The sequence below is a fragment of the Lacinutrix iliipiscaria genome (assembly GCF_042686125.1).
GTDB lineage: Bacteria > Bacteroidota > Bacteroidia > Flavobacteriales > Flavobacteriaceae > Oceanihabitans > Oceanihabitans iliipiscarium.
Genome location: NZ_JBHUOV010000001.1, coordinates 1 through 57,671 on the forward strand (window position 1 = coordinate 1; position 57,671 = coordinate 57,671).

General features: G+C 32.3%; 55 protein-coding genes and 1 tRNA gene (1 of these 56 running past the window's edge). 24 read left to right on the plus strand and 32 right to left on the minus strand.

What is annotated here, in order from left to right:
- Window positions 1–15: 15 nt before the first annotated feature.
- Window positions 16–177, plus strand: a complete 162-nt coding sequence (locus ACFS5M_RS00005) for a T9SS type A sorting domain-containing protein (RefSeq protein ID WP_379898330.1) — start codon at window positions 16–18, stop codon at window positions 175–177.
- Between the two features lie 125 nt (window positions 178–302).
- Here ACFS5M_RS00005 and ACFS5M_RS00010 read toward each other — a convergent pair.
- From ACFS5M_RS00010 to ACFS5M_RS00040, 7 genes are all read right to left on the minus strand, one after another.
- Window positions 303–375 (minus strand) — tRNA-Met (locus ACFS5M_RS00010).
- A 117-nt stretch (window positions 376–492) separates the two neighbouring features.
- Window positions 493–675 (minus strand): CPXCG motif-containing cysteine-rich protein, encoded by a 183-nt coding sequence (locus ACFS5M_RS00015; protein ID WP_183483978.1) that lies wholly within the window; start codon window positions 673–675, stop codon window positions 493–495.
- Window positions 676–732: 57 nt separating this feature from the next.
- Window positions 733–1,557 (minus strand): leucine-rich repeat domain-containing protein, encoded by an 825-nt coding sequence (locus ACFS5M_RS00020; protein ID WP_183483981.1) that lies wholly within the window; start codon window positions 1,555–1,557, stop codon window positions 733–735.
- 104 nt (window positions 1,558–1,661) lie between these two features.
- On the minus strand, window positions 1,662–2,978 hold the full coding sequence (locus ACFS5M_RS00025; RefSeq protein ID WP_379897546.1) for a TolC family protein: 1,317 nt from the start codon (window positions 2,976–2,978) through the stop codon (window positions 1,662–1,664).
- On the minus strand, window positions 2,968–6,165 hold the full coding sequence (locus ACFS5M_RS00030; protein WP_183483987.1) for an efflux RND transporter permease subunit: 3,198 nt from the start codon (window positions 6,163–6,165) through the stop codon (window positions 2,968–2,970). Before ACFS5M_RS00030 ends, ACFS5M_RS00025 begins: the two co-directional genes overlap by 11 nt.
- 5 nt (window positions 6,166–6,170) lie before the next feature.
- Window positions 6,171–7,301 carry an efflux RND transporter periplasmic adaptor subunit gene (locus ACFS5M_RS00035; protein ID WP_183483991.1) on the minus strand — a complete coding sequence of 377 codons (1,131 nt, stop codon included), beginning with the start codon at window positions 7,299–7,301 and terminating at the stop codon, window positions 6,171–6,173.
- A gap of 75 nt (window positions 7,302–7,376) precedes the next feature.
- Entirely contained in the window at window positions 7,377–9,284 is a 1,908-nt protein-coding gene (locus tag ACFS5M_RS00040) for an ABC-F family ATP-binding cassette domain-containing protein (RefSeq protein ID WP_183483994.1), read from the minus strand.
- Between the two features lie 85 nt (window positions 9,285–9,369).
- On the opposite strand from ACFS5M_RS00040, the gene ACFS5M_RS00045 reads away from it, so the two are divergent.
- Window positions 9,370–9,753 carry a DUF983 domain-containing protein gene (locus tag ACFS5M_RS00045; protein ID WP_183483997.1) on the plus strand — a complete coding sequence of 128 codons (384 nt, stop codon included), beginning with the start codon at window positions 9,370–9,372 and terminating at the stop codon, window positions 9,751–9,753.
- Between the two features lie 118 nt (window positions 9,754–9,871).
- On the opposite strand, the gene ACFS5M_RS00050 is transcribed toward ACFS5M_RS00045, so the two are convergent.
- The 8 genes from ACFS5M_RS00050 to ACFS5M_RS00085 form a co-directional block, all read right to left on the minus strand.
- Window positions 9,872–10,921, minus strand: coding sequence for an NAD(P)/FAD-dependent oxidoreductase (locus ACFS5M_RS00050; RefSeq protein ID WP_183484000.1), 1,050 nt, complete (start codon window positions 10,919–10,921; stop codon window positions 9,872–9,874).
- A 76-nt stretch (window positions 10,922–10,997) separates the two neighbouring features.
- The gene (porN, locus tag ACFS5M_RS00055) at window positions 10,998–11,897 is read right to left on the minus strand and encodes a type IX secretion system ring subunit PorN/GldN (RefSeq protein WP_183484003.1); all 900 of its coding nucleotides are present in this window, start codon (window positions 11,895–11,897) and stop codon (window positions 10,998–11,000) included.
- Between the two features lie 38 nt (window positions 11,898–11,935).
- Window positions 11,936–13,501 (minus strand): type IX secretion system motor protein PorM/GldM, encoded by a 1,566-nt coding sequence (gene porM, locus ACFS5M_RS00060; RefSeq protein WP_183484007.1) that lies wholly within the window; start codon window positions 13,499–13,501, stop codon window positions 11,936–11,938.
- Between the two features lie 48 nt (window positions 13,502–13,549).
- Window positions 13,550–14,182 carry a type IX secretion system motor protein PorL/GldL gene (gene porL, locus ACFS5M_RS00065; RefSeq protein WP_183484010.1) on the minus strand — a complete coding sequence of 211 codons (633 nt, stop codon included), beginning with the start codon at window positions 14,180–14,182 and terminating at the stop codon, window positions 13,550–13,552.
- A 66-nt stretch (window positions 14,183–14,248) separates the two neighbouring features.
- Window positions 14,249–15,616 carry a T9SS ring complex lipoprotein PorK/GldK gene (gene porK / locus ACFS5M_RS00070; RefSeq protein WP_183484015.1) on the minus strand — a complete coding sequence of 456 codons (1,368 nt, stop codon included), beginning with the start codon at window positions 15,614–15,616 and terminating at the stop codon, window positions 14,249–14,251.
- A 164-nt stretch (window positions 15,617–15,780) separates the two neighbouring features.
- Window positions 15,781–16,947, minus strand: a complete 1,167-nt coding sequence (locus ACFS5M_RS00075) for a formimidoylglutamase (protein ID WP_183484018.1) — start codon at window positions 16,945–16,947, stop codon at window positions 15,781–15,783.
- 3 nt (window positions 16,948–16,950) lie between these two features.
- Window positions 16,951–19,440 (minus strand): type I DNA topoisomerase, encoded by a 2,490-nt coding sequence (topA, locus tag ACFS5M_RS00080; RefSeq protein WP_183484021.1) that lies wholly within the window; start codon window positions 19,438–19,440, stop codon window positions 16,951–16,953.
- A 141-nt stretch (window positions 19,441–19,581) separates the two neighbouring features.
- On the minus strand, window positions 19,582–20,340 hold the full coding sequence (locus ACFS5M_RS00085; protein ID WP_183484024.1) for a hypothetical protein: 759 nt from the start codon (window positions 20,338–20,340) through the stop codon (window positions 19,582–19,584).
- A gap of 142 nt (window positions 20,341–20,482) precedes the next feature.
- Here ACFS5M_RS00085 and miaB point away from each other — a divergent pair, with 142 nt between their 5' ends.
- The 11 genes from miaB to ACFS5M_RS00140 all read left to right on the plus strand — a co-directional run bounded on the left by miaB (window position 20,483) and on the right by ACFS5M_RS00140 (window position 31,028).
- Entirely contained in the window at window positions 20,483–21,928 is a 1,446-nt protein-coding gene (miaB, locus tag ACFS5M_RS00090; protein WP_183484026.1) for a tRNA (N6-isopentenyl adenosine(37)-C2)-methylthiotransferase MiaB, read from the plus strand.
- A 32-nt stretch (window positions 21,929–21,960) separates the two neighbouring features.
- On the plus strand, window positions 21,961–22,935 hold the full coding sequence (locus ACFS5M_RS00095; protein WP_183484031.1) for a hypothetical protein: 975 nt from the start codon (window positions 21,961–21,963) through the stop codon (window positions 22,933–22,935).
- On the plus strand, window positions 22,935–24,197 hold the full coding sequence (locus ACFS5M_RS00100) for a sigma-54 interaction domain-containing protein (RefSeq protein ID WP_183484037.1): 1,263 nt from the start codon (window positions 22,935–22,937) through the stop codon (window positions 24,195–24,197). The genes ACFS5M_RS00095 and ACFS5M_RS00100 overlap by 1 nt, the downstream gene beginning before the upstream one ends.
- Before the next feature lie 42 nt (window positions 24,198–24,239).
- A complete protein-coding gene (locus ACFS5M_RS00105; RefSeq protein WP_183484040.1) occupies window positions 24,240–25,604 on the plus strand; it encodes a DUF7507 domain-containing protein in 1,365 nt (454 codons plus the stop codon).
- An 86-nt stretch (window positions 25,605–25,690) separates the two neighbouring features.
- Window positions 25,691–25,882: a hypothetical protein gene (locus tag ACFS5M_RS00110; RefSeq protein WP_183484043.1), complete on the plus strand. Its 192-nt coding sequence runs from the start codon at window positions 25,691–25,693 to the stop codon at window positions 25,880–25,882.
- Window positions 25,882–26,385 carry an LptE family protein gene (locus ACFS5M_RS00115; RefSeq protein ID WP_183484046.1) on the plus strand — a complete coding sequence of 168 codons (504 nt, stop codon included), beginning with the start codon at window positions 25,882–25,884 and terminating at the stop codon, window positions 26,383–26,385. Before ACFS5M_RS00110 ends, ACFS5M_RS00115 begins: the two co-directional genes overlap by 1 nt.
- A 67-nt stretch (window positions 26,386–26,452) precedes the next feature.
- Window positions 26,453–27,385 carry a hypothetical protein gene (locus ACFS5M_RS00120; protein ID WP_183484049.1) on the plus strand — a complete coding sequence of 311 codons (933 nt, stop codon included), beginning with the start codon at window positions 26,453–26,455 and terminating at the stop codon, window positions 27,383–27,385.
- Entirely contained in the window at window positions 27,385–27,735 is a 351-nt protein-coding gene (secG, locus tag ACFS5M_RS00125; protein ID WP_183484052.1) for a preprotein translocase subunit SecG, read from the plus strand. Before ACFS5M_RS00120 ends, secG begins: the two co-directional genes overlap by 1 nt.
- Before the next feature lie 255 nt (window positions 27,736–27,990).
- Complete coding sequence (locus ACFS5M_RS00130) at window positions 27,991–28,269, plus strand: co-chaperone GroES (protein ID WP_183484054.1); 279 nt, start codon at window positions 27,991–27,993, stop codon at window positions 28,267–28,269.
- A 102-nt stretch (window positions 28,270–28,371) separates the two neighbouring features.
- Entirely contained in the window at window positions 28,372–30,009 is a 1,638-nt protein-coding gene (gene groL / locus ACFS5M_RS00135; protein WP_183484056.1) for a chaperonin GroEL, read from the plus strand.
- A gap of 371 nt (window positions 30,010–30,380) precedes the next feature.
- Window positions 30,381–31,028, plus strand: coding sequence for a DUF6090 family protein (locus ACFS5M_RS00140; RefSeq protein ID WP_183484058.1), 648 nt, complete (start codon window positions 30,381–30,383; stop codon window positions 31,026–31,028).
- On the opposite strand, the gene ACFS5M_RS00145 is transcribed toward ACFS5M_RS00140, so the two are convergent.
- The 8 genes from ACFS5M_RS00145 to xrtF form a co-directional block, all read right to left on the minus strand.
- Window positions 31,025–31,375, minus strand: coding sequence for a ribose-5-phosphate isomerase (locus ACFS5M_RS00145; RefSeq protein ID WP_183484060.1), 351 nt, complete (start codon window positions 31,373–31,375; stop codon window positions 31,025–31,027). The genes ACFS5M_RS00140 and ACFS5M_RS00145 overlap by 4 nt on opposite strands.
- A gap of 13 nt (window positions 31,376–31,388) precedes the next feature.
- Entirely contained in the window at window positions 31,389–32,654 is a 1,266-nt protein-coding gene (locus ACFS5M_RS00150; protein WP_183484063.1) for a nuclear transport factor 2 family protein, read from the minus strand.
- A 57-nt stretch (window positions 32,655–32,711) separates the two neighbouring features.
- A complete protein-coding gene (locus ACFS5M_RS00155; protein WP_183484066.1) occupies window positions 32,712–33,068 on the minus strand; it encodes a heavy-metal-associated domain-containing protein in 357 nt (118 codons plus the stop codon).
- Window positions 33,069–33,115: 47 nt separating this feature from the next.
- Complete coding sequence (locus tag ACFS5M_RS00160; protein WP_183484069.1) at window positions 33,116–35,356, minus strand: TonB-dependent receptor; 2,241 nt, start codon at window positions 35,354–35,356, stop codon at window positions 33,116–33,118.
- 1 nt (window position 35,357) lies between these two features.
- Window positions 35,358–36,086: a heavy-metal-associated domain-containing protein gene (locus ACFS5M_RS00165; RefSeq protein WP_183484072.1), complete on the minus strand. Its 729-nt coding sequence runs from the start codon at window positions 36,084–36,086 to the stop codon at window positions 35,358–35,360.
- A 92-nt stretch (window positions 36,087–36,178) separates the two neighbouring features.
- Window positions 36,179–36,592 (minus strand): HYC_CC_PP family protein, encoded by a 414-nt coding sequence (locus ACFS5M_RS00170; protein ID WP_379897559.1) that lies wholly within the window; start codon window positions 36,590–36,592, stop codon window positions 36,179–36,181.
- 58 nt (window positions 36,593–36,650) lie between these two features.
- The gene (locus tag ACFS5M_RS00175; RefSeq protein WP_183484075.1) at window positions 36,651–37,079 is read right to left on the minus strand and encodes an exosortase F system-associated membrane protein; all 429 of its coding nucleotides are present in this window, start codon (window positions 37,077–37,079) and stop codon (window positions 36,651–36,653) included.
- Complete coding sequence (gene xrtF / locus ACFS5M_RS00180; protein ID WP_183484078.1) at window positions 37,072–37,623, minus strand: exosortase family protein XrtF; 552 nt, start codon at window positions 37,621–37,623, stop codon at window positions 37,072–37,074. The genes ACFS5M_RS00175 and xrtF overlap by 8 nt, the downstream gene beginning before the upstream one ends.
- 87 nt (window positions 37,624–37,710) lie before the next feature.
- Between xrtF and ACFS5M_RS00185 the strand changes: the two genes are divergently transcribed.
- The gene (locus ACFS5M_RS00185; RefSeq protein ID WP_183484081.1) at window positions 37,711–38,169 is read left to right on the plus strand and encodes a GAF domain-containing protein; all 459 of its coding nucleotides are present in this window, start codon (window positions 37,711–37,713) and stop codon (window positions 38,167–38,169) included.
- A gap of 19 nt (window positions 38,170–38,188) precedes the next feature.
- On the opposite strand, the gene ACFS5M_RS00190 is transcribed toward ACFS5M_RS00185, so the two are convergent.
- Window positions 38,189–39,442 (minus strand): ABC transporter permease, encoded by a 1,254-nt coding sequence (locus tag ACFS5M_RS00190; RefSeq protein ID WP_183484084.1) that lies wholly within the window; start codon window positions 39,440–39,442, stop codon window positions 38,189–38,191.
- Window positions 39,443–39,637: 195 nt separating this feature from the next.
- On the opposite strand from ACFS5M_RS00190, the gene purH reads away from it, so the two are divergent.
- From purH to aqpZ, 7 genes are all read left to right on the plus strand, one after another.
- Window positions 39,638–41,170 (plus strand): bifunctional phosphoribosylaminoimidazolecarboxamide formyltransferase/IMP cyclohydrolase, encoded by a 1,533-nt coding sequence (purH, locus tag ACFS5M_RS00195; RefSeq protein WP_183484087.1) that lies wholly within the window; start codon window positions 39,638–39,640, stop codon window positions 41,168–41,170.
- A gap of 53 nt (window positions 41,171–41,223) precedes the next feature.
- The gene (locus ACFS5M_RS00200; protein ID WP_183484090.1) at window positions 41,224–42,252 is read left to right on the plus strand and encodes a rod shape-determining protein; all 1,029 of its coding nucleotides are present in this window, start codon (window positions 41,224–41,226) and stop codon (window positions 42,250–42,252) included.
- Window positions 42,253–42,262: 10 nt separating this feature from the next.
- Window positions 42,263–43,084, plus strand: a complete 822-nt coding sequence (gene mreC, locus ACFS5M_RS00205) for a rod shape-determining protein MreC (RefSeq protein ID WP_183484093.1) — start codon at window positions 42,263–42,265, stop codon at window positions 43,082–43,084.
- Window positions 43,077–43,583, plus strand: a complete 507-nt coding sequence (locus ACFS5M_RS00210) for a rod shape-determining protein MreD (RefSeq protein ID WP_183484096.1) — start codon at window positions 43,077–43,079, stop codon at window positions 43,581–43,583. Before mreC ends, ACFS5M_RS00210 begins: the two co-directional genes overlap by 8 nt.
- On the plus strand, window positions 43,580–45,505 hold the full coding sequence (gene mrdA / locus ACFS5M_RS00215; protein WP_183484098.1) for a penicillin-binding protein 2: 1,926 nt from the start codon (window positions 43,580–43,582) through the stop codon (window positions 45,503–45,505). Before ACFS5M_RS00210 ends, mrdA begins: the two co-directional genes overlap by 4 nt.
- Window positions 45,506–45,511: 6 nt before the next feature.
- Complete coding sequence (gene rodA, locus ACFS5M_RS00220; protein ID WP_183484101.1) at window positions 45,512–46,789, plus strand: rod shape-determining protein RodA; 1,278 nt, start codon at window positions 45,512–45,514, stop codon at window positions 46,787–46,789.
- 167 nt (window positions 46,790–46,956) lie between these two features.
- Window positions 46,957–47,646, plus strand: a complete 690-nt coding sequence (gene aqpZ, locus ACFS5M_RS00225; protein ID WP_183484105.1) for an aquaporin Z — start codon at window positions 46,957–46,959, stop codon at window positions 47,644–47,646.
- Between the two features lie 67 nt (window positions 47,647–47,713).
- Here the strand turns inward: aqpZ and gldC are convergent, their stop codons facing one another.
- Together gldC and gldB are read right to left on the minus strand one after the other, a co-directional pair.
- Entirely contained in the window at window positions 47,714–48,049 is a 336-nt protein-coding gene (gldC, locus tag ACFS5M_RS00230; protein ID WP_183484108.1) for a gliding motility protein GldC, read from the minus strand.
- Window positions 48,042–49,010 (minus strand): gliding motility lipoprotein GldB, encoded by a 969-nt coding sequence (gene gldB / locus ACFS5M_RS00235; protein WP_183484111.1) that lies wholly within the window; start codon window positions 49,008–49,010, stop codon window positions 48,042–48,044. Before gldB ends, gldC begins: the two co-directional genes overlap by 8 nt.
- Before the next feature lie 79 nt (window positions 49,011–49,089).
- On the opposite strand from gldB, the gene nadE reads away from it, so the two are divergent.
- Together nadE and ACFS5M_RS00245 are read left to right on the plus strand one after the other, a co-directional pair.
- Window positions 49,090–49,878 carry an NAD(+) synthase gene (nadE, locus tag ACFS5M_RS00240; RefSeq protein WP_183484114.1) on the plus strand — a complete coding sequence of 263 codons (789 nt, stop codon included), beginning with the start codon at window positions 49,090–49,092 and terminating at the stop codon, window positions 49,876–49,878.
- Window positions 49,879–49,983: 105 nt separating this feature from the next.
- Window positions 49,984–50,610 carry a response regulator gene (locus ACFS5M_RS00245; RefSeq protein ID WP_183484117.1) on the plus strand — a complete coding sequence of 209 codons (627 nt, stop codon included), beginning with the start codon at window positions 49,984–49,986 and terminating at the stop codon, window positions 50,608–50,610.
- Here ACFS5M_RS00245 and dnaG read toward each other — a convergent pair.
- A complete protein-coding gene (gene dnaG / locus ACFS5M_RS00250; protein ID WP_183484119.1) occupies window positions 50,605–52,563 on the minus strand; it encodes a DNA primase in 1,959 nt (652 codons plus the stop codon). The two genes, ACFS5M_RS00245 and dnaG, sit on opposite strands and share 6 nt — an antisense overlap.
- A 133-nt stretch (window positions 52,564–52,696) precedes the next feature.
- On the opposite strand from dnaG, the gene ACFS5M_RS00255 reads away from it, so the two are divergent.
- A complete protein-coding gene (locus ACFS5M_RS00255; protein ID WP_183484122.1) occupies window positions 52,697–53,527 on the plus strand; it encodes a hypothetical protein in 831 nt (276 codons plus the stop codon).
- 94 nt (window positions 53,528–53,621) lie between these two features.
- Here the strand turns inward: ACFS5M_RS00255 and ACFS5M_RS00260 are convergent, their stop codons facing one another.
- From ACFS5M_RS00260 to ACFS5M_RS00280, 5 genes are all read right to left on the minus strand, one after another.
- Window positions 53,622–54,701 carry a hypothetical protein gene (locus ACFS5M_RS00260; RefSeq protein WP_183484125.1) on the minus strand — a complete coding sequence of 360 codons (1,080 nt, stop codon included), beginning with the start codon at window positions 54,699–54,701 and terminating at the stop codon, window positions 53,622–53,624.
- A 31-nt stretch (window positions 54,702–54,732) separates the two neighbouring features.
- Complete coding sequence (locus tag ACFS5M_RS00265) at window positions 54,733–55,497, minus strand: hypothetical protein (protein WP_183484128.1); 765 nt, start codon at window positions 55,495–55,497, stop codon at window positions 54,733–54,735.
- Window positions 55,484–56,047, minus strand: a complete 564-nt coding sequence (locus ACFS5M_RS00270) for an RNA polymerase sigma factor (RefSeq protein WP_183484130.1) — start codon at window positions 56,045–56,047, stop codon at window positions 55,484–55,486. Before ACFS5M_RS00270 ends, ACFS5M_RS00265 begins: the two co-directional genes overlap by 14 nt.
- A 64-nt stretch (window positions 56,048–56,111) precedes the next feature.
- Window positions 56,112–57,089 (minus strand): polyprenyl synthetase family protein, encoded by a 978-nt coding sequence (locus ACFS5M_RS00275; RefSeq protein ID WP_183484133.1) that lies wholly within the window; start codon window positions 57,087–57,089, stop codon window positions 56,112–56,114.
- Window positions 57,090–57,161: 72 nt separating this feature from the next.
- Window positions 57,162–57,671 carry the final stretch of an alkaline phosphatase family protein gene (locus ACFS5M_RS00280; RefSeq protein WP_183484136.1) on the minus strand. The gene runs 2,094 nt beyond the window's last position, so 510 of the gene's 2,604 nt are visible here — the last part of the coding sequence; its start codon lies beyond the right edge, outside the window; its stop codon occupies window positions 57,162–57,164.

Consider the following 57,671-nt stretch of genomic DNA (forward strand, 5'->3'; position numbering starts at 1 on the left):
AACACTGAAGATAAAATTACAATCTATGTGTTTGATATGAATAACAAGCTCGTTCACCAAACTGAATTCGGTGCTGAAGATAAATACAACTTCGGTCAAGACTTAGAAGGTGGTGTATACATTGTTAAAGTCGTTCAAGGGAAAGACATGAAACATGTTAGACTTGTGAAATACTAATAAGTAATTATAAACCTTTTAAAAGAAAAACCCTTCAGGAAACTGAAGGGTTTTTTTATGGGTTTAGTTTACATTATATAGCTTAAAATTAAAAAAGCCTCACATTTCTGTGAAGCTTTATTTAGTAGCGGGAACTGGACTCGAACCAGTGACCTTCGGGTTATGAGCCCGACGAGCTACCTACTGCTCTATCCCGCGATTTAATTTCCAAATAATTTTCTTAGCTTTTAACTCTCGGTTCATAATGCCGACTCAATCATTTAGGACTGCAAATATACAACGCTTTTTATATATTACAAGGATTATATTATAAAATTATTGCTCAATATTTTCAGATTGAAAACCAATAAGTTGTAAATTTTGAAATTCAGCTGTAATTTGGATGGGATGACAACAAATCTCACAATCTTCAATATAAGACTGTTTTGAGATGCTATTATCAAGCAACATAGAAATATTTTGCCAACAATAAGGACATTGAAAAAAGTGTTCTTTCATAGCATAAAAAAAGGCAAAATAATAAAATTTTGCCTTTGGAAGTTGAATAGCTATTAATCAATCTTCTTCTGCAGCTACCGAAGTCGCTGTATTAAACTCTAAATTCATTTTAATATCTTCTGGACTTCTATCAATAACACTTACAACATCTTGGTTTAGGTTATTACCACTTACCATTATTGTATTTAATTCTGACAGATAATTTAATTCATATGGTATATCACCAGTTAATGCGTTACTTGATAATACCAACTCTTTAAGATTTTTTAGTATTCCTAACTCTGAAGGAATATGACCTTCTAGATTATTATCCATTAACATTAGCTTTTCTAATTGTGCTAAATTAGAAATTTGATTTGGGATTTCTCCAGATAAAAAGTTACTACCAAGTACCAACTCCTTTAAATTTGTTAAATCACCAATAGATGCTGGAATCTCTCCAGTAAAAGAATTACTAAATAACTCTAAAACTTCTAAATTAACTAATTGACCTATCTCATTTGGGATATGACCTTCAAATCCATTCATAAATAATTGAACCGTATTTAATTCTTTCAAATTGAAAAAAGTTAAAGGCAAATTCCCTTTAAGCTTATTAAAACCTAAGTTTATTTTTTGAAGGTGTATTAAATTTCCTATTTCTTGAGGTAAATTCCCTTGAAGATTATTCATGTGTAGATTTAACTCTACAACTTTATTGTCTTTAACAGTTACACCATACCAAGATTCAACAGGAGTAATTAAATTCCATGTTGTATTCCATTGTTCACCTTGTGTAGAATCATAAAGCGCTAATAGGGCTTCTTTTTCTGCTTGAGAAACAGTTGCGCTAACTATATTACTTATAAAAAAACAAAGAAATGTAAGTTTTAAATATTTCATAATTGAATCGATTTGGGATTAATTCATTACGAAACTAAGAGATATCTAGACAATAAACAAATTTATTCGATGAAATGCATGGCTACAAAAATATGGAATGAAATTTAAAATGCCGTATTTAACAATTCTCCACTTAATTGTAAAACTAATAATTCGGAAAGTTTTGCTTCATATTTGGCTTGATTTCTACTCAATTCAGCATTCAAAAGATTGAGTTGAGCTTGCCTAAATTCTATAGAATTTACTTGTCCTATCTTAAACTGTTCTTGCGAGCGGTCAAAATTGTTTTTAGCTGTTTTAATATTATCTTCCTGAATATGATATATAGTAAGTTTATTTTGATAATCATCCCAAGCATTATTGAAATCTCGCTCTATAGATAAAAGAATTTGCTCTTTTTGAAGTTGCTGATTTTCTAAGTTTATTTGTGCGTTTTTCACACGTGTTAAGGTGCTTCCTCCATCAAAAATATTCCAGCTTAAATTAAGCCCTGCAGACAAACCTGTATTGGTAGAAATGGCAACAAAAGATGCTGCATTATTATTATTTTTATTCCATCCGTAAGTTCCTGTTAAGCCTAAAGTTGGCAAATATGCAGACTTTCCAGACTTGACGTCTAACTGACTAATTTGAATAGATTTATCAACCTGTAATAAAGCTACATTTCTAGATTTAGCATTCTGTAATAATTCTTCTTTATTTAAATTCAAAAGGAAATTTAACTCGGTTTTGACGTTAAAATCTTCGGTTAAGGTCGTTCCCATAACCAAATTCAAATCTCTTTTAGTATTCTTTAATTGCTGCTTAGAAGTCATTAAATTAATACTATCATTATTAATATCGACTTCAGCATTTAATACTGCAAGTTTTGTGTTTTGCCCATATTCAAATTGATATTCCGAGCGTAACAAACGGTCTTTAGAAATGGACAAGGTTTGCTCAAAAGTTGCTACATTTTCAGATAACTGAGCCACATTATAATACACGGAAAATAATTGTATAATTGTATTCTCTATGGTCTCACGTGCTTGTAATTCTGACAATTGGTATTCCTCTTTCAAACGCTTATAATTATAGCGTCTACCTAAACCATCAAACAAAGTATAATTTAAACTTAATGATGCATTATAGCGTGAGCTTTCTGCGCCATTTAAATTGGTTACACGACCATCAGAGAACTCAGATTCATTATTATCTAAATTATATGTCGTTCCTGCATTTCCTGTTAATGTAGGCAAATAACCAGAGTTATAAATACTCGTATTATTTTCTGAAACTTCAAGGTTTTTGTTAGCGATTTTAATGCCATAGTTATTATCTAGAGTCTGTTTTACAGCATCATCTGGAGACAATAATTGTTGCGAATACCCATGGTTTAACCCAATAAAAAAGCAAAATAACAGTGTTATTCTAATGTTCATTTTCTTCATTTTGTTCTTTAATAGCGCGTTCAACTTCTTCTTTAGTTACATTCTCTCCAGTATATAACCATTTAGCATTTTTCTTAATATTATTACTAAAAGATAAAAATAATGGTAACACTAAAAGTGTTAAAATAGTAGCGTAAGCAATTCCAAAAGAAATAGAAATTGCCATAGGTTTTAAAAATTGAGCTTGTCTACTTTTTTCTAATAATAAAGGTGCTAAACCTGCAACTGTAGTTAAAGAAGTTAAAAATATAGCTCTAAAACGAGATTTTCCAGCTTCAAGGAGTGCTTCATCAAACTTTAAGCCCTCCCTTAAATTAGAGTTAAATTTACCTATAAGTACTAGTCCATCATTGACCATAATACCAATTAAGGCAATAATCCCTAAAAGGGATAAAATATTTACTGAAAACCCAAAGAGCCAGTGTCCCCAAGCTACTGCGGTAAGACTAAAAGGGACAAGTAATATTAGTAAGATAGGCTGGCTATAGCTTCTAAACGTAAAAGCTATAACAATGTAAATGAGTAATAAAATAGGTATTCCCGCTTTCGCTAACGAACTCATTAATTTATCTTTTTCTCTGTTTTGTCCTTCAAAGGATGCTGAAATGGTTGGGTATTTTGATTTTAGTTCCACCATCGTCACATTTTTTATATCAGCTATAATATCTGTGGTGCTTGTACTTGGATCTTTTAAATCTGCAGAGACTTGAATTTCACGTTGTCCTTCTAAATGATTTATAGCCACATCACCTCTTTCAATAGTATATGTTGCTATATCTTTTAGTGTTACACGTTCACCTGTTGGTGTCACAATACGCATCTCATCTAAATCATTAATAGACGCTCTATTGCTTCTGTCATAACGTACCCAAACTCGAATTTCATCTTGTCCGCGTTGAAATCGTTGTGCTTGAGCTCCAAAAAAGCCCGAACGCACTTGACTCATAACTGTGCTTAAATCTAGTCCTAGCAAGTAAGCACTTTCTTTAAGTTCTAAACGAATTTCTTTTATACCAGCGGGATCATTGTCTTCAACATCTTTTAATAGAGGATTAGATTCTAAAACTTGTTTTAATTCTATTTTAGCCGCTTTTAATTCGTCTATATTATTCCCTAAAAGAGATACTGAAACTGGACTTCCTCCAAAGTTTCCTCCAGAACCAAAAATTAAACGCTCCGTTCCAATAACTGGACCAACCAATTCTCTTAATCTGTTGGCGACTAAAGATGATTTAATTTCATCTGGTCGCTCTTCTCCGGGAAGCATATTTATTTGTAGGCTAGCGCTAGAACTACTATTTAGAGTTAAAATCGTATTTTCAAATAATTCTTTACCTGTGCCTTTAAGGTATTGATCTGTAAACTCTTTATTAACAATAAATGATTTTTTTTCTATCATAGAAATAATAGAATCAGTCACTTTTTCATTTGTTCCATTAGGCATATTAAGCTCAATTGACACACGATCACTAGCAATAGATGGAAACATGGTCACTCCTATTATACCTCCACCTATAGCGCCAAAGGTTAAGATTAATAAACCTACAAAAATACCTAGAGCAAGTAACTTAAAGTTTAGCACAAAAGTAATTGTTGGAGAATAGATCTTATCTCTCAAGAAATTCATAAAGTTATCTCCAGCTTTATTAATGACTCTCATTTTAGAGAAGAATTGTTTTATTTTTGAAGGGTTCTCCTCTTCTTTTTGCTGTCTTAATGCTTTAGAATGAGCTAAATGTGCTGGAAGTATAATAAGTGCTTCAACTAGTGAAACAACTAAAGTAAGTATCACAATGACTGAAACTTCACCAAAAAACTCTCCAATTCTACTGTCAAGAAACAGGAAAAGTGAAAAAGCTAAAAGCGTCGTAATAATCGCAGAAACTACTGGTGGAATAACTTCCATTGTACCATCTATAGCAGCCTCAATTGGTGTTTTTCCCTTTTCGTAATGTTGATAAATATTTTCGGCAATTACAATACCATCATCTACCAAAATACCAATAACTATAATCATTCCGAAGAGTGACAGCACATTAATAGTAACATCAAATTGTCCTGCGAAAATGAACATTCCTAAAAACGAAATAGGCAATCCAAAAGCCACCCAAAAGGCTAAACGTGTATTTAGGAATATAGACAAGAAGATTAATACCAAAATCATTCCTATAATGGCATTCTCTGTTAATAGTTCTGTACGTTGATTTAACGTTTTAGATAAATCACGCACAACATCTAAGCGCACATTATTATGGGTTTGATTATACGTTTCAATATATTCTTTTACCTTGTCTGCTGAAGTAATTAAATCTTCGGTATTCGTACTCGTTACAGTTATATTAACAGCTAATTGTTCGTTAAAATAAGTCGCATTAGGTGTTTCAGAAAATCGATCGCGAATAATGGCAACATCTTTTAATCTTACCGTTTTTCCATCGTTAGAAGCTCTTACTATAATATTAGATAGTTCATCTCCGTAATACGAACGGTTGTTGGCTCTAATAAGATATTCTTCTGCAACGGTTTTTATGGTGCCTCCTGTAACTAGAATATTTGAGTTGCTAACCGCTTGTGCTACTTCATTAAAAGTTAAATTGTAGGCTAATAAATTAGCTTCATTTACAGCAATTTCAATTTCTTCTTCTGGATAGCCAGTAACTTCAATTTGAGAAATGCCATCAATCCGTCTTAAATCGTTTTCTACATCTCTGCCAATTTGTTTTAATGTTGATAACGGAATGTTTTCTCCACTTAAAGCAAATGAAATGGTCTGTCTAACTTCTTCATTTTTAGCAACAATTAAAGGCTCCATACCTGTTGGGAAAGAAGGTACACGATCTACGGCATTTTTAACTTCAAGTAACATGAAGTCAATATTTTCGCCCTTTTCTATCTCAACAGTAATAACACCACTATTCTCTCTAGACACAGAAGTAACGCGATCAATTCCTCTTAATCCTTTGAGGTTGTCTTCAATTTGAAGTACAATACCTTCTTCAATTTCTTGAGGTGATGCTCCTGGATAGGTAATACTTACATTTATTATTTTAGAATCTACTAATGGAAAGAAAGAAGATTTTAATGATTTTACACCTATAATACCAAAAGCAAAAAAAGCTAAAATAAAGACATTTACTGCGACATGATACTTAATAAAATATGCGATAAGCTTTCTCATGTTTATTACTCGTTTTTAGTATTGCTTTTATCTTCAAAAGGTTTAACTAACATGCCTGCGTAAGCACCTGGAACCGATTTTTTAAGAATAATCGTTCCGTTAGGCACATTTTTCAAAACCACTTTCGTATCAGAAAAATAAACGGGTTTTACATCTATAACATCTAATAAACTATCTCTAACCACAAATATTTGTTGGCTTTCTAATAATAGGTTTCTATCAATTTCAATTGCATCATTTTCTTCTTTTGCATTTAAGTTAGCCTCTAAGTACATGCCTTCTTTTAAGTTTTCATGTTTGACTTCAATATAGGCCGTAATGGTTTGTGTTGTAGCATCAATACTTCCATTTACACGGGACACTTTACCTTGATAGGTTTCGGTTTTATCTAAATTATTTAGTAATACGTCCTCGCCTACTTTAAGTAAATTAGCATAGGTTTTACTTATTGCCACTTCCATTTCATAAACAGAAGGATCTATAAACTCTCCTAATTTTTGTCCGCTTCTAATTAAAGAGCCTTCAGTAACTAAAGCTTCTGTTAAGATTCCTGAAAAAGGCGCAGCTATAGTATATTTAGCTAAGCGTTGCTCTAAATTTTTTACACTATAATAATTTGAGACAATGCTTCTTCCTGTAATGAAATAATTCTCCTTTTCTGAAGTCATTTCAGGTAACTTTGGTGTGGTTTTGTTTAGATCAAAACTATTGAGATAATTTTGCCATTTGTTAAAAACATCGGGGAAATCTAACCGTAAATCTGGCATTATGGCTGCAATTGAATTATAAAGATTACTTTTTGCAGACTGTACATTTGCATAATATTCTGAAGCATCTATTCTAATTATAGCTTGTCCTGAACTATAGGTTTGTCCTGGTTTAAATAATGTTCTACCAGATCTGAATACACCTTGTACTTCAGCATAAAGCTCTACACGACGTTTAGCTTCAAGACTTCCATTAGCAGCAATAACTATTGGTATTTTGGTGTTTTTTACTGTATCTGTAAAAACGGTTTTTATAACTTTAGCCAAAACAGGTTTTGGTTTATTTTTATCTGCAATAAGTTTTTTGGCATATAAAAAAGTCGCTATTATTAGCAAAATGCCAATAATTGAAAGTATTATTTTTCGCATTGGAGTAGTTTTGATATAAGACTACAAAATTAGGCTTTAGTTTAGCCCACGAACGTTAAAAAAAACTTAAAAAAATTAACTGTAATCTTCGAGCTTTAAAGTAATATCTTCCCACTCTTGCATAAGTTGAGAAAGCTTGTCTTTCTTTGCTTGATAAGTATCAAAAAAATGGGGCTGTGAAGCTACTTCGTCATAATTAACAGCTAACTCAACATCGATCTCTTTGATTTCTTTTTCTAACTGATTGATTTTAGATTCAGTATTACTCAATCGATTATTTAAAGACTTTATCTTTTTTTGCTCCTCGTAAGATTGTGTTTTCTTCTCTTTTGGAGTCGATTTAATGACTGTACGTTTTTCTACTTCTCGTAAGTTTTCTACATTACGTTGCTCTAAGTAATAGTCTATATCACCTAAATATTGCTTAACCTTTTCATCTTTAAACTCATAGATTGTCGCTGTTAAACCTTGAAGAAAATCCCTATCGTGAGAGACTAAAATTAGTGTACCTTCAAAACGCATTAAAGCATCTTTTAATACTTTTTTCGATTTAATATCTAGATGGTTAGTAGGCTCATCCATGATGAGAACATTAAACGGTTGAAGCATTAGTTTTGCTAAAGCTAAACGATTTCGTTCGCCTCCAGAAAGCACTCTTACAAATTTTTCTACTTCATCTCCACGAAACAAAAATGACCCTAAAATATCTCTAACTTTACTTCTATTGGTTTCATTTGCAGCATCAATCATGGTATCTAAAACGGTTTTACTTCCATCTAAATACTCGGCTTGATTTTGTGCGAAATACCCAATTTGAACATTATGACCCAACTTTAAATGTCCATCGTGTTTAATATCGCCAACCAAAATTTTAGCAAGTGTCGATTTTCCTTGTCCATTTTGACCAACAAATGCGGTTTTTGCGTCACGCTCAATCATTAAACTAACATTAGACAGCACTTGATTTTCATCATAATTTTTTGATATATTTTCTGCTTCAATGACAACTTTTCCTGGTGTAACCGACACTGGAAAATTAAGTGTCATCACACTATTGTCATCTTCATCAACTTCAATACGATCAATCTTATCAAGTTTTTTAATTAGCGATTGCGCCATCGTTGCCTTACTGGCTTTTGCACGAAATTTTTCGATAAGTCTTTCGGTTTGCTCGATTTGCTTTTGCTGATTTTTTTGAGACGCCAATTGCTGACCTCTTATTTCTTCTCTTAAAACTAAATATTTAGAATACGGTTTTGGGTAGTCATAGATTCTACCTAAAGAAATTTCAATAGTTCTATTCGTAACATTATCTAAAAACATTTTATCATGCGATACAATTACGACAGCACCTACATAATTGTTCAAAAAGCTTTCTAGCCAAATAATAGATTCTATATCTAAATGATTGGTAGGCTCATCTAAAAGTAACAAATCATTATTCTGTAGCAATAGTTTTGCTAGCTCTATACGCATTCGCCATCCTCCAGAAAAGGTGTCTGTAAGTTTATCAAAATCTTCACGTTTAAATCCTAAGCCTTGTAATATTTTCTCTGTATCGCCTTGGTAGTTATAACCTCCAATAATTTCGTATTGATGTTGCAAATCATTTACATCTACCATGAGTTGATGATATGCATCACTTTCGTAATCTTCACGCTCTGCTAGCTGATTATTAATATGTTCTAACTGAGCTTCAACCGCTTTAATCTCTGTAAATGCTTCATAAGATTCTTCAAGTACAGTTCTTCCAAACGTAAAATCAATATCTTGTTTTAAAAACCCAATTTTTAAATCTTTATCTGAAGCAATCTGTCCAGAATCCTGCTCTAATTCTTTAGATAATATTTTGAGCATCGTCGATTTCCCTGCTCCATTTTTACCAATTAATCCAACACGATCGCCTTGATTTAATTTAAAGGTAATTTCTTCAAACAAATATTCGCCTTGAAAAGCTATAGATAAATTGTGAATATTAATCATAGATTGGTAACTTTTGTTACTTAGTTTTAATAATTAAGTCCTAATTTTGTGATATCAATTAGTTTGCAAAAGTACATTAAATTATATGTTTAAAAAAGGCTCAAAATTATATAGTATTCTAACAGGTTCTTGCCCTAAATGCCATCAAGAGTCTATGTATAGTAATAAAAACCCTTATCATCTTTCCGAAGTTTTACATATTAACGAGCACTGTTCACACTGTAAAACCAAATACAGAATAGAACCTTCTTTCTTTTATGGTGCGATGTACGTGAGTTATGCCGTTGGAATTGCATTTGCTGTCGCAGCTTTTGTGATTAGTTATTTTGTTTTTAATGCTTCTGTACATTATGTCTTCATTTCAATTATTGGCACATTAATTATTTTTGCGCCAATAATTATGCGACTATCAAGAAATATTTGGATTAATCTGTTTATGCACTTTGATAAAAATTTGGTTAATAAATAAGTTTTTGGGCGTTTACTACTGCGTAGTACCGCGCTTTTCGTTTAAATCTTTTTATGCCTAATCTTTACCAAAATATTATAAATAGAGTTCAAGCATAAAAAGGATAACACTACAATCGCTAACGCGAAGCCTTACGAAACCGACTAATATCTACCTCTTCGTCTAGAGCCAAACCATGTTCTATAAAACGGTATAATTGTTTTGCGACATAAGGAGCAATCATAACACCACGAGTTCCTAAACCGTTTAAGACATGTATATTAAAATGTACACTATGGCTTCCAACTAACGGTCTTCTATCAATAACTGTTGGTCGTATTCCAGCAACATGATTAACGACTTTAAAATCACACTTTAAAAAGGTTTTAAGCTTGTTTAAGAGTTCTTCTTTAGCCTGAGATGTAATGGCGTTGCTTTTATCTTTCCAGTCGTAAGTTGCGCCTACACGATATAAATCATGACCTAAAGGAATTAAAAACACACTCGACTTTAAAATAAAATTCATTTTTAAATCAGGTGCATGAATGGTTAATAGTTCGCCTTTAGCTTCATTGAGTGGCAAATCTTTAAAAAAAACATTTTTTTTAAGTCCGAACCCTTCTGCAAAAACAATATGATTTGCTGTTATGTTTTTATACTGCAATTGAGTTTCAGATTTTAACAAATTATATTCAAAGGCTTCTTCGATTAAGGCCTTTGTTTCCTTTAGCTGATTTTTATAGGCTGATATTAATGTTGCTGTATCAATTCTTCCTGTATGAAGAACCTTTCCAAAACCAAAAGAAGCTTCAATAAAAGTGTTATTATTTTTTATAATACTGGGAGAAAGATGCTTTGAAAGCGTAGGATGATCTGAAGCTATTAACCAATTATTTTGTTCTTCAATAGACGTAAAACGTCTTAATACAGGGATTTTATAATCTAATTTTACTTGTAAATCACGTTCTAAAGCCTGATACATTGGTAATGCTAACTGCAGTTGCTCGTCGCTCTTCCAAACTGAAGTAAAACGTTTTAAAACCACAGGATTATACAAACCACCTGCTACGATAGATGATTGTTGAGATTGGTCATCAAAAACCATAAACGTTTTATGATGAGCTTTTAACTGTTCACAAAAATGAATTCCTGCTAAGCCACAGCCAACAATAATATAATCGACGTTCATAACTGCGAAGATAAAATAAATGGAAATAAAAAACGCTCACTAAAAGTGAGCGTTTTTAAATATTTTAAAAATAGTCTTAGTAAGACCACATATCTAATTCAAAGTTTCTAATTTTCTCTTTGATTCTATCCGATTCTAGGAGTTGCATTAAAGCGTTATCGTTAACGTACTCGTCGACTCTTCTATCGCCATAAACATTTTCTTCTTTATATACATAACCGTTAAAACGTCTTGCGTTTAAGATATGATCAAATGAAAATGGCATTGCACTGTTTTTGTTATTAAATGCTTTTGCTTCATGTAAAATATCTCTTACATCTGGAAAAAACACCCAATATAAAGGGTTTGGTTCTTTATTAGCTTCGTCATCGCTATCAATAAAGTTAACATCTGGTGCTGCAGGAGCAATACCAAGTAATCTATATTTTAACTCACCTTGACGTTTATCAAAATACCATAAACCTTTAATTAAATAAGCACTTACATCATAAGAGGCAATTTCTCTAGTTGTAATATATTCAGCATCAACAAATCCATCAGCATTTAATTGGTCATACCCAATATCTAAAGTATCTACTTTTCTAGTAATATCATCTAAATCTTTAAGACTACGTTTAGCAGTAAAATAAGAATCGTCATAAACGTTTTCTACTGCACCTGTTTTTATAGCTTTCGTTAAGACATCATATAAAGAACGTCTATTACTTCCTATATTATTAGTATCTACTGGATAATATAACGGAAAGTTCACACGCTCATCTAAAACCACTTTTTCCCAAGTCATTTTAGAGTACATAATATCTCTATCATCAACGTAACCATATTCTAAAGGTTTATCGTTGTCGATTGCTTTTTGAGCTTCAGTTCTAACACCTATTTCCTGAGGGCTTTTCGCATTCAAGATATTGGCTTGTGAAAACCCTGAAGTTGTTAAAACAACACTTAAAATGGTTAATAAAAAAGATTTATAATTCATCTTACACTTATTTAGGTTAATAATACTATAAAGTTGGTTTAGTTAGATAACTCTATAATAATTGGTGAGGCTGGCTTAATTCTTGGTCCAGAACTTTTAGATTTGATATCAAAAATTTGAACATCAGAACCACGCTTTGCTTTACGTAAAGCTGATTTTGCTTGAGAATTAAGTCTATTACCTGAACATGTTACACTTGGTGCACCAGGCACTTTAAATTTAAATGATGTTACCGTTAATGGTAAATCAAAATCAAAGTCTTCTAAAACAGCTTCTACTCTACCAATTTCAACATTGTTTCTTGGTAAACTAAATTGACCTGTTTTACCAGCCATTTGACCTGAAGGTTTAGGAATATCTTTAATTCTAAATGTCTTTTTATCTGATGCAGGTGAACCATCATCTAATTTAGCAGTTACATTAATAGTCACTTCTTTTCCTGTTGTTGGTACCATGATATATTTTCCTTGGCCTGATCCTTTTTTCAATCCAACAGCACTTGCTGTTACTTTATTATCAGGAACACCTGCGAAAGAAATCGTCATTGGGTTAGCAACACCACGATAAACAACATTCATTTTATCTGCAGAAATAGTTGCAGAATTTGGTCTTGGTACAACCACATAGTTTCCTACAATTGGAATCTCAAGAGGCTTACCATCTTCTAAGAATGTAAAGGTACCTTCAATTTGTTGTTCACCAACATTTCCAACATTGAAATCTAATTTGGCAGCTCCTAAAGAGTCAATAGCTTCAGTTAAATCAATTTCTTGTCCTTGAACAGTTAATTTAGTTGGCGTCACATTAGCGTATTTACCTAACACTACTTTTCCTTGGAATTTTTCACCAGCAAAGAATGCTGATTTATCAGCTAAAACTATAGCTTGGTACTTTTTAAGTGATACAGCTTCAGTTAAAGTATTTCCTAAAAATAAGTTGAACATATTTGCTTCGGTCACCTTAACATCATTCTGCATAGCAGTTAACTTGGTATACGATGCGATTGCTGGGAAGCCTTGGAAATGGTAATCTAACCAAGATTTTTTTGTTCCTTCATTGTTAGTAATTTCAGAAGTATCAAAAAGAGTATCAAAATTTTCGGTTGCTTTTTTATACTTTACATCAGTACCTAAAATATCTTTGATATCTTTTTTGTATTTAGCAATTGCTGCCATTACAGCGTCACCATCTTTAGTTAAGCGGTCACCTGTAAACCATTTTTCATCTAGGATGTCTGTTTTATCCATAGCTTCAAATGGTAATTTTCCTGTTTCTGGATCAATAGTATATTGACCTCCTTTTAATAAATCAACTTTTAGAGTTTCAATATATTTATAAAATTGGTCTGAAACGATACTTACTTGTTTAGCTTTTTGAGCTGGTAAAGCAAATTCCTCTGGTTTTTCTTCACCTTTTTGTTCTAAATCTGCTAATAATGCACCATTTCTTTCTGTAGTTGCTACATTAGAATTAGCGAATTTAGCTTCCATCAGTCCAAATGCTGATAACACTTCTTTTGACATATTCATAGCCATCATCGCGATGAATACTAAATACATCAAGTTAATCATTTTCTGCCTTGCAGATGCTTTTCCTCCTGCCATGTCTAATTAGTTTTAGGTTTAATTAATAAATATTAGATCTATGCCTAATTAGTTTTTGTTCATTGCAGATAACATTCCACCATATACTCCATTTAGAGATGATAAGTTAGATGCTAAAGATTGCATTTGTTCTTTTAGCTTAGTTGCGTTTTCAACAGCTTCTTCATTAATAGTAGCTTGTCTGTTAGCACTTTCCATTTGTACTTTATAAAGGCTGTTTAATGATTCCATTTGAGCAGCAGCTAAAGATAATTCTTCACTATACTTCTTTTGAGCTTGAATAGAATCTACTGTAGGAGAGATTCCTTTAGCAGCACCTTCAAAGTTTTTAATGCTAGCACCTAGACTTTGCATTAATTCACCATCAATCTTAGCTTCTTTTAATAAGTTATCTAATTTTTTAGAAAGTAAACCTTCTGCATCTTTAGGCTCTTCTTTCTTCTTTTTGTTAGTAGATGCACCTCCAGCTAATTCTGGATATACTAAAGACCAATCGATATCTCCAGCTTGCTTTTCAAAAGCTGAATATGTAAATACAAGCGCTTCTACAATCATACCAATAGTTAAAATTTCTGATCCATAAGGCCAGTGTTGTATTTTGAAAAGAGCTCCTACAATTACAATTGCTGCTCCTAATCCGTAGATCATATTAGTTACTGTGATTTTACCTTTCTGTGCCATAATTTTAGTTTTAGTTTTTAGTAAGTATAATACTTAAGTTGATTAATATATTTGTTTTGTTTGATTTTAATTATTTGCGTTTGCAGTTACATCTGTTCCCATATAATCTTGAACAGTTCTAAATCCAATATAACTTCTAGCTGAATCTGCGTATTCATAATCTCTAGAACTCACTTGTAAATAGTAAGCAACATCTTTCCATGAACCACCTCTAACAACTTTACGTTGGTTATTGACATCATTAACACTTGGATTAATTGTTGAAACATATTCATAAGAAGAAGGATCATAAGATGCCATTACCCATTCTGAAACATTTCCAGCCATATTATATAAGTTATAATCGTTTGGCTCATAAGACTTTGCTTCAACCGTATATAGTGCTTGATCGGCTGCGTAATCTCCTCTTAAAGGTTTAAAGTTAGCCATAAAACATCCTCTATCATTTTTAGGATAAGGTCCTCCCCAAGGGAAAGTTGCTCCTTGTAAACCACCTCTTGCTGCATATTCCCATTCCGCTTCTGATGGCAATCTATATTCATTTACAAAATGCTTTTTCTTTTCTTTTCTATAAGCATTGTGATATAAAGTTCTCCACTCACAAAAAGCTTTTGCTTGTTTCCAAGACACACCTACTACAGGATATTCTCCATAAGCATCGTGCCAGAAATAATCATTATGCATCGGCTCATTATATGAATAAGCAAAATCTCTAATCCATGCTGTTGTATCTGGATAAATTTCTACAGATTCTGTAATAATGAATTCTGATCTCTTTTTACCTTTATTTGATGCTTTAGCTGCTTTTTCAATATCCATATAAGAAAATTGAAACTTGAACTTAGATACATCCCAAGTACGTTGCCCATTATAAGACTCCTCTATCGGTAAATACATAGTATCCATAACCTCAACATAGTATTCGTCTGGATAATCATTAGTATCAAATAATAATTCAACATCATGGTTTAACTTTCTACCTTCGTAACCCGTTTCACCCATTCCACTGTAATTATCATACATGTATTGTTCGTAAGCATTCATATTCTCAGGATCTGCATCTTTAAATGCATAATCACCAATACCTCCATCACCTGGAGTTGCTCCAACCTCATCTGCTAATATTGCAAGCTTAGTTCTTATGGTTGAATCTCTGACCCACTCCACAAATTGGCGATACTCGCTATTAGTAATTTCTGTTGCATCCATATAAAACGATCTTACTGTAACCGTTTTAGTTGGTGCATCTTGAATACCAGCTAAATCATCATCTGACTTACCCATAATAAATGCGCCACCAGGTATTAATTCCATACCATAAGGCTTCTCTGGGTGCCACTTTTTTCCTTTAACACCAACGAGTTGACCTCTGTCACCAGATCCACAACTTGCTAGGAATGTTAAAACTACCGTTAATAATAAAAACTTCTTCATATTTATAGAAAACTCGAGGTTAATTACTTTATGCTCAAAATTTAAGAGCGTAAACATATTTATATATTTATTAAAAAACAACTTTTTTAGTAAAAAAATTTACATTTCGTCGTAAAAATAAAACATTTTACCGATGAAAAAAGCATGTATTTTAACGTATTTTACTACACACTATTCTTCTGAAACGCTTTATACCAGCGCTCTGGCACTATATTGTTACAGGCGTCGATATAATCTTGATGCATGCAAGGTAATAACGTATGTCTTTTTAATTTATTATTTACTTCGGTTAAAAAAGGTATTTCTATCCACCATCTTCCTGTTTTTTTACTCTTATAGAAGACTAATTCTTGATCCTCTACTAAGGTAATAAACTTTTGGTAGTTCTCATCATTTTTAAAGTCATCATCTTTAACTCGATAATTAACCCCTTCTATAAAATACCAAATCATTTGAGAGATTAACATTGAAGAAATTTCATCATCCTTAGAGGGTTTGTATTCCCATATACCTATTGAGCTTACTTTATTGCTTATTCCTGCATATCTTGAAATGGCACAAATCTCTTTTCCGTCTAAACCATTCGGAGATACCTTTTGATTTAAACTTACTTCAGATGATTTGACAGCGCCTAAATCTATACTAACAATATTTGCATCTCGCATCACTGGCTCTACTATTTCAATCTTATTTGAAACTTCTCCTAATCGATACGCTTCAAAGTAAAGCTTTTCCATAAGGTCAATTTCTTCTTGAGAATTAAAATAAGTTTGATATCCAATTGTAGCATAGTTAAACAAATTATAAGGTTGATCTAAAATAATCTTACCTATAAAACTTGTATTCTTAATTGGTTTTGCTGAATCACCTAAATCAAATTTAGAATCAACATTAACAATATTTACCATAGGAGTTAAATTATCATAAGCGCGATAATTTGCATAGGTTAAATCTTGGCTTCCACCTATAATAATAGGAATGATTCCTTTTTGGATTAAAATTGAAATTGTTGTTTTTAAAGCAAAGTATGTGTCCTCAACTGTTTCTCCTGCATTAATATCTCCTAAATCGGCAATGGTTGTAGTCCAACTTCCAGGAAACAATTGATAGAATGATTTTCTTATTTCATTTAAATTGAAATCTTCTCCTATGTAATTGACATCATTTCTATTTTCAATAACGCCTAGAATAGCAAGATGAATACCTTCCATATCAGGAATACCATTTTGCTGAGAATGTATCTTCAATCTTCTTCCCAACGCTTGTTGTGGTAATAACTCGTTATGTGCTAAAACTACATCTGAAACGGGAGAGAGAAAATTAAAATTCATTTGTTATTTCTTTTTTGTAGTTGCTTTTTTCTTGGTCGCTTTCTTTTTTGGTGCATTCTTTTCGATAATGCCTTGCACTTCTTCTAAAGTAAAATTCGAGACATCTACGGTTTTAGGCAATTCTATTTTAGTTTTACCTTTAATTATATTATGTCTTCCCCATCGTGCTTTTTCTACTCGAATCCCTTCTGCTTCCCAATGGTGCACTAATTTATCTTTTTCTTTTTGAATTTTGTCTTCAATTAGTGTTATGATATCGTTATCACTTAAATTGTCCCAATCGTATTTTTTGTTAACATTAATAAACATGTTATTCCATTTAATAAATGGTCCAAAACGCCCTTTTCCTTTTTGTACTGGTAAATCCTGATACATATATATAGGTGCATCTGCTTTTTGTTTTTCTTTTATTAAAACGATGGCATCATCCAACTCAACACTTAGAGGATCCACCCCTTTTGGTAAAGACACGTAAGTCTTTCCGAATTTTACATAAGGGCCAAAACGCCCATTATTAACTTGTACTTCTTCACCTTCATAAACGCCTAAATCTTTTGGAAGCTGAAACAAATCCATTGCTTCTTCAAAAGTAATCGTATTGAGTTGCTGATCTGGAGATAAGCTTGCAAAGCTTGGTTTTTCTTCATCATCTACAGTACCTATTTGCACCATTGGTCCAAATTTCCCCAAACGCACACTCACTTGTTTTCCTGTTTTTGGATCTTTACCTAGAATACGTTCTCCTGATTCTCTATCAGCATTTTCTTGAACATCTTCTACTTTAGGATGAAAGGTTTTATAAAAAGACTTCATCATTTTTTTCCAATCCTTCTTACCTTCAGCAATATCATCAAATTGATTTTCTACTTTAGCCGTAAAATTATAGTCAAGAATACTTTCAAAATGATTGACTAAAAAGTCAGTAACAATCATACCAATATCTGTTGGCACTAACTTTCCTTTATCTGAGCCTACTTTTTCTGAAAGCACAATATCTTTTAAGTTTCCATCTTTCAAGGTTAGTTGTGTATAGTCTCGCTCTACACCATCAACAGTCCCTTTTTCTACGTAGTTTCTATTTTGTATGGTAGAAATAGTTGGTGCATAAGTAGATGGTCTTCCAATACCTAATTCTTCTAATTTTTTCACCAATGATGCTTCTGTATATCTTGCAGGAGGTCTTGTGTAACGTTCTGTTGCTGTTATATAATTATTTAAAAGTGTCTCGTTTACTTTCATTGCAGGCAACATGCCATCTTGCTCTACTTCTTCATCATCTGTTCCTTCTAAATATACTTTTAAAAATCCATCAAATTTAATCACCTCTCCATTAGCCGTAAAGATTTCATCATGGGTTGAAGACTCTATCCTTACATTGGTACGCTCTAATTGTGCTTCGCTCATTTGCGATGCTATTGCACGTTTCCAGATTAAATCGTATAATCGTGCTTGATCTCTATCTATATCTACAGAATGAGTTGCAAAATCTGTTGGTCGAATAGCTTCGTGTGCTTCTTGTGCGCCTTTAGATTTTCCTTTATAGTTTCTAGGTTTGCAGTATTTTTCTCCAAAGGCACTTTCTATTTCAGCTTTTGCGCCATTTCTAGCTTCATCAGATAGATTCACACTATCTGTTCTCATATAGGTTATTAAACCTGCTTCATAAAGACGCTGTGCCATATTCATGGTTTTTCCAACCGAAAAATATAACTTTCTAGAAGCTTCTTGCTGTAATGTTGATGTTGTAAATGGCGCTGCAGGTGATTTTTTTGCAGGTTTTTTTTGTAAATCTGAAACTTTAAAATTAGCTGAAGCATTAAGCTCTAAAAAGTCGTATGCTTCTTTTTTAGTTGAAAAATTCTTTGGAAGTTTCGCCTTAAACGATTGCCCTTCTTCATTAGAAAATTCAGCATCTATTCTGTAAGACGCTTCAGGTTTAAATTCTAAAATGTCGCGTTCCTTTTCTACTATTAATCGTACAGAAACCGATTGTACACGACCAGCAGATAAACCGCCTTTTACTTTTCGCCATAAAACAGGCGACAATTCATAACCAACAATACGGTCTAACACACGACGTGCTTGTTGCGCATCCACTAGGTGATAGTCAATACTTCTAGGGTTTTCAATAGCTTTTTGAATTGCTGCTTTGGTAATTTCATGAAAAACAATTCGTTTTGTTTTGTCTTTATCCAGCTTTAATGTTTCTGCTAAATGCCATGCAATAGCTTCTCCTTCTCGATCCTCATCACTTGCTAGCCATATCATTTCTGCTTTCTTCGCTAAATCTTTCAGCTTTTTTACAACTGCTTTTTTATCTTTAGATACTTCGTATTTAGGATTAAAATCACCTTCAACATCAACACCTAATTCCTTAGATGGTAAATCTGCAATATGCCCAAAACTGGACTCTACTTTAAAATCTTTTCCTAGAAATTTTTCTATAGTTTTTGCTTTTGCTGGTGACTCAACGATTACTAAATTCTTAGCCATATTTCTTTTTTTTCGAAGTGCAAAGGTATAGGAAAAAAAATTTACGTTCCTAATTTATTCTTTTTTGAAACGCATTTTATTAATAAAATAAAATAAAAAAAGCTTGATTTCTCAAGCTTTAATAGGTCATAAATATTACCATTACAGGTTTTCAATTTGTTTTAGCTCGTCGTCTTTATCAAATCCTACAGACTCCTTATATATATAATAAACTGGAATGTATGCAAATGATGCAGTTACAAATACACCTACAAAACACATTATCATGCCAACAATTTGAGCTAAAAAGCTAGCAATAATAATTAAGCCAAATGTGATTAACCATTTTTTATTTCCTAAAGCAAAACCAGATTTAATAATATCTGAAACTGATTGCTCAGGATTAAAGGCAAAAATAAGATTCATTAAAGTTACAGGAACCATGACATAAAAAACTGGAATGACACACAACAAGGCGGCCAGCAATGTAATACCAAAAGTGGCAAGAGACAACTTAACTAACTTGCTCAAATATGGCCTTTTTAAATAATAAAAATAATCTTCAGAACCAGCTTCATCAAGGTCTTTCATTTTACAAATCCTATAAAACCCTGCACGCATTCCTAATCCAATAACCATAGCAACTACTGAAAAAACAAGCGCAAATAAAACAAATGGTATCGTCAAAAGTGGGCTTGGATCATTTCCTGCTTCAAACATAGAAGGATCAATCAAACCAGCAGCAATTAATGGCAAATACATAATAATATAAAACGGAATCATTAAGACCATAGTAAGTAATAGAATCACAAGTCCTTGCACCCAAACTTTTTTAAATAGCTCAATGCTTTTGTTAAAAATATCGCCAAAATCTAAGTCTTTAGCATTTTGTACTCTTCTTTCAAATTCTTGAAGTTTCATAATATATAGAATTGGTTAGCATCTCAAATATAAGCTTTTCATAAAGAACTTTAATAAAATTTACATACTGTCACTTTGTCATATTACACAAAATAATCGTATCTTTGCATGCTTATTGACAGAGAATTGTTTCAATATAATTATGGAAAAGATAATAGACGAAAATAAACAAGGCGAAAGCTTAATTATAGAATCCAAAAAAGAAAACACGCGCAAACTTTTTATAGAAAGTTATGGCTGTGCAATGAATTTTAGTGATAGTGAAATTGTGGCTTCTATTTTATCTAACGAAGGATTTAATACGACTCAAAAACTTGAAGATGCCGATTTAGTTTTAGTCAACACCTGCTCTATTCGCGATAAAGCAGAGCAAACCGTTAGAAAGCGTTTAGAGAAATATAATGCGGTAAAAAAAAACAATCCCAAAATGAAAGTTGGTGTTTTGGGTTGTATGGCCGAACGTTTAAAAAGTAAGTTTCTAGATGAAGAGAAAATTGTAGATCTTGTTGTTGGACCAGATGCTTATAAAGATTTACCAAACCTTATTGCTGAAGTTGAAGATGGTAGAGATGCAATTAATGTTATATTATCTAAGGAAGAAACTTATGGCGATATTTCTCCTGTTCGTTTAAACAGCAATGGTGTTACTGCTTTTGTCTCTATTACTAGAGGCTGCGATAATATGTGTACATTCTGTGTGGTTCCATTTACAAGAGGACGAGAACGTAGTCGTGATCCGCAAAGTATTATTGAAGAGGTTAACGACCTATGGCAAAAAGGTTATAAAGAAATTACTTTGTTGGGACAGAATGTAGATAGCTATTTATGGTATGGAGGAGGCTTAAAAAAAGATTTTACAAAAGCCACAGAAATGCAAAAAGCCACAGCAGTAAATTTTGCTAAGCTTTTAGAATTATGCGCACAAGCTCAACCAAAAATGCGTATTCGCTTTTCAACGTCTAATCCTCAAGATATGACTTTAGACGTCGTTGAAACTATGGCCAAATACGAAAACATTTGTAATTATATACACTTGCCTGTTCAAAGCGGAAGCAATCGCATATTAAAAGAAATGAATCGCCAGCATACTCGTGAAGAGTACATGGAATTGATTGACAACATTAAACGCATTCTTCCTGAATGTACCATATCACAAGACATGATTACTGGATTTCCAACCGAAACGGAAGCCGATCATCAAGATACTTTAAGTTTGATGCGATACGTAAAATATGCTTTTGGATATATGTTTGCTTACTCGGAAAGACCAGGCACTATGGCTGAACGCAAAATGGAAGACGACATTCCTTTAGCGGTTAAAAAAAGACGCTTACAAGAAGTCATCGATTTACAATTAGAGCATAGTTTCGAAAAAACACAATCCTTTATTGGTCAAACTGTAGAAGTATTAATCGAAAAAGAAGCTCGAAAAGGTGACCAAGATTGGTCAGGACGAAATAGCCAAAATCTACTTACTGTATTTCCTAAAGCACATTATAAAGTAGGCGATTTTGTAAATGTAAAAATTACAAGAGCTACTAAAACCACCTTAATTGGTGAGCCTGTAGGGTATTCAAAAAATAATTAACTTAGTAAGGCAATAATCAAAAACTTAAAATCATGAAAAAAGTTCTTTTATTACTTCTGTTTCCTTTTTTTATATTGTCTTGTACAAATGACTCCTCTATTACTAATGAACATGAGGATATCGAAAATGAAGACATTGATGATGATGACATTGATGATGATGATATGTTAACTTTAAGGCACATTACTAGTGTTCAGAGTTTTTCGCATCTCGATTACACCAGACAAACAAAAAAATGGTATAGAGCTTCTGGGCAACCAGCTTTATTTGAACGTTTTCTTGATAACTCATCAACTGATGTTTATAATACAGATAAGTTATTCTACAACTCAAACGGTACTTTAGATAGTACATATTCCCCTGGTCTTGAATATTTATATTCTAAATACGAATATGAAGATAATAGAATAAACATCATAAATTACGATTCAGGGTCTGGTATAGGAGTAAGTTCATATTACGTAGAGTATAACGCAAATACAATAACCGTAAGAGCAGGCAATATCACTTCCGGAAGTTTAATAACATATACTTTTTCCGATGAAAATTATGACTTATTAATACGTGAAGAAAGACTTAACAGCCCACTTACTAATATTTATCCTCACTTAATTATTGAGTACGAATACGATTCAAATTCGAACCGCACATCTAAAATCTATAAATTACTTAATCATACTAGTTTAGAACACTATGTTTATTATACAGAGACATTCACTTATGACGATAAACTTAATCCATATAAAAATATAAGTACAACTGACCCAGTAATACTTCATAATTTTATTGGTATGACTTCAGAAATTCAATTTGATGATAAAATTTCGCCAAACAATATAATATCGTCGACATTAACTAATTCAGGAGGCTCAAATATAAGTACTTACGAATATGAATATAACGAATTAAATTACCCAACTTCTTTAATAAAAACAGAGGTAAGGTATAATAATGATGGGGAAGAAGAAATGACTATAACAACAACAGAAACATTCACTTATTTTTAATGGAATCAGTTCAAGCGACAAAACAACGTTTTGGAATTATTGGTAACGATGCCACACTAAATCGTGCTATTGAAAAAGCCATTCAAGTGGCTCCAACAGATATTTCGGTTTTAGTGACTGGAGAATCTGGTGTTGGTAAAGAGAGTATTCCAAAAATTATACATTCACTTTCACATAGAAAACACGGCAAATATATTGCTGTTAACTGTGGCGCCATTCCAGAAGGCACCATCGATAGTGAACTTTTTGGTCATGAAAAAGGCGCATTTACTGGAGCAACGCAAACACGCTCTGGCTATTTCGAAGTTGCAGATGGTGGCACCATTTTTTTAGATGAAGTTGGCGAACTTCCTTTAACCACACAAGTACGTTTATTACGTGTTTTAGAAAATGGCGAATTTATTAAAGTAGGCTCAAGTAAAGTACAAAAAACTAACGTTCGTATTGTAGCTGCTACAAACGTGAACATGTTTGAAGCCATAAAAAAAGAAAAATTTCGTGAAGATTTATACTACAGATTAAGTACTATAGATATTCATTTGCCAGCACTTCGCGAACGTAAAGATGATATTCATTTACTGTTTCGAAAATTTGCAAGCGACTTTGCGCTTAAATATAAAATGCCAACAGTTAAGTTAACCGATGATGCAGTAGATTTACTCTTAAAATTCAGATGGTCTGGTAATATTAGACAGTTACGTAATGTTGCCGAACAAGTTTCGGTATTAGAACAAAATCGTACGATAAACGCTTCAGTACTTCAAAACTATTTACCAAGCGGAAGCACTAATTTACCTGCCATTATTAATACAGCTAAAGCCGAAAGTGATTTTAGCAATGAACGTGAAATCTTATACAAGGTGTTATTCGACATGAAAAGCGATTTAAACGACCTTAAAAAACTCACAATGGAGCTCATGAAAAATGGCAATGCTTCAGAAGTTCAAAAAGACAATGAAGGCTTAATTCAAAAAATTTATGGCAATGAAGAAGATGCAAATTACGAAGAGACTAAAGACGATATAGAAGTCCTCTCTATTTCTGAACGTTCAAACGCTTCTGAAGCTATTGCAGATAATTCAGATAAGTACCATTTTGCAGAAGAAATTGAAGAAGAAGAGACTTTATCTTTACACGATAAAGAATTAGAACTTATTAAAAAATCGTTAGAACGTCACCAAGGCAAACGTAAACTAGCAGCCGCAGAACTTGGCATTAGCGAACGAACTTTATACCGAAAAATAAAACAATTCGATTTATAGCATATATTTTCTTACCTTTAGAAAGCTATTAATCTTTGTTTTATGAAAAATTTACTTTCTCTTTTTGCAGGTGCGTTCATCATTTTTGCTTGTAGCAGTGATGACAATACAAATGTTCAACCCACAGAAAATCCTAGTTTAAAAGTGGTAACGTCTGTTACTATTACCGAAGATATTAACAACCTGTTAGGTGTCAATGATCTTTTAACTTATAACATTTCAGTTAAAAATATTGGCAATGTTGCGCTTTCAGGAATCAATATAAACACGAACCTTTCCGATTTGTTAGGCACTTCGTTATCCTTAAGTTCTGGACCAAACTTTATGAGTTCTGATTCTGGAAGTGCTGAAGGTGATTTACAAGTTGATGAAACCGCTTCCTATTCTGCAACATATATTATTACTCAAAGCGAGGTTGATGCTAGAGGTCTATTTTTCAGCGCAACAGCTAACGGCATTAGTCCTGAAGGTGAAAACGTAAGTGACCTTAGTGATGATGGCGACGATACTGACGGCAATACTTCAAACGACCCAACAGAAACCATTATTGAATTTGATCCTTTAATTATTTCTGAATTTCACATGGTGAACAATGAAGATGTTCCTCAATTAAAATTTTACTTTGATACAGAAGGCCAATTATACAAGATTTATCAATTTGACTATAGGATTACTCCTAATGAAGTTCGACTTTATAATCTTGAATTTGACTCAGAACAAAAATTAACAAACATTACTAAAACAACTAGTGACGATATCATTATAGAATCCATCGATATAACTTACGACTCAGAAAATAGAGTTACACGTATTGGAGATAAGGATTTTGAATTTGTAGAAGATGATACTAGTTATTATTTTCTAACTGAATCTTTTTCAGAAGACACATATATTCTTGGTGATTATGAATACGTAGAAGGGTATTTCGAACAATATATGGTTTCTCCTTCTAATACAATTAACACAAAATGTTACCGATTTTATGGATCAGAATACAATACAGTTACAGACGAATTAGATGAATATAGCTATTGTAGTGACTTCATAAGTAACGATTATATTAGTAACATAAACAATGAATGCACAGACGCAGATTGTGCTACTTTTTCACATGACTCAAATATAAATTCTTTATATTCAAATTCGACGAATTTAATTGAAGTTTATGGTTTTTTAAGAGATCTTTTAGGCGGAGTAAGTAATTACGATCCGTTTTTCATTCTGTTTTCTCAAAATAATCTAACACTGATAGATTTTTCAGATCCTAGTAGTATTGTTTATGAATATGAGTTTAATGACAACAACTTACCTGTGTCTTCTACTCTACAATGGCTGGATGAATTAGGACCTGGAGCGATAAACCCAAATAGTTACTACTACTACCAAGGTGATGAAATTCCAGAATAAATATTATTTTTGAAAACTTTAAGACATTCTTCTATTTAATCTCATAAATTTGAACTTATTTTAGTGATTTAATAGAATGTCTCTTTATGAAAGCCGTAGAAATTTTTAGATTAAAAAAATCGTTCAGTCCTAACAGCTCTGAAAAACTAAGACAAGAAGCCGAAGATTTTATTAACGACAAACACTACCAAGGCTACAGACTTATAAGCACATCGTTTACTATTGAAGGCGCTCAAGTTTTTGCGTTTATAACCATGAAAAGACCAAACACATATTAATGAAATATTTTAATTACATCCTGCTTTTAGTCATCTCTACAACATTTTTTACTTGTGGTCCTTACTCTTTTACAGGTGCAGAAACTGGAGACGCTAAAACGTTTCAAGTGAATTATTTTCAAAATAACGCAATACTTATCGAGCCTGGTTTAGATCGAGATTTTACCTTAGCTTTACAAGACTTAATCACGAATCAAACTAATTTAAGTCTAGTGAATTCTAATGGCGATTTGGTTTATGAAGGCGAAATTACAGAATACAGAATATCGCCAACCACAGCAACAGCAAATAATACTGCAGCACAAAACCGTTTAACTATTCGTGTGAATGTGCGCTTTTACAATAAGAAAAAAGAGGAAGACGATTTTGAGCAAAGCTTTAGTTTTTATTACGACTATGCTGGAAGTCAACAATTAGTCGGCTCGCAAAAAGACACTGCTATTGCAGAAATTTTTGAACGTCTTACTCAGGATATTTTTAATGCTTCATTAGCAAAGTGGTAGGAGCACTCATAAAGCGATAACTTTTACCCTTAAAATTAAAAACAAAGAATTAAATTTGGCTTAGCCAATGAATACAACAGATTTTACATACTTGCTTCAGCATCCTCAAGAAGTTACAGCATCACAAACCGAAGCTTTAAAATCGGTTATTGACAGCTTTCCGTATTGCCAATCTGCTCGAGCTATTTATTTAAAAGGCTTAAAAAACAAAGAAAGTTTCAATTATAACCAAGCTCTAAAAACAACAGCTAGTTATACTACAGATCGCAGTATTTTATTCGATTATATTACATCTCAAGAATTTCTACAAAATGAAATCTCTCATCACATCAAACAAAACAACGAACACTTAAAAAATATTGATATTGATGTAGAAGACATTTCTATTCATAAAAGTGTAACCATTGATGATGCATTAAAACAACAAATAAAAGACACGACAGGTGTTTTAGACCCTGAATTATTCCAGCCAAAAGTCGAACGTTCTAAAATTGCAAATTTCAATTTAGACACCTCGCAAACCATAGAAGAATCAAAAGAAAGTAACCAAGACCAAACACTTACTCCTAATGAAATTTTAAATCTTGGTAAACCCCTTCAATTCGATTTAAACGAAAGACATTCATTCAACGAATGGCTAAATTTAACACGCTTCTCTCCTATTAATCGCGAAACAGAGAAAGATCAAAAAAACACTGAAAAACCAAAATCAAAGCGCGATAAAAAGTTTGAACTTATTGATAAATTCATCACAAAAAACCCTAAACTCAAACCTAGCAAATCCGCAAGCCCCAACACAAATATTGCTGAAGCGCAAATGATACAGCCAGAAGCACTCATGACAGAAACACTGGCACGAATTTATCTGGAACAAAAAAACTACAAAAAAGCCATACAATCTTATAAAATATTAAGTTTGAAATATCCAGAAAAAAGTGGTTTCTTTGCAGACCAAATTAAAGCAGTAAAACAATTACAAGAACAAAACAATAAAGAATAATGAGTACGTTTACTATATTTTTAGCATTAATCGTAGTTGTAGCATTCTTACTAATCGTAGTAATTATGGTACAAAACCCTAAAGGAGGCGGATTATCATCATCGTTCGGTGGTGGAGGTACACAACAATTAGGTGGTGTTCAAAAAACAACCGACTTTTTAGATAAAAGTACATGGACCCTTGCAACTATTATGGTTGTCTTAATTTTAGTGTCTAACGTCACTATTAATAGAGGAACTGGAACTGTAGATTCTAAAGCATTAGATACTGAGGCTATTACTCAACCTGTAATTCCAACAGCTCCTGCTCAAACAGACAACACTACAGCTACAGATTCTGTAGGTAAATAATCTGTAATAAATACAATTTTAAATGCCAGCCTTCGAGTTGGCATTTTTTGTTTTTGGGCGCTACCAAGCTACAAACCTGTTTATAGCTTGGTCGTGCTTTCACTAGTCGCTTCCAAACAAAATAGTTTGGCGAGCTCCAAAAAAAGCTCAATCACTAACGCAAACTGAAAGTTTGTCAGTCAAAATGTATTGGCACATTTTTAGCTTAATGCTTTAGCATTAAAACAATTCTAATTATTAATTAAAACACATACAATGAGTAAAATAAACATTAAACCGCTTGCAGATCGTGTTCTAGTAGAACCGCTTCCAGCGGAAACACAAACCGCTTCGGGATTATTCATTCCAGATTCAGCTCAAGAAAAACAACACAAAGGCACTATTATGGCAGTTGGTAATGGTAAAAAAGACGAACCACTTACTGTAAAAGTAGGAGACACAGTGCTTTATGGTAAATATTCTGGAAATGAAATAAAATTAGATGGTAAAGATTATCTCATGATGCGAGAGGAAGATATTATGGCAATCATTTAGACTGTCATTCCGCACTCGATGCGGAATCTAAAAAAACAGATAATTAATTTCAATTAATAAGATTTCCGCTTTCGCGGGAACAATAAAATTAAAATTTCAAAAATGGCAAAAGATATAAAATTTGATATAGAAGCACGTGACGGTTTAAAGCGTGGTGTTGATGCATTAGCAGATGCAGTAAAAGTTACTTTAGGACCTAAAGGACGTAATGTAATTATAAGTAGAAGTTTTGGCGCTCCTCAAGTCACTAAAGATGGAGTCACTGTTGCAAAAGAAGTAGAATTAGAAGATGCCCTAGAAAATATGGGCGCGCAAATGGTAAAAGAAGTTGCTAGTAAAACCAACGATTTAGCTGGTGATGGTACAACTACTGCAACCGTTTTAGCTCAAGCTATTGTAAAAGAAGGCCTAAAAAATGTCGCAGCTGGTGCAAATCCTATGGATTTAAAACGTGGTATTGATAAGGCGGTTTCAGCGATTGTTGAAGACCTTGAAAAACAAGCTAAAAAAGTAGGTAACTCTTCAGATAAAATTAAGCAAGTCGCTTCAATTTCTGCGAATAACGACGATGTTATAGGAGATTTAATCGCTAATGCTTTTGGAAAAGTAGGTAAAGAAGGTGTAATTACTGTAGAAGAAGCTAAAGGTACAGACACCTATGTGGATGTTGTAGAAGGCATGCAGTTTGATAGAGGCTACCTTTCGCCTTACTTTGTAACAGATAGTGAGAAAATGATTGTCGATTTAGAGAATCCTTATATCTTATTGTTTGATAAAAAAGTATCAACAATGAAAGATTTACTACCAGTTTTAGAACCAGTAGCACAATCTGGAAAACCTTTATTAATTGTTGCTGAAGATGTAGATGGTGAAGCCTTAGCGACTTTAGTAGTAAACAAGTTACGTGGTTCTTTAAAAATAGCTGCTGTAAAAGCGCCAGGTTTTGGAGACAGACGTAAAGCAATGCTTGAGGATATTGCAATTTTAACTGGAGGAACAGTCGTATCTGAAGAGCGTGGATTTACCTTAGAAAATACCACTTTAGATATGCTTGGTACTGCTGAACGTATTACCATTGACAAAGACAATACAACTGTTGTAAATGGTTCTGGCGACAAAAACATGATAAAAAATCGTGTCAACCAAATCAAATCTCAGATAGAAACCACAACAAGTGATTATGATAAAGAAAAGCTTCAAGAACGTTTAGCAAAATTAGCTGGAGGTGTTGCCGTACTTTATGTTGGTGCTGCTAGCGAAGTTGAAATGAAAGAAAAGAAAGATCGTGTTGATGATGCCTTACATGCTACTCGTGCAGCTGTAGAAGAAGGTATCGTTGCTGGTGGTGGAGTTGCTTTAGTTCGTGCTAAAAAAGTGCTTGAAAAAATTACAACAGAAAACCTAGATGAAGTTACTGGTATTCAAATTGTAGCTCGTGCTATTGAAGCACCTTTACGTACGATTGTAGAAAATGCAGGTGGAGAAGGCAGTGTAGTTGTTGCTAAAGTTAAAGAAGGTAAAAAAGATTTTGGTTATGATGCAAAAACTGAATCTTATGTTGACATGCTTAAAGCTGGTATTATCGATCCTAAAAAAGTAACACGTATTGCTTTAGAAAATGCTGCTTCAGTTGCAGGTATGATTCTAACAACGGAGTGTGCTTTAATTGATATTAAAGAAGATGCTCCTGCTGGTGGTATGCCTCCAGGAATGGGTGGCGGTATGCCAGGAATGATGTAAACATAACAATTTCAAGAATAAAGTAAAGCCTTTGATTTCTATCAAAGGCTTTCTTATACTTATTCACTTTAAACGATAAAACCACCTTTTTTAAGGGTGGTTTTTGTTTTTCATAATTGGGGTTTATACTTGATAAACCAAACACAAACTACTTCTTCTTAGTAGAAGCCTGTGGAGTCTTTTTTACCGCTTGTTTTGGTAAAACCGACTTACTTTTCGACTTTGTTTGTCCCATAATATATATAATTTAAGACTGATATAAATGTATGTATTATTACGATCCGTGATATTTTTATTGGCAAAAATTTAACTAAAAAAAGTAATAAAAAATTCTGATTTTTATTTTATAACTTTAGACAAATCCTCCTGATATGAAAAAAATAAATTGGCAGTACACCTTTGGCGAGATCTTAATCGTAATTATTGGTATCACTATTGCATTTAGCATGAATAAATGTGCACAAGATACTAAAGACCAACAGCAAAAAAACCAATATCTCACCAATATTAAAAATGATGTCACTTCAGACAAGCTACAACTGGTAAAAAACAATGAAGAAATTAATGAAAAGTTAAACCTAACTAGTGAAATTATTCCTTTACTTGCAACAGATAGTCCTGAGAAAATGCAAATCATTGGGAAAATTTTTAAAGTTGCTAATGTTACTAACTTCACACCAAACAACATCACATATCAAACACTTATTAATTCTGGTGATTTAAAACTTATTGATGATTTTGAGCTTAAAAAAGCCATCGAATTACATTATGCTAATTATGATATCATGTTTAAAGATTATGAACGTCAAGAAACCATACATAAAGAGTATTTAGGCCCTTATTTTATTAATAATGCCGATTATGATGCCATGAGAAAAGGACAATTTGCCTTTAGTAATGAAAAGCTTTTAAAAAACATTATGCAGAGTATGAATGGCTCGTTTATGTTTAAACAAAGAGCAACCGAGAAGGCAATTAAAAGTTGCGATAGTTTACTCCGTGTTTTAGAAAAGTTTTAATTAAACCAAACGGCATAACGCTGGCGTCGTAATTCTAAAGCTAAGGCTTCTTCCTTCTTAAGTGCTTCTGCTCTTGTGGCTATTGGGCCAATATGATTGTATAAGCTTGGTCGAAGATATAGTCCGTACTTCTCAACAATTTTTGATGACAACTTATAACCTTTTTTATTTCTATATCCAGTTTTATGTTGCTCAAATCGTTCTTTAGGTGTTTTACTAGTCATACCAACATACAAACATTGTAATACACCATTAAATTGCGGATTGGCATTTCTAAACTTTGCATTTTCAGTGTAAACGCGTTTAGACAACTCTATAACATAAATACGATATTCCGTTTTTGCCATAATTTAGAGGATATTATCTTTTTGGGTAACGCTCTACATCTTTATACTGCCAAATAAGATTCACAATTTGCCATTTACCATCTAATCGGATTAAATGCAAATACTCTACCCAATTATCAGAAACCAATTTCACATTAGCAATGCGATCATAAATATCTAGTATTTCAATCTGATTATTTGGCTTGAATGGAAATTTAGTATTGGCTTTATTCCACGACTCAGCAAAGCGCATCATATCTTCTCTAGTCGTGGCATTGGCATATTCTGCTTTTAAATTTCTATCATAGCCAATAGTCACTTTATTTAAGCTATCATTCATGACTTCATTCATTAATTCTGGTATCATTTTCTGAAGCGCCACTAAATAACCAAGTGATTTTTTTCTAATGTCTAATGAATCTTGTTGAGAAGCCACTTCTGCCATAACGATAGCAGCATTAGAATAAATATTCCGCCTGTTGATTTCTTTTCCTTCAACATCAAATTGATTAAGTCCTATTTGATTTCCAATACTATCATACACTTTCTCTCCATAGGCAAATCCCCATTGATTCATAACTAAATCATCCTTTTCATCATGATAACTGTATTTAACGTGATTTAAATGTGCATCGTAAGTATCTTGATAGGATGCGACTCCTACCGAATTTGCTTTAGGTTTAAAATTAGCATCCAAGTTATAATGTCCTTTAGGCACATCATTTTTATCAAGTAATATTCCTGTTGTACCAAATTCAAAATAAGGCGAAACATTAACAGCTTCTCCTGCTAAATTAAATCGCTCTTCCACAATAAATTCCTGATGCTTTTTCCAGCGATATTCAGAAACTTTCCATGAAGACTCCATCCGTTTATTTTCAATATCATAAAACACGAGTTGGTACTTAAATCCATCTTTATCATAAGAAAACACTTCTTTATAAACCTCACGATCGTTGGTGATTCTTTTATTATTTATATCATAAAAAACTCTAATCTCATCCCTATCAGAATATGAAATTGACATTCTATAAACACCAATAGAAGCTAAAGGGTGTCGTCTTTCTGTGTGATAATGGTTGTTGATTATTTGCACAAGCCTACCTGACGAATCATATGTAAACACATAATGCGACGTTGATGATGCCTCCGATTTATCTATTGGATGCGTGCCAACAAGCTGAATATATGGCGACACATGGTTATAGCGTAAATGCCTGAAATACTTTTCATCACTATTGTTTTGAGCACAGATAGTACTTGTCGCAATAAAAATAAATACGAGTTTTAATAGTTTCATAATATGTTTTTTGATTGATAAAAAAAGTCCAGATATCATCTATCTGGACTTTAAAATTTACTCTTTATGATCGTCTATCACTTCTTCATCTCGATACTTACAACAAGGATGCACAGTTGCATAAGCTTCGTCTGTTGCTTTTAGCTCTTTAGTGTCATGACCTACTGCTGTAATTCCTTTATGAATTTCATTTAAATTAGTCTTTTCCTCATTATAAATGAGTTGTAACTCATGGGTTTCGATACTCCAAATTGCAGATTTTACACCTTTAATTTTAAAGCATGCTTTTTCTATACGGTTTTTACACATACCACAAACACCATCAACTTCAATGGTTGCCTTTGCATTTTTGTTTTGCGAAAATGATGTAATACCAACAAATAATAAAACGATTAATGCGATTATTTTTTTCATATTGAATTGTTTTTTTCCACTAACGTAGACATTTTTAATTAAACTATTTATTTTATTTTAAATCGTAATCCAGCATAATAATTAGAACCAAATATTGGACCATATACAAATGTAGTATCAAAATTTGAACCAAAAGGATCATCAGCACCTAAAATAGGGTTATCTTGCCTTACATTTGTTACATTTTCACCACCTAAATATACTTCAAATTTTGAAGAAAATACTTTAGTGACTTGTAAATTTAAAGTGCTAACTGTAGGTGAATATTCAGAAAGCTGGTATTGAACAGGATTAGTTTCTGTTGATGAAAAACGCTGTTTTCCTAACCAATTATAAGTTGCATCAAACTTCCATAGTCCTGTTTTACCTTCTTTTACAGGTGTCTCATAAGATGCATTTGCAAAAAACCTGTTTTTAGGTACTAAAGGTTTCTCTAATTTCTCTGATGCGTATTGCGTTTGAACATCATAATATTTGTAAGCCAAACGTAAATCAAAGTGATTAAATACATTGTAATTGACTTCAGCTTGAAAACTATTTGCATAACTATCACCTTCTAAGTTATAAAAACTTACTTCTTGCGGATTCTCATAATCGACAACGATTTGATTTTGGAAATCGGTTCTATAAAAGTCTAGAGTAACATCTGCTTTTCTTCCAAAAAGGTTAAATCCTTGTAAAAAAGACACACCATAATTCCATGCAATCTCTGGATCTAATCCATACACTTCTCCTCCATCATCTAAAACATTTATGATTCTAGATGTAGAAAACATACTTTGATTTTCAGCAAAAATATTTGCGCTACGTTTTCCTCTACCAAAAGAGGCTCTAAAAGCTGATTTTTCCCAAGGTGAATAACGCAAATGTAGACGTGGCGTTAAAAATGTACCTAATAAATTATGAGTATCAATCCGTAATCCTGCAGTTAAGTTAAAGTCTTCTAAATTGTCAAAATTATATTCAAAAAAAGCACCTAACGAGGTCTCTGTACGCTCGTAATCTGTACTAGTAACTAATTCATCATAATGGTCATACGTATAACTTAAGCCTGTTTTAAATTTACTTCGTGAGTCACCAATAATAGAATTATACATGGCATTAGCATAAATACTGTTCTGCTCAATATTGTATTGGTTTAACCCAAAGTAAGAGTCTTGTTTATGATGACTAAAAGCTGTTTGTACACCAACACTCTGCCAAGGAATTTCTGGATTCACATAACCTAATTTTGCAGAAACCTCATAACGACGAGTATCTATTTCACTTCCCCAAGCATTTGTAGTTCCTTTATCTTTTTCTGGATCGAAATCAACTTGACCAGTTTGCTTTTCATCATTTAAAAATTTAAAATTTAAAAAGCTTACAAAACCCTTTTCGGGATTTGTGTACTGCCAGCGATTCATAATATTAATTTGATTATATATTGGCATATCCATAAAGCCATCATCATTAACGTCATGTTTTTCATTATGAGTGTTTCCGTGTAAATACAAACCTGTACTCCATCTATCACTTACTTTGGTATTAAGGTGAGTATTTAATTCAAACCGCTGACTACTTGCACCATAAAGATTTACAAATAATTTATCGTCAGTTGTTGGCTTTACAAGCTCTGCATTGATTTGTCCAGCAATGCTTTCAAAACCATTTACAACACTTCCTGCACCTTTAGTGATTTGTATGCTCTCTACCCAAGTTCCTGGAATAAAACTCAACCCAAAGGCTTGTGAAGCACCTCGAATAGACGGAATGTTTTCTGTTGCGATTAAGATATAAGGACTTGTTAAGCCTAGCATTTTAATTTGCCGTGTTCCTGTTACCGCATCAGCAAAATTGACATCAATTGAAGGGTTTGTTTCAAAACTTTCAGACAGATTACAACAGGCTGCTTTAAGTAATTCGTCACTACTCACTGTAAAAGTATTAGTGGCTTTTAAATACGATTTAGCTGTTGCTTGCTTTCTTGCTGTTACTGTAACTTCATTTAAATCGCTTCTAGCTTCTAAAACGTGATGAATTACTTTAGGCTCAGAGACAGTTAATGTATCTGTTTTATAGCCAACATAACTAATTACCAACTTCTTATATGTTGTATTATATGGAATTGTAAAATTCCCATCAATATCTGAGGTGGTTCCTACAGATGTGTTTAGCCAATATACATTGGCTCCAAACAAAGGAACTTGCTTGCTTTCTTCATTCGTTTCCATAACCATTCCTTTGAGTTCATCTTGTGAAAAAGTTGCAATTGGAAACAGAAGTAATATATATAATATATGTTTCATTTTAATTATAGATTTTTAATAGCATAAGGATTGACATTATAATCATAATGCTATTTTCAATAAACGTCGCTTTAGTCATTGGTAGCTTTAGTGCTGTTCCAAGACAAGCGCATTGAATTGTTTTTTTATCAAGCAAACTTTTAGTGACTCCTACAGTTGTAATTCCTAAAATGATTAGCGTCAGTATTAAAGCAAATGGAATTTGAATTCGCATTAAAAATACGATTCCAAGAGCTAGTTCAATAAAAGGATAAACGCTGCCATACACAGGAATTAGTTTAGCTAAAGGATCATACATTTTAAAAGTTTCAGAAAAACCTTTAACATCTAAAAACTTAAAAAAACTAAAAACCACATAAAAAAGACCCATAAAATCTAGCATGAAATCTGCTGAATCCCAAGGGTTAAGATTAAGTAGTATAGAAGCTCCTAGTATAAATGTAAAGATTAAAAACAGTGGAAAAAGTTGCTGTATAGTCGTTTTATGTTCTTCAATAGCAGAAATGTTTTTAAAAACATTAGCCTGCTTTTTTTCTGAAATAGAATATTTTTCAGAAAGTGCATTTTGTAAAGTATTTATTGAAATGTCATCTGACATCTTAATAGTAACTTCTTGAAGTTCTAAATTTACTGAAGCCTTTATAACTCCTTGTATCGCATTCAATTGCTCTTCAACTGATGCTTTACAACCATTACAGGTCATTCCTGTAACTGTATATGTCTGTTGCATGATTTTTGTATTTGATTTATTAACTATTTATTATTTCCGCAAACATGGTTTTAAAACAAGTTTAGGCGAAAACGTATTAAAATATTAATATATCAAATCAAGAAAGTATCATTAAGTAGTTGTATATCTACAACAAGGTTTGGTGGAGAATAATCTTTATGAGGAATGATTTGCTCTGGCAAACCTTCAAAAAGATTAGTATAGGAGTAAACAAATGATGTTAAAAAAAGTTGCTGTTCAAATTCTAAATCGTCAAAAGTTTTAATTGCTAAATCTTTCTGACCTTGAACAAAATCTATTTGATCTTTACAACAATTCTTTTTTGTGATTGCTGCTTGTTCTATTTCAAATGCTTCCATAGCACATTTTTCTACTTCAGTAAAAATAGAAACATCAACTAAAACATCACCACAAAAATGCTTTTCTATCGTTAGAGATACTGTTGAGAACAGCACTAAAAAGGCTAATGTTACAGCAAAACTTTTATGTAAAACTAGTTTTATCACAAAACAAAATTACAAAAAAGAAAATTGAAAGACCTATTTTTATCATTTGATTAACAAATCATTCATGTTGCTTATAATAAAAAAACGCAGGAATTAAGAGCAATAAAATAAGTGGTTGGATTAAAAATCGTCTGATATTAAAAAACAAGTAATAGTCTTCTTGCTTTGGATTAATTACAAAGTATAAAAACAAAAGCAAAAGAATAATTAAAGCTATGGTATAAATTAAGACTGAGAATTTAATAACGCCTCGATCCTTAAATAATACCCACAACACACCCAGCGATATTACAGAATTAATAACATATCGCAATACAGTAAACATGGTTAATTTAAACGTTTCACGCCTTGGTGAATCTAAATATAAATAGTCGTTACGGAAAAATTCTAAAAAAGGATCATAGAAAAGTTGATCTTCAAACACACGAATAAGAATCAGCAAAACACCTAAAACGGTAAGCAAACCTATTTTTGTTAGTTTATGCATGCTTAGTATTTATTTTAGAAAAACGATTCACCCACACTACCCAAAGTAAGCATACCATTCCATAAATTATTGCTGGAAAAATCACAGTATGTAATATATCTTTTCGCCAAGGATAGTGATATAAGCCTATTGAAAGAATAACTATTCGAACTAAATTAACTGAATAAATTAAGACACTTCCTGCAAGAATATAAATGGCTGTAGTTTTAAATTTTCCAGCAAAAGCAATAATAAAAGATACAAATAAAATAATGATACTCACAGAGTTACAACCTTCTACAACTCGTGCCACATACTTCTCGTTAATAATTAGTTTTAAAGATGCTTCATCAGGATGTGGTATAATTTGCACACGATAGTCTAAAGCTTCTAACATCGCTTTGCTTTGCTTTGCTACCAAATTAGTCATATACTCAGGATAAAACCTAGCTCCAGTAGAATATTGCAAAAGCAGTTTATATGAAAACGTCAAGATGGTATAAACCAATAAAAAGGTTAAAATAAACTTTACTACTGATTTATATTTTAAAAAAAGTTGTTTCAAAATTTATAGTGTTTCGCCCAGTTAAATTTATGTAAAAAGGTCTTAATATTACACCTTTTTAAATACTTTTACCAAAAGTTTTAAACAATGCAATTGGAACAATTAAAACCCAAAATTGAAAATATAATTAGCCAATCTGAATCTTCAATTGATGAAAGATTACGCGCTATTTGCGAGCTGCTTGAAAAAGAAATAACTTACTATAATTGGGTTGGTTTTTATTTTAAAAATGGTGATAAAAACGAACTAAAATTAGGGCCTTATGTTGGTGAGCCTACAGACCATATCATTATTCCTTTTGGGAAAGGCATTTGCGGACAAGTTGCTATAAGCAATCAAAATTTTGTAGTTCCTGATGTATCTGCTCAGGACAACTATATTGCCTGTAGCATTACTGTTAAAGCTGAAATAGTCATTCCTATTTTTGTGAATGGTGAAAACATTGGTCAGATCGATATTGATTCTAATACACCAAATCCGTTTAATGAAGAAGACGAACGTTTTTTAGAATTTGTTTGCGAAAAAGTCGCAAAGCTAATCGCTTAATATTTATTTTTTAGAAAGTCTACATTCCAGTTCTAATCGCTTCAACTGGATCTAATCTTGAAGCTGAAAGCGCAGGAATAACGCCAGAAACTAAACCAATAATTGTGGATAAAATAAATCCTAAAACCATATTTCCAAAAGATAAAACAAACTCAAAACTATCTGTAAGTTGAGTCATTAATAGTGAAATTAACCAGACCAAAACTAAACCAACTAAACCACCAATAACCGCTAAAACGACAGCTTCAAATAAAAACTGAAACATAATAAATCGGTTTTTTGCACCTAATGATTTTTGAATTCCTATTAAATTAGTACGTTCTTTTACACTCACAAACATAATATTTGCGATCCCAAATCCGCCAACTAAAAGCGAAAACCCACTAATAATCCAACCCATAATATTGAGTTGCCCAGTGATATTATCAATTAAATCGGTGAACCCTTGCAGTTCATTAACAAAAAAGTTATTAATCTCATCTGCTTTTAAGCCTCTAAAATTTCGCAATCCTTGCGTGACAACAGCATTAAATTCGGATAAATCCACACCAGATTTTGGTTTTACAACAATAGCAGGAAAAACCATTTTATTATTATCGCCTAATAACCTTCTCACAAAATTAACAGGCAAGAGCGCTGCTGTATCTTTTGAGCCTCCAAACAGGCCAGAGCCTTCTTTTTCAAGCACACCAATAACTGTAAATTTTCTTCCATAGAGCCTAACAATTTTTCCAATAGGATCAAATTGTCCAAATAAACTTTTCGCAATTTCATCACCTAAAACAACAACTGGCGAACCTGAATTAGATTCCGATGCATTAAAAAAGCGCCCTTCTGCTATTTGTAAACTTTCTATATCGTAATAACCACTTGTTACAGCTCCAATTTCTACATTTTCAACAGTATTTCCATCGTATTTTATAGTTTCCTGTTTCACATTTAACGTATATGAAGCCGCTTCTACATCAGGAATTCTATCTTCTATAAATTGAAATTCTTCGTAGGTAACATCAGGAAACTGTTGGCGTTTCCATTGTGGAATATCTGAAGGCCCAAAAGAAAATCGCATAATATAAAGCGTACTATTATCTAAAGAACTAATACTCCCTTTAATATCCTTTTTAAGAGAATCGACTGCAGCAAGCACTGCAATAATTGAAAAAATCCCAATAGTTACGCCTAGCAAAGACAGAAATGTTCTTAACTTATTGTTTTTTAACGCATTAATTGCAAAAGAAAAACTCTCTTTAAAGAGACGTAAATACATTAACATATACAGCTGGTTTATGCTTTTTTAAAGCGTTATAAAGGTAAGACGTTTTTAAGAAACATTCGTTACAGAAAAGTTAAAACAAAATTTAAAAATCAGTTGTTAATAACTCTCCTGTATAGTTGAAAAATCTAACTCCTTTTCATTTATAAAAAACACATTATATGATTACTTTTGTTGCTAAACAACATAACACAAATGAGCAACGAAAAAACGATCAAATCTGCATTAATTTCAGTATTTAATAAAGCTGGTTTAGAACCTATTGTAAAACAATTAAATCATCTTGGTGTGACTTTATATTCTACTGGTGGCACACAAAAATTCATCAACGATTTAGGTATAGAAGTTATTCCAGTTGAAGACGTTACGTCTTATCCATCTATTCTTGGTGGACGTGTAAAAACTTTACATCCAAAAGTTTTTGGTGGTATTCTAAACCGACAAGACCATTCTGGAGATGTTGCCGAATTAGCTGAGTTTGAAATCCCTCAAATAGACTGTGTTATAGTCGATTTATATCCTTTTGAAAAAACGGTAAGTTCTGGCGCAAATGAGCAAGATATTATCGAAAAGATTGATATTGGCGGCATCTCACTTATTCGTGCTGCTGCTAAAAATTTTGCTGATGTGATTTGTGTTTCATCTGTTGATGATTACGCTGAGTTCCTAGAATTAATTACCCATAAAAATGGCAGCTTATCAGTTTCAGACAGAAAACATTTTGCTGCAAAAGCATTTAATGTGTCTTCGCATTATGATACTGCAATCTTTAACTATTTTAACAAAAACCATGACATCGCTGCATTAAAAATAAGCGAAACACAGGGTCAAGTTTTACGTTATGGTGAAAACCCACATCAAAAAGGTTTTTTCTTTGGAGATTTTGATGCTATGTTCACCAAACTTCATGGTAAAGCTTTAAGTTACAACAACCTCTTAGATGTTGATGCTGCTGTTAATTTAATGCTAGAATTTAAAAATGACGCGCCAACTTTCGCCATTTTAAAACACAATAATGCATGTGGTTTAGCACAACGAGACACCCTTCATCAAGCTTATATTGATGCCCTTGCAGGAGATCCTGTTTCAGCCTTTGGTGGTATTTTAATTAGTAATGCGCAAATTGATAAAGACACTGCTGAAGAAATTCATCAGTTGTTCTGTGAAGTAGTAATTGCGCCTTCTTTTTCAGAAGACGCCTTAACTATTCTAAAAGGAAAGAAAAATCGAATTCTTTTAATCTTAAATGATGTAGAGCTGCCACAAACCACAGTGAGAACATGTTTAAATGGTGCATTAGTTCAAGAACGTGACAATAAAACTGATTCCGTTTCAGATTTAACTGATGCGACAAACAATAAACCATCGCAAAGCGAGTTAGATGATTTAATCTTTGCTTCTAAAATATGTAAGCATACCAAATCTAACACCATTGTTTTGGCTAAAAATAAACAATTATGTGCTAGTGGAACTGGGCAAACTAGTCGTGTAGACGCTTTAAACCAAGCCATTCATAAAGCACAATCATTTCATTTCGATTTAAAAGGTGCAGTCATGGCAAGTGATGCCTTTTTCCCATTTCCTGATTGTGTAGAAATTGCTAAAAATGCTGGAATTACTGCAGTAATACAACCAGGAGGCTCTATTAAAGATCAATTAAGCATTGATTATTGTAATGAAAATGAAGTTGCTATGGTATTTACTGGAACACGTCATTTTAAGCATTAAATTTATTACATTTACAAGATTTGAATTATAACCCAATAAATTACTAATAACCTATGGGATTTTTTGATTTCCTAACCGAAGAGATTGCAATTGATTTAGGAACTGCAAACACATTGATTATTCATAACGACAAAGTTGTTGTTGATAGCCCATCTATAGTGGCTCGAGACCGAATGTCTGGAAAAATCATTGCAGTTGGTAAAGAAGCAAGTATGATGCAAGGGAAAACGCATGAAAACATTAAAACAATTAGACCTCTTAAAGATGGTGTTATTGCCGATTTTGATGCGAGTGAACAAATGATAAGTATGTTTATTAAAAACATACCTGCTTTAAAAAAGAAACTCTTTACTCCTGCTCTACGCATGGTTATATGCATTCCATCAGGAATTACTGAAGTTGAAATGCGAGCAGTAAAAGAAAGTGCAGAACGAGTTAATGGTAAAGAGGTGTATTTAATTCATGAACCTATGGCTGCCGCGATTGGAATTGGCGTTGATATTATGCAACCAAAAGGGAATATGATTGTTGATATAGGAGGTGGTACTACAGAAATTGCAGTCATCGCTCTTGGTGGAATTGTATGTGATAAGTCTGTGAAAATTGCAGGTGATGTCTTTACCAACGATATTATTTATTACATGAGAACGCAACACAATTTATATGTTGGTGAGCGAACTGCCGAAAAAATTAAAATTCAAATTGGTGCTGCTACTGAAGATTTAGATCTTCCGCCAGAAGATATGAGTGTTCAAGGACGTGACTTACTTACAGGTAAACCCAAACAAGTCCAAATATCTTATCGTGAAATTGCAAAAGCGCTCGACAAGTCTATTTTACGTATCGAAGATGCAGTTATGGAAACCTTATCTCAAACACCGCCTGAATTAGCAGCAGATATATATAACACAGGAATCTATTTAGCAGGTGGAGGCTCTATGCTTCGTGGATTGGATAAACGCTTATCTCAAAAAACAGATTTACCAGTTTATATTGCTGAAGACCCTTTACGTGCTGTTGTTAGAGGTACAGGGATTACTCTTAAAAACCTTCCAAAATATAAAAGCGTATTGATTAAATAAGCGTTGAAACATGCAGCAAATTATTAACTTTATACTACGTAACAAATCGTTTTTGTTATACTTGTTGCTATTTTCTTTTTCAGTTTTATTTACCATTCAAAACCATTCATATCACAAAAGCAAGTTTGTTAATTCTGCTAACTTTTTATCTGGAGGTATTTATAATTCCGTGAATAATGTGAGCCAATACTTCGACTTAAAAACGCACAATTTACTTTTACAAGAAGAAAACAACAGACTTAAATCTATTCTATTTAATACTAATAAAAATACAGATTCAACTTATACTGATAGTCTTAACTATTCTTCTAATTATAAACTTTCTCCTGCTTTAGTCATAAGAAATAATTATACATTTAGCAATAACATACTCCTTATAAACAAAGGAAAACGCGATAGTATTCAACAAGATTTTGGCGTTATAACTTCAAAAGGCATTCTTGGTATCATTGATCATACTAGTCATAAATACGCTACAGTTTTATCTATTTTAAATACCAAAAGCCAAATTAGTGCTCAACTCAAAAAGACAAGTCATTTTGGTACATTAAATTGGAATGGTAATTCATCAGAATTTGTGCAACTCATAGATATTCCATCTAAAGCGCGATTAATAAAAGGAGACACAATTGTGACTTCCGGACGCTCTGCTATTTTTCCTAAGGGCATTCCAATTGGTACTATTGAAAACTATAAATTAGATGCCGCCGAAGATTTCTACGAAATAAATGTGGCTTTATTTAATGACATGACCAACATAGAGCATGTATATATAATACATAACCTAGATCGTCAAGAAATTAACAACCTTATAAATCCATCTGATGAATAGTGTTATTTCTAGAAACGCATTGCGATTTATAATATTAGTGCTTCTACAAATATTAGTATTATCCTATGTCAACTTTTTAGGGTACATCAACCCATTACTTTATATTCTTTTTATCATTTTATTTCCAGTAAAGAATAATCGAGTAGCATTTCTATTATTAAGTTTTTTATTAGGAATTACTATTGATATGTTTTTAGACTCTGGAGGCATGCATGCCGCAGCTTGTGTAACCATTGCATTTATTAGGCCAGCCGTTTTAAAATTTTGCTTTGGTGCAGTTTATGAACACCAAACTATAAAGTTTAATCAAGTAGAATTTGGCTCAAAACTAACCTACATAACCATTCTTACAGTTATTCACCACCTCATATTATTTCTTTTTGAAGTTTTTAACTTTTCTAAAATAATTTTAGTGCTTCAAAAGACGTTATTCTCAAGTATATTTACTATTATACTATGTGTATTAGTCACCATTATATTCAGTAGAAAAACTAAATGAGACAACTATTACTTTTTATTTCGATTATTTTTGTAGGTCTTCTTTTTATTGCAAGATTGTTTTATTTACAAGTGTATCAAGACCATACTGATAATTTATATGAAGATAATGCTATTCGTAAAGTATATGATTATCCCAAACGTGGTTTTGTTTATGATAGAAACGGAAATCTTTTAGTATCCAACCAACCTTCTTATGATGTCATGGTTATTCCTAGAGAAGTCAAACCATTAGACACCTTAGAGTTTTGCTCACTTCTAAAAATTGATAAAGAACAGTTTATAAAAACGTTTCAAAAGGCATATAGGTATTCTCCTAGATTACCTTATGTTTTCTTACCTCAACTATCTAAAGAAGACTATGCCGTTTTACAAGAAAAAATGCGAAAGTTTGAAGGCTTTTACATCCAAAAGCGTTCTTTACGACATTATGAAACCTCTATTGGAGCGAATGTTCTTGGTGATATTGGTGAAGTCAATCAAAGAATAATGAATAAAAATCCCTATTACAAAATGGGAGATTTAATTGGTATGCAAGGTATTGAAGCGTCTTACGAAGAAATTCTAAGAGGTGTTAAAGGCATTAAATTTATTCAAAAAGATCGGTTTAACCGAAATATTGGACCCTACAAAAATGGTAAATTTGACACCTTACCAGAATCTGGAAAAGATATTAAAATAACTATTGATGCCACTTTACAAGCCTATGGTGAAATTTTAATGCAAAACAAGCGTGGTGGAATTATTGCTATAGAACCTAGTACAGGTGAAATTTTATCAATGGTTGCTGCTCCAACATATAATCCTAATCTTTTAGTTGGACGAGACAGATCAAAGAACTTCACTAAACTTTATAACGATTCTATCGCAAAACCTTTATTTAATCGTAGCCTACAAGGTGTCTACGAACCAGGTTCTCCTTTTAAATTAATGAATGCGCTAGTGGCTTTACAAGAAGGTGTTATTTCAACAGACGAAAAAATAACGTGTTATGCTGGCTATAAATATGGCAACCGATTTATGAAATGTCATTGTAGGGTTGGAACTAGAAACGATATGGTTCATGGCATTCAAGAATCTTGTAATGCCTACTTTGCAACTGTGTATAGACGGATTTTAGATAAACCTGAAAATGCATCAGTTGGTATAGATAACTGGAGCAAACACGTTAAGAGCTTTGGCTTAGGGAATTTCTTAAACAACGACTTATATGTAGGTCAGAAAGGGAGAATTCCTGATAGAGATTATTACAAAGGTATTTATCCTAAAACCTTTTATTCAACTTATACAATATCTAATGCTATTGGTCAAGGTGAAGTTGCAACAACTCCTATTCAGTTAGCAAATATGATTTCTGCAATTGCTAACAGAGGTTACTATTTTACGCCACATATAATCAAAGAAATTAAAGACGAAAAGGTGCCCAATAACTTTACCACTCCAAAATATACAACCATAGAAAAGCAACATTTTGAACCTGTTATTGAAGGTATGCTAAATGTATATAAATACGGAACTGCAAGTCATTTACAGATTCCTGATATAGAGATTTGTGGTAAAACTGGTACAGTTGAAAATTTTGTAAAAATCGACAGTGTAAAAACACAACTCACAGACCATTCCATTTTTGTAGCATTTGCACCAAAAAACAATCCTAAAATTGCCATTGCTGTTTTTGTAGAAAATGGATATTGGGGCGGACGCTTTGCTGGACGAATTGCTAGCTTAATGATTGAAAAATATATTAAAGGATATATTACCAGAAAAGACATGGAAAACTGGCTACTTACCCATAGTCTTGAAAATGAATATGCAAAACCTTATTCTGGAGAACCATTTAATATTAATGCAAAAACCACCTTACAGGTTATTCCTCCTGAAGAATCTAACATCCTAAAAAAAGAAATCGCAAAACTAGAATAATTATAAATGCTTAGACAAACAGATCGATATTTTAAATTTGATTGGGTAACTATAATTCTCTTTTTATTGTTAGTTACATTTGGGTGGCTTAACATTGTATCGGCTTCTCACACTGGAGAAACTATTAGTTATTTTGATTTATCTCAGCCTTACGGAAAACAGTTACTCTTTATTGCCTTAACCTTATTACTCATTGTCTTTATCTTATCTATTGACGCAAAGTTTTACGAAAGGTTTTCCAGTATTATATATATCGTATCCATGCTGTCATTAATTGGCTTATTTCTCTTTGGAAAAAATGTAAATGGAGCAACTTCATGGTATGGTATTGGAGGCATGACTATTCAACCCAGTGAATTTGCTAAAGCAGCTACTGCATTAGCTGTGGCAAAATATTTAAGCGATTTAAACACAGACATAAAAAAACTTAAAGATCAAATTAGAGTCTTTATTATTATTTTTATTCCTGCCTTTTTAATTTTATTACAAAACGATGCTGGAAGCACCATTGTTTATGCAGCTTTCTTTTTTGTTTTATATCGAGAAGGACTACCTAAAATATATTTAATACTTGGATTAATTCTTGTGTTAATTTCTGTTTGTGCATTAAAATTCGGACCGATTATTACTTCTGCATTAACTTTTATTGCTATAGTAATCAACTATATTTTAAAGAAAAAGAAACCAATAATTCTCAAACCAATAATCACTGCTTTAGTTTGTATAATAGTTGCTTTTGGTGTAAAATTCTTCTATCAAAATGTGCTTCAACCTCATCAACAAGATCGTATTAGTTTATGGTTAAGATTAGAAAAGGATCCTGAAAAAATAGCTCAGATGCGTCGTGATATTTTATATAACCTTTATGAATCAGAAAAGGCCATTAGCTCTGGCGGTTTTTTAGGTAAAGGATTTTTAGAAGGCACCAGAACTACTGGTAAATTTGTACCAGAGCAACACACCGATTATATTTTTAGTACTGTAGGTGAAGAATGGGGCTTTTTAGGAAGTATTTTTGTGGTTATCGTTTTTGTGCTTTTACTCATTCGCATCCTACGATTAGCTGAATTACAAAAGTCACAATTTAGTCGTGTGTATGGTTATTCTGTTGCTTCAATTTTATTTATTCACTTTATGATAAACATTGGGATGGTTATGGGCTTAATACCTACAGTTGGTATACCTCTACCCTTTTTTAGTTATGGTGGATCAGGACTGTGGGGCTTTACCATTTTACTTTTCATTTTCATTAAACTTGATTCTAACCGAATTAACGAATGGTAAATATCTAACTATCAGCAATCTAAAATATTGTAGATTATAGGATATTATCTACCTTTCATCTAAAACACAAAGTAATTAACTCTTAAAATTAAAAGCTATTTAATATCTTTTACCTTTAAAAGTATTCTTTCTATTTAGAATATTTAATTAACTAAAAAACTTAAACGATGAAAAAATTATTAGCAGAATTTATTGGTACTTTCTGGTTAGTCCTTGGTGGATGTGGTAGCGCAGTTCTTGCTGCTGGAATACCAGAATTAGGTATTGGCTTTGCAGGTGTTGCTCTAGCCTTTGGTTTAACTGTTTTAACTGGAGCATATGCTTTAGGTCATATTTCTGGAGGCCACTTCAATCCTGCGGTCTCTATTGGACTTGTTGTAGGTGGACGCTTTAATGCAAAAGAATTGCCTGGGTATATTATTTCTCAAGTTCTAGGTGGTATTGCTGGCGCTGGAGTTTTATACTTAATAGCAAGTGGTCAAGACGGCTTTAGTTTAGCTGGCGGATTTGCATCTAATGGTTATGGAGAGCATTCGCCAATGGGTTATAATATGACTGCTGCTTTGGTTACAGAAATTGTAATGACATTTATGTTTTTAATTGTTATCCTTGGAGCTACTCATAAAAATGCTTCTCCTGGTTTTGGTGGTTTAGCCATTGGTTTAGCTTTAACATTAATTCATTTAATAAGTATTCCAGTTACCAATACATCTGTTAATCCTGCTCGAAGTACGAGCCAGGCTGTATTTGCTGGTGGATGGGCTATAGATCAACTTTGGTTATTTTGGGTAGCTCCAATAGTTGGTGCAATTCTAGCTGGAATTGTTTATAAATTTATGGCTCCAAATAAAGATTAATTTTAAATTTTTATCATAAAAAAAGCGCATTTAAAATGCGCTTTTTTTATTTTAATTAACCTTAGATTTATTCCTTTTTTAAATCTAGCTTTTCTGCAAAATAATCGCAGAAATCTTTCATTGTCGCTGTCATCTTTTCATCTTGAGTTGCTCTATTAAATGTATTTGACATGGCCACTAGGGTTTGATGAAAAAATATTTTCATTTCATCTACAGGCATGTCTTTTGTCCATAAATCAATACGCAACATTTCTTGAGCTTTACTATCCCAAACAGAGAGCATCATTGCTTTTGCATCTTCTTTAGAAATCCCTCCATCTTCAGCAGACCAGGTCAGTTTTTCTGGAACTCTATTTTCATCTAATTCAACATTAAGCTCTATTTTTGATGTAATTTTAGTCATTATAAATGGGTTTAAATTTTGATTCGTTAAATATATTTTCCGCATTAGTAGTTAACATCTCCTTTAAACTCGCATCGTTATTTTTCATATAGGCTCTTACGATTTGCCAGCCAATATACTGACCTATTCGCCCAGGTGATTCCTGATCAATTTCTTCTAAATAGAATTTTGAAAAAGGTGCTGGATTTATAAACCTATTTGGGAGCTTTGAATCTGTACTAAACAACAGTTCCTTCTCGACAAGATAACTCCAAATCTGAGCTTCATTTGCTATAGACCAATCTATTTGATCTTGGGTATAACCTATTTTCGCGGCATCAGTTTTAAAAGGAATCATCACATCTTTAAAATACAATTGTTTTCCAAAGAAAATCATTTCATCTAATAAGGTCTTATTTTGTTTAGGAAAAATATAACCTTTAGCATATTCAGAAGCCATATCAACTACAATTTGTTGACTTGTAAAATTAGCTCTTAAATATTTTTGAATACCATCATAAAAATAGTGATCGCTACCCAAGTAAGTATCGATAGATATTAATGTAATTGTGTCTGTTACAATAATTTTGTTTCGATAATCTACAAACGAAGTTGCGGCAACTAAACGCGGTGTTTTAAACTCAGGAAAATAATATTTTAAATGCTGAAATAAACTTTCAACTTCGCCTTCAACAACATTAAGATTTGGATAAGCAAGCTCTACTTCTTTATTTAATTCTAACTGTAAAGTATCTTTCATTTTTTCTATCCAAAAAGCATCCTCATACTTTTTTGAAAACATAAAGGGAAAAGCAGCTTTTAACTTAGGGAGTTCTGTTGGTTTAGCATGAGCAAATGCTAAATCAAATCGCTCAATAGCTACAGACATTTCTATCTCAGAAATTTCTTTTTCAATTTGAGATTCGCGCTTACATGATACACATAAAATAGCAATGAAAAGGAATAAAATAATATTCTTCATAAACTTATTTTTATTAATTGAGCTATTGGTTTATTTTTGTTTGACAAAGGTAATATACTTTGCCATAAAATCTTTAAAAATGCAAACAGAAAAAGTTATTGATCATATTGTAAATTGGTTAAAAGATTATGCCTCTAACGCTAATATTAAAGGATTTGTTATAGGTATTTCTGGCGGAATAGATTCTGCTGTTACTTCAACATTATGTGCAAAAACAGGCTTAGAGCTTCTATGTTTAGAAATGCCAATTCATCAAGCCGAATCTCAGGTAAGTAGAGCTGTAAGCCATATTCATTGGCTTCAAAATAACTTTGACACAGTAAGCTCCACTCAAGTTCATCTTACCAAAGTCTTTGATAGTTTGGTTGACGCACTTCCAAAGGTCGATAATGAAGAAGATCGTTTTATGTCTTTAGCAAATACAAGAGCGCGTTTACGCATGACAACTTTATACTATTTTGCAGCTTTAAATGGTTATTTAGTGGCTGGGACTGGAAATAAGGTTGAAGATTTTGGTGTTGGATTTTACACCAAATATGGTGATGGAGGCGTAGATTTAAGTCCGATTGCTGATTTATTAAAATCTGAAGTTTATGAAATCGCCAAATATTTAGGTGTCAATCAAGAAATCATTGACGCTGCACCTACAGATGGGCTTTGGGGAGATGATAGAACAGACGAAGATCAAATTGGTGCATCATATCCAGAGCTTGAATGGGCTATGCAAATGCAAGAAGAAGGTAAAACAAATGATGACTTTTCTGGACGAGAACTCGAGGTATTTAAAATCTATACACGCTTCAATTCGTCAAACAAGCATAAAATGATTCCAATTCCTATTTGCGAGATTCCAACGCGTTTAAAATAAATTATTTCTATTATTAACGATAATTCACTATATTTACTAATTGACTAATAGCGCAATAATTATTGTTTGCCTCAGCAATTATAACAATTTTTAAAAAGTAAAGTTATGATTAAACTGCTGGTAGTAGATCATCATCCTATAATTAGGAAAGGTCTAGAGCTACTTTTTATTACGTCGCCTAATGTTCAAATTGTTGGAACTTTAGATCATGGTGAGGCTATTTTCGATTTTCTTAGAAAAAATACTGTTGATATTATTATTTGCGAAATTGATTTGCCAAAACTAAATGGTATTACTGCGTTAAGAAGGCTCAATAAAGAATTTCCACAAATTAAAGTTATTATGTTTAGTGCTCAACCTGAAGAGGTTTATGCCATTAATACAATTAAAGCAGGAGCTTCAGGATATTTATGCAAAACTGCAAATATTGTGACACTAAAAGAAGCCATTTTAAAAGTACATAGTGGTGGTGTATATTTAAGTAATGATTTAGCTCAACGTTTAGCTTTAGGTAAACGTGTAACTAGAGGTGGTTCATTTTATAAAAAACTATCAACTAGAGAAATTGAAGTTTTAAAACTTATTTCTTTGGGCAGAAAGAATAAAGAGATTGCTAAAGAGTTAGATATTAACGAAAAAACTGTGAGTACTTATAAAGCGCGATTAATGAAAAAATTAAATGTAAACAATATTGTTGATTTAATTAATAGAGCTAAACTTCTTGAACTATAATACGCGGTTAAGCTTTCTTGACAACAACATCTTTAAACTGGAATAGTCCTTTACTTCTTCTAAAACATTTTTATTGACATCAGACTTGTTTTCAAGAGTTTCTTGTTTAAATTCTGAAACCTTTTGCTCAATTAAAAAACAGCGTAAACTTAAAATAGTTTCACTAACCAGTTGAGAAATTGATTGGCTTTTATCTTTTGGGAAAATATTTTTACTATGCCAATTAGACAAACTATGGCGCTCGTCTTCCATTAAAATAGTTGTAATTTCATTGGCCATTTCTGGCTCAACAGTATTAACAAATTGCTCAACAGCAAAATCTGGGTTTTGATTCAAGGTATCAATTATAGTATAATACAAATTTTTAAAGTGCGAATCTGTGAACTCCATTTCATCCTCTTGTAAGTCTAAATACACTTTTTCAAAAACTTTAGCCTGATGTTTAACTGGCTCTAGTATGAGTTCATTTTTATCATTTTCCTTTAAAATCAAATCTTCAAAATCTTCAGTTTTATTGCCATATAATAGAAGAATTTCAATAATTTTTCGCTCTAATTCATACTGTACATCTACTTTTTTAACAGGTTGCTGATGTTTGATGACTTGAAAGGCTTTCTGTTCTTGCTTATACGATTGATTTGATGACTGATTCTCCTTTTTATCGATTTGAGCCAAAGTACTAAACAATACAGCCTCACTAATATCCATGATTTTAGAACACTCCTGAATGTATATTTCCTTTTTAATACGATCAGGTATTTTAGCAATACTGTTTACAATATCTCTAATGGTTTCAGCCTTCTTAATAGGATCATTTTTAGAATCCTCAAATAATACTGAAGCCTTAAACTGAATAAAATCTTGTGCATGAGTTTCCAGATATAAACTAAGTTCTTCTAAGGTATTTTGCTTTGCAAAACTATCTGGATCTTCACCTTCAGGAAACGAACACACCTTCACATTCATGCCTTGTTCTAAGATTAAATCAATACCTCGAAGAGACGCTCGTAAACCAGCAGCATCACCATCAAACAATACAGTAATGTTTTTTGTAAGCCTATTAATCAATCTGATTTGTTCTGGTGTTAAAGCAGTTCCTGACGAAGACACCACATTATGAATACCTGTTTGGTGAAACTGAATGACATCAGTATAACCTTCAACTAAATAACAATTATCTTCTTTAGCTATACTTTTCTTAGCTTGATAAATTCCATAAAGCACTTTACTCTTATGGTAAATATCACTTTCTGGTGAATTTAGATATTTGGCTGCTTTTTTATCGTTAATTAAAATCCGACCTCCAAATCCTAATACACGTCCACTCATACTTTGTATTGGAAACATGACACGACCTTTAAATCGATCAAAACGTTTTTCTCCTTTTACAATGGTGAGTCCTGTTTTTTCTAAATATTCTAATTTATAGGCTTGCTTTAAAGCTTCGTCTGTAAAGGCTTGCCACTCATCAAGGGAGTAGCCTAAACCAAACTTCTTTATCGTTTCATCTGTAAAACCACGTTCTTTAAAATAACTTAAACCAATGGACTTTCCTTGATCTGTTTTCAACATGGTATTTTGAAAATAGGTGTTTGCAAATTCACTCACTAAATAAAGACTTTCGCGCTCATTAGCTTGTTCTTTTTGCTCGTTGGTTTGTAAGGTTTCTTCTATTTCAATATTGTACTTTTTAGCTAAATACTTTATGGCTTCTGGATAGGTAAAATGCTCGTGTTCCATTAAAAAAGCAACTACATTTCCGCCTTTACCACTTGAAAAATCTTTCCATATTTGCTTTACTGGCGAGACCATAAAACTTGGTGTACGCTCGTCACTAAAAGGACTCAGCCCTTTAAAATTACTTCCTGATTTTTTAAGATGCACAAAATCACCAATAACTTCCTCTAATCGGGAAGTTTCAAAAACTTGGTCTATGGTGGATTTTGATATCAAGAATTATAAATTTTAAGCTTAAAGATAAGCGAATTACAAATGTAAGCTAATCTTATGGTTTTTTAAATCGTAATTGTTTAACTTTATTAGAAATAATAACATTCTTATGTATTAATTCAATGTCAACTAAATAATGAAAACTACAATTAAAATCTTAATCTTCTTTTTAATCGCATATTCTAATATAAATGCTCAAGAAGTAGATATAAGAAATGAAAAAATTAGCATCAATGGTATTGAGGTATTTGATTGTAAAATTGATGTCGCGAAAGGTTGGTTGAGTATTTATGACTCGAAAACCAAAGAAGAATTAATCTATATTGAAGAATCAACTAATGGTACTGATGAAATTTATGATGATGATTACATTATTTATAAATTCTTAAAACAAGATGTTAGTGTTGAAATGTTGGGTTACTCTTTCTGGGTCGATTACATCAAATTCTTATTAAAAAATAAAGTTATAGATGAAAAAGGAATTCTAAACGATTCTGAAATTGAACTTTTCAAAACAATATATCACGAACGTATTACTGAAAAACAAAAAATGACTGAGGCTTCTAATGACCAGCAGCTTCAAACTGAATTTAATGTGATGTCTAATATTAAATTAGAGAAATGCAAGAAGTATAAAGATAAAAAGAAATTTAAACGTTTAAAAAACAACATCTATGAAGATTTAAGCGATTCAGAAAAAAACAGATATAGAATGACTATTTCGTACGAATTAGAATCAAACGAAAACAATGTATATCCTCTTGAAGATTTGCTTAACAAATACTATTTGTATGTTTCAGACTTTTTGGAATCTGAAAACGATTCAAAATCAAACACGTTTAAACTAGAACTTGGAGGTGAGCTTAAAGATTTAAAAGAAGCTCAGGCTATCATCGGAAAAAAAGTTTTCAATCGTGAATACCTAGATGAAAATGGACAAGTTAGAGTCCAATTAATAATTGAATGAGATAATTTATTACAACACTATTCAAATACAAAAACAATAAAAAGCACCAATAAATGGTGCTTTTTATTAAATAACTAATTCTAAAAAATTAACACTAGTCTAAATCAAATCTCAAGCCTAAAGAAATATTGTTTTGATCTATAGTTTGGTCTTTAAATAGTGGTGACAAATCATACTTAGCATACAAAGCAATATTACCAAAAGACACATAACTACTAAGTCCATATACAAAAGGGGTTGTATTTAAGTCCCTTTCTTTATCCTTTTCTCTATCGCCATCTAACTTATATTTTACTTTATGCATTGATGCTATATTAACACCTGCATAACCACCAATACCAATTTTAAACTGATTAAATGTTGAGTATCTAAAATAAGTGTCGCGGACAATTTTTTTAGATGGTCCAAATTCAAAATGAATTGGCACTACTAAATTAGTGGTTCTAAACTTCGATTTTTTCAAATCTAAAGGACTCTCTTCAAGAGACACCTCACCATCTGTTTCGGTAAGAATTTGATTGTCTTTTATATTTAGTTTATTCCATTGCACAGAAACACCATATTTTACACGAACAGCATTAGTATTCTTAAGTAAACGCGTTTTCCATGCCCAACCTAGTTCAACAAATCCTGATCCTCCAATTTTATATGGTGAATCGCTTAAAGATTGACCTTCAATAATAGCGTTGTTAAATCCTATTGCGAAAACTAAATCGCTAGACGTACGCCGATCATATATTTTTGGTATAGACTTATTTTCTGGGCCAATGTAAATTCCACCTTTATCAAATTCATAAGAGTCTTCCCCTTTTCCAATTTGAATTTTAAAACCGTCTAAATTAGCACCAACCTCAGATGTCACCTCTTCATTTCGCTCTAATAATGCAATCTTATTATCGATAATAGCAATACGATTTTCAATATTTAAAGCACGCTTTTTGGCTTCCGCTTGCTTTAACGTTTCAGCTTCTTCGTTCGTGATGTCTCCATTATCAAGCCTAGCATTTATATCCTCAACAGCTTCTTTTAAAAACTCTTTTTCTTCTGTTTTAACACGTTCTTTTGTCGCTTCTAAGGCTTCAATCTTTAAACTATTTGGGTTGTCTTGCGCTGAGACAAATTGTGTTGCGCACACTAAAATAATACCGATGACGTATTTTGCTAATGTTCTCATTTTTGTTCGTTTTTTAATTGATGAATTTTTGTTAATTATTTCTATTGGCAACTGCTGTTTTTGCAGTCTTAAAATTTTTCTCAATCACTTTAAATAATTGACCTCTTAATGAAGGTGGCATTTCAGTTTCTACATCTTCAAGTAAAGCATTGGCATCTATAGAAATACTATTTAAAGTCCCATTATTTAGTTGAATGTCTTTTTTTGCAGCATTTAACAAGGCCTCTATTTTTAAATCTGATGTTTCTGAAGCAGCGATAAGTGTGTCCTTATTTTCTGAAGGGTTTATTACAGGTGTAACCGTTGCAACATCTTCTCCTTTAAAATTGATGGATGCTTTTGTTTCTGCTGGTATTTTCTCGGTGTTTTTGGTTACAGCAACCTTTTGAGTAAGATCTTGTTTTACAATATGATTTTTTGTTCTAGTTGTATTAGAAGCAGGCTTATTAAACTTAAGATCTACAGAAATTTCTTCTGGGTTTTCTTCAACAACTTTAGGTGTTTCTTCAAGTGATAAAGAAGGTTTTGCTCGATTATTTAGCGTATCGCTTTCAGATTCCACTAGTATTGGAGTCCCATAATCATTCGTTTTATTTAAGCTTACAAACTGTTGAAAAACAAATAAAAGTCCGATAATACATGCGGCAATTCCAAACCACCAGAACTTATTTTTCTGACGTTTTTTAGCTTCAACGTTTAATTTCTGTTCTAAGTTTTGCCAAGCATTTGCAGATGGCTGAAGTGAACGCTGTTCTAGTTTTTCTTTTATGTTTTCTTCAAATTTAATTGGTGCCATAACCTGCTTTGTTTAAGTCTTTAATTTTTTGCTGAAGTACTCTTCGCGCTTTAAATAATTGTGATTTAGAAGTGCTTTCTGAAATATCTAAAATCTTAGCTATTTCTTGGTGCTTATAGCCTTCAATGGCATACATGATAAAAACTATTTTATAGCCTTCAGGTAAATCATCGATGAGTTGTTGAATCTCGGCAACTTCAATATTGGTTTGAATATTATTAGAGTGGTTCACCTCATCTTCTATATCATCTGAAGAAAATTCAATTTGTTTTTTCTGTCTTAAAAATGAAATAGATTCTCTAACCATGATACGCCTAATCCATCCTTCAAAACTGCCTTCGTTTTTAAAACTGCCTAAATTTTGAAACACCTTAAAAAAACCGTTCAGCATGGCTTCTTCTGCAAACTGTGTATCTTTAATATAGTAACGACAAACACTCAACATTTTTGGCGCATGCAACTGAAATAATACGTGTTGTGCTTCACGATTATTCTTTATTGCTTTTTTTATAAGCAATGATTCATTTTTATACAGTTGAATGACTTTCAAAAATCAGTAAGTTTTGCTTTCTATTTATATAGACGCAATAATTGTACAAATAGTTGCCTGAGGATTATTTTTTTCTTTCAATAACATAATTCACCATTAATTCTAGTGAGTTTTTATATTGAGATTCTGGATAGTCTTTTAGAATATTTAGTGCTTCATCTTGAAATTCTTTCATTTTAGAAACTGCATATTCTAATCCGCCTCTATCTTTAACAAAGGTGATGACTTCTTTTACACGTTTTTGATTTTTGTTATGATTTTTTATAGAATTGATTAACCACTTCTTTTCTTTTGGTGTAACATGATTTAAAACATGGATTAAAGGCAGAGTCATTTTTTGCTCTTTGATATCAATTCCTGTAGGTTTTCCTATTTTTTCCTGACCATAATCAAACAAATCATCTTTAATTTGAAAGGCCATTCCAATTAATTCACCAAACCTACGCATGGTTTCTACATCTGAAGATTCAGGTTTTACAGAAGCTGCGCCTAGGCTACAGCAAGCCGCAATTAAAGTGGCTGTTTTTTGACGTATAATTTCGTAATAGACGTCTTCGGTAATGTCTAGTTTTCTTGCCTTTTCAATTTGAAGTAGCTCACCTTCACTCATTTCTCGAACTGCGATAGAAATAATTTTAAGCAGATCAAAATCGTTATTATCTATAGAAAGTAATAAGCCTTTAGAAAGCAGATAGTCTCCAACAAGAACAGCAATTTTATTTTTCCAAAGGGCATTTATAGAAAAGAATCCTCGACGTCGATTACTTTCATCAACCACATCATCATGGACTAATGTTGCTGTATGAATGAGTTCAATAACGGAAGCGCCACGATAAGTGCGTTCGCTAGTCTCACCATTAGACACCATTTTAGCGACAAGAAACACAAACATTGGTCGCATTTGCTTGCCTTTTCTATTAACAATATAATGTGTAATTCTATTTAAAAGAGCCACTTTAGAAGACATAGACAATTGAAACTTTTGTTCAAAAAGTTCCATTTCAAAATCAATGGGCTGTTTTATTTGTTCTACAATTTTCAAATAAGATAAGCTAAAAATAGAGCAACAAAACTACTAAAAATGGGTGTGAAACACTATTATTATTTTGTCTGTCTATGATTTATTTCTATATAACGATTTATCTACACATTTAGACATTGCGCTTGTATTCATATCGAGACCAACAAATGAAACCACCTTATCTATAACCTCTGAAGTCTGATTAAGTACATCTTTATAATTTATATAAATAATTTCAACTCCTGGCTCTTTGTTTTTCCAAAGTTCTACCTTTTCTAAATGCTTATTATAGGCTTCATATAATTTAACTGGTAAGACATCAGGGTTTTTACCAATCATTTTTTGTTGCGATTTAATAACTTCAGTTAAATCTCTTGTCATAAAAATGACTTTATACCTATACTTTGGATCTAAGAATTTTAGTAAAGGAGCAACGACTTTAACAGATTTATTTTGAGCTTGTTCAAGCCAAGAATTGTCTTTATGAATAGCCATAACTGGATCAAACTCGTAATATCCTTTTGGATTAGATTCGTCTGGTTTTCTATTATCATCTGTTAATACTTCTACACCTCCTTTATGAAGCATTTGCATCATTACAGA

What these genes read in the sequence shown, in the direction of transcription:
- ACFS5M_RS00030 (WP_183483987.1), bottom strand. Translation starts at nt 6,165, where the DNA reads ATGAGAAAGCTTATCGCATATTTTATTAAGTATCATGTCGCAGTAAAT.
- ACFS5M_RS00105 (WP_183484040.1), top strand. Translation starts at nt 24,240, where the DNA reads ATGAAAAATTTACTTTCTCTTTTTGCAGGTGCGTTCATCATTTTTGCT.
- ACFS5M_RS00045 (WP_183483997.1), top strand. Translation starts at nt 9,370, where the DNA reads ATGTTTAAAAAAGGCTCAAAATTATATAGTATTCTAACAGGTTCTTGC.
- ACFS5M_RS00175 (WP_183484075.1), bottom strand. Translation starts at nt 37,079, where the DNA reads ATGCATAAACTAACAAAAATAGGTTTGCTTACCGTTTTAGGTGTTTTG.
- gldB (WP_183484111.1), bottom strand. Translation starts at nt 49,010, where the DNA reads ATGAAGAATATTATTTTATTCCTTTTCATTGCTATTTTATGTGTATCA.
- ACFS5M_RS00140 (WP_183484058.1), top strand. Translation starts at nt 30,381, where the DNA reads ATGAAAAAAATAAATTGGCAGTACACCTTTGGCGAGATCTTAATCGTA.
- secG (WP_183484052.1), top strand. Translation starts at nt 27,385, where the DNA reads ATGAGTACGTTTACTATATTTTTAGCATTAATCGTAGTTGTAGCATTC.
- ACFS5M_RS00015 (WP_183483978.1), bottom strand. Translation starts at nt 675, where the DNA reads ATGAAAGAACACTTTTTTCAATGTCCTTATTGTTGGCAAAATATTTCT.
- ACFS5M_RS00145 (WP_183484060.1), bottom strand. Translation starts at nt 31,375, where the DNA reads ATGGCAAAAACGGAATATCGTATTTATGTTATAGAGTTGTCTAAACGC.
- ACFS5M_RS00150 (WP_183484063.1), bottom strand. Translation starts at nt 32,654, where the DNA reads ATGAAACTATTAAAACTCGTATTTATTTTTATTGCGACAAGTACTATC.
- ACFS5M_RS00255 (WP_183484122.1), top strand. Translation starts at nt 52,697, where the DNA reads ATGAAAACTACAATTAAAATCTTAATCTTCTTTTTAATCGCATATTCT.
- porN (WP_183484003.1), bottom strand. Translation starts at nt 11,897, where the DNA reads ATGAATTATAAATCTTTTTTATTAACCATTTTAAGTGTTGTTTTAACA.
- ACFS5M_RS00190 (WP_183484084.1), bottom strand. Translation starts at nt 39,442, where the DNA reads ATGTTAATGTATTTACGTCTCTTTAAAGAGAGTTTTTCTTTTGCAATT.
- ACFS5M_RS00210 (WP_183484096.1), top strand. Translation starts at nt 43,077, where the DNA reads ATGAATAGTGTTATTTCTAGAAACGCATTGCGATTTATAATATTAGTG.
- ACFS5M_RS00130 (WP_183484054.1), top strand. Translation starts at nt 27,991, where the DNA reads ATGAGTAAAATAAACATTAAACCGCTTGCAGATCGTGTTCTAGTAGAA.
- groL (WP_183484056.1), top strand. Translation starts at nt 28,372, where the DNA reads ATGGCAAAAGATATAAAATTTGATATAGAAGCACGTGACGGTTTAAAG.
- mrdA (WP_183484098.1), top strand. Translation starts at nt 43,580, where the DNA reads ATGAGACAACTATTACTTTTTATTTCGATTATTTTTGTAGGTCTTCTT.
- ACFS5M_RS00155 (WP_183484066.1), bottom strand. Translation starts at nt 33,068, where the DNA reads ATGAAAAAAATAATCGCATTAATCGTTTTATTATTTGTTGGTATTACA.
- ACFS5M_RS00110 (WP_183484043.1), top strand. Translation starts at nt 25,691, where the DNA reads ATGAAAGCCGTAGAAATTTTTAGATTAAAAAAATCGTTCAGTCCTAAC.
- ACFS5M_RS00050 (WP_183484000.1), bottom strand. Translation starts at nt 10,921, where the DNA reads ATGAACGTCGATTATATTATTGTTGGCTGTGGCTTAGCAGGAATTCAT.
- ACFS5M_RS00265 (WP_183484128.1), bottom strand. Translation starts at nt 55,497, where the DNA reads ATGGCACCAATTAAATTTGAAGAAAACATAAAAGAAAAACTAGAACAG.
- ACFS5M_RS00165 (WP_183484072.1), bottom strand. Translation starts at nt 36,086, where the DNA reads ATGCAACAGACATATACAGTTACAGGAATGACCTGTAATGGTTGTAAA.
- gldC (WP_183484108.1), bottom strand. Translation starts at nt 48,049, where the DNA reads ATGACTAAAATTACATCAAAAATAGAGCTTAATGTTGAATTAGATGAA.
- ACFS5M_RS00120 (WP_183484049.1), top strand. Translation starts at nt 26,453, where the DNA reads ATGAATACAACAGATTTTACATACTTGCTTCAGCATCCTCAAGAAGTT.
- porM (WP_183484007.1), bottom strand. Translation starts at nt 13,501, where the DNA reads ATGGCAGGAGGAAAAGCATCTGCAAGGCAGAAAATGATTAACTTGATG.
- ACFS5M_RS00085 (WP_183484024.1), bottom strand. Translation starts at nt 20,340, where the DNA reads ATGAAACTTCAAGAATTTGAAAGAAGAGTACAAAATGCTAAAGACTTA.
- ACFS5M_RS00075 (WP_183484018.1), bottom strand. Translation starts at nt 16,947, where the DNA reads ATGAATTTTAATTTTCTCTCTCCCGTTTCAGATGTAGTTTTAGCACAT.
- ACFS5M_RS00115 (WP_183484046.1), top strand. Translation starts at nt 25,882, where the DNA reads ATGAAATATTTTAATTACATCCTGCTTTTAGTCATCTCTACAACATTT.
- ACFS5M_RS00100 (WP_183484037.1), top strand. Translation starts at nt 22,935, where the DNA reads ATGGAATCAGTTCAAGCGACAAAACAACGTTTTGGAATTATTGGTAAC.
- purH (WP_183484087.1), top strand. Translation starts at nt 39,638, where the DNA reads ATGAGCAACGAAAAAACGATCAAATCTGCATTAATTTCAGTATTTAAT.
- ACFS5M_RS00025 (WP_379897546.1), bottom strand. Translation starts at nt 2,978, where the DNA reads ATGAACATTAGAATAACACTGTTATTTTGCTTTTTTATTGGGTTAAAC.
- ACFS5M_RS00245 (WP_183484117.1), top strand. Translation starts at nt 49,984, where the DNA reads ATGATTAAACTGCTGGTAGTAGATCATCATCCTATAATTAGGAAAGGT.
- porK (WP_183484015.1), bottom strand. Translation starts at nt 15,616, where the DNA reads ATGAAGAAGTTTTTATTATTAACGGTAGTTTTAACATTCCTAGCAAGT.
- aqpZ (WP_183484105.1), top strand. Translation starts at nt 46,957, where the DNA reads ATGAAAAAATTATTAGCAGAATTTATTGGTACTTTCTGGTTAGTCCTT.
- ACFS5M_RS00160 (WP_183484069.1), bottom strand. Translation starts at nt 35,356, where the DNA reads ATGAAACATATATTATATATATTACTTCTGTTTCCAATTGCAACTTTT.
- mreC (WP_183484093.1), top strand. Translation starts at nt 42,263, where the DNA reads ATGCAGCAAATTATTAACTTTATACTACGTAACAAATCGTTTTTGTTA.
- ACFS5M_RS00260 (WP_183484125.1), bottom strand. Translation starts at nt 54,701, where the DNA reads ATGAGAACATTAGCAAAATACGTCATCGGTATTATTTTAGTGTGCGCA.
- ACFS5M_RS00185 (WP_183484081.1), top strand. Translation starts at nt 37,711, where the DNA reads ATGCAATTGGAACAATTAAAACCCAAAATTGAAAATATAATTAGCCAA.
- rodA (WP_183484101.1), top strand. Translation starts at nt 45,512, where the DNA reads ATGCTTAGACAAACAGATCGATATTTTAAATTTGATTGGGTAACTATA.
- topA (WP_183484021.1), bottom strand. Translation starts at nt 19,440, where the DNA reads ATGGCTAAGAATTTAGTAATCGTTGAGTCACCAGCAAAAGCAAAAACT.
- porL (WP_183484010.1), bottom strand. Translation starts at nt 14,182, where the DNA reads ATGGCACAGAAAGGTAAAATCACAGTAACTAATATGATCTACGGATTA.
- ACFS5M_RS00095 (WP_183484031.1), top strand. Translation starts at nt 21,961, where the DNA reads ATGAAAAAAGTTCTTTTATTACTTCTGTTTCCTTTTTTTATATTGTCT.
- ACFS5M_RS00040 (WP_183483994.1), bottom strand. Translation starts at nt 9,284, where the DNA reads ATGATTAATATTCACAATTTATCTATAGCTTTTCAAGGCGAATATTTG.
- nadE (WP_183484114.1), top strand. Translation starts at nt 49,090, where the DNA reads ATGCAAACAGAAAAAGTTATTGATCATATTGTAAATTGGTTAAAAGAT.
- miaB (WP_183484026.1), top strand. Translation starts at nt 20,483, where the DNA reads ATGGAAAAGATAATAGACGAAAATAAACAAGGCGAAAGCTTAATTATA.
- ACFS5M_RS00200 (WP_183484090.1), top strand. Translation starts at nt 41,224, where the DNA reads ATGGGATTTTTTGATTTCCTAACCGAAGAGATTGCAATTGATTTAGGA.
- ACFS5M_RS00035 (WP_183483991.1), bottom strand. Translation starts at nt 7,301, where the DNA reads ATGCGAAAAATAATACTTTCAATTATTGGCATTTTGCTAATAATAGCG.
- ACFS5M_RS00020 (WP_183483981.1), bottom strand. Translation starts at nt 1,557, where the DNA reads ATGAAATATTTAAAACTTACATTTCTTTGTTTTTTTATAAGTAATATA.